The following is a 57,671-nucleotide window of genomic DNA, read 5'->3' on the forward strand; positions in this document are numbered from 1 at the left end:
AGGTAAAATGCCACTTAGTAGTTGTAATTTAGGTCTGTCCGAAGGTACAAGACCTTGAATTAGATAAATAACAAACCCAATCCCAAGTACTCCGAAAACCTTACGAGTGGTGGATATTTTGGCGTTTTTATCATCGTGCGGAAATCTTATTTTTCCAAATAGATATAATACAAGTCCTATGGTAATGATAATCCACAATACAATGAAAAGTTCTCGTTTTAATAAAAAAGTTTTGGATACAAGGTCGGCTTTAGAAAGGAATTTAAGAGCTAAGGCTAACTCTATAAAACCTAGTATTACTTTTACGGTATTCATCCAGCCACCAGACTTTGGCAAAGATTGTAACGCTTGAGGGAACAATGCCAATGTACCGAATACAATGGCCCAAGACAGCCCGAAACCTGCTAAGGCAAAGGTGAGAAGCATTGGTACATCGCTAGAACCAGTAACGGCGCTACCGAGTAAGCTACCAAGTATAGGTCCCGTACAAGAGAACGATACAATTACTAAAGTAAGAGCCATAAAGAAAATACCAATCAGTCCACCAGCTTCTTCTGCTTTGGAAGATTTGTTGGCAATCCAGCTTGGGAGTGTAATATCGTAATATCCAAAGAAGCTCAACGCAAAGAATAAGAATATCCCAAAGAAGAACAAGTTAAGCCAAACATTGGTAGAAATATCATTGAAGATATTCCCAGAAATGCCGTCTATAATATGGAAAGGGATACTTAATAAAATAAAAATTACTAAGATAAATATTCCATAAATAATGGCATCTCGTTTACCTTTAGCCTTATTGGTAGCTCCTTTGGTAAAGAATGAAACCGTGAGCGGAATCATAGGGAAAACGCAAGGCGTTAATAATGCAATAAGTCCTCCAATAAAGCCTAAAATAAGAATCCACCAGTTGCTAGAGCTTTCCTCTTCCGTAGCTATGCCACAGTCGGTAAGTGGTGCTTTAGGATTTAAAGATTCTACCTTTAGAGAATTTTCTCCTTGTAGTGCTTGTGTGGACGATGTTATATTTTCTGCCGAGGTTAGATTTGTATTTTGGTTTACCGTGTCCTTAATAACCTCTTGTAATGGTGTTTGTTCATTTTCTTTAGAGTTGGTTTCTGTAAGATTAGCCTTAATTTTTTCCTCAAATTCTAAAGTGTTAGGAGCTAAACATACACGGTCATTACAAGTTTGATAAGTAATTTCTACGTTTACATTGGCAGGTTTGGAAGCGTCTTTTAGCTTAAATTTCTGTTTGAATGTGGCTGTATTAGAGAAGTAAACAATCCTAGCACCAAAGGCTTCTGAAAATTCGTCGTGTTTTTTACCAATTTCTACAATTTTACCCACAGGAACTATATTCGTCCCTGAAACTTTCATTTCAGTAGGAATACCACTGTCTTCGGGTAAATCTTTGGAGTAGATATGCCAACCATTTTCTAGGGTGGCGGTAAGGACAGCCTCATATTCTTGGTTGCCCAATTCATTAACTTTTAGTTTGAATTTTACGGGGTCTTTTATTTGGGCCGAGAAGCTTACGGCTAGCATAGTCCACCATAAAAGTAATAAGTGTCTCAGTTTCATAACTTTTTATTATAAAATAATTTTGATGTTTTTTTCTGTTTTGTCGTTAGAGGCAAATCTGCCGTCTTGTCTCAAAGGTATAATGCCTAAAACACGATTTTCGTTATCACACAGCAACCAAATTTTTGATTTTGCTAAAATAGACAATTTTTCGTCTTTAAAAAATTTAGAAACCTTTTTTCTCCCTATCATTCCTTTTGGATAAAAGAAGTCGCCAGACTCTTTATGCCTTAATTTTAGAGGTAAAGAAATTTGTTCTGCATCAAAGTTCCATTCTAAAATCTCTTTTTTTTTGTAGGTTATCCATTGGTTTAAGTTTATTTCCTTGTTGTTAGGGAGCGTGATTTCTTCATCATTATTTGAAAGAGACTCCTTTTTACTAATAATAAGTTGTTCTCTATTGATGAGGCATCGGTATTCGTTGGAATAAAACGATTTCCCAGTTTCAGCCGTAAACATCTTACTAATTTCCGCTTTATTGCTAAATCCAAATTTATTGAGTATCTCAAACTGAATAAAGTCAGATTCCTTTTCTAAAGCGTGTCGGTCTATAATAGTTTCACTTTCAGTGCTTATTGAAATTTCTTTTATTTTGTCTTTGATTTGTTGATTTATAAAGGATTTAGCTTTAGATAAAAAATCAATACTCTTTCTAAAATTATCCAAAAAATTAGGATTGATTTCTTCTAGATTTGGAACTACGGAATGTCTTATCTTGTTTCTAAGATAATCTTGTTTTTGGTTAGATTTATCTTCTCTAAACGCTATTGAATGTGCTTCTGCAAAATGATAGATTTCCTCTTTGCTAAAATCTAGTAGAGGGCGTAAAATTTCGTTTTCGTTATTAGGAATACCCGCTAATCCTTTGATACCACTACCTCTAGAAAGATTGATGATAAAGGTTTCTAGCTGGTCGTTTAAGTGGTGAGCAGTTACGAGGTAGCTCAGATTTCTAGTTTTCATAATATTTCTAAAGAACTGATACCTAAGCTCTCTTGCCCATAGCTGAATAGACCCCGAAGGTTTTTGGTCTTTTTCCGAAACAATGTAACAATGAAACGGAATATAATGCTTCTCGCAGAACTCTTGGACTAATGCAGCGTCTTTATCCGAATCTTCACCTCGCAACTTATAGTTGATGTGAGCAATTTCTATTTTAGCATCTATTTGAGTCATCAGATGAGCCAATGCCATAGAATCTGCTCCGCCACTTACCGCTAATAGAAATTGATGTTTATCGTAGCTAGGTAGTAGCTCCTTTAGTTTGGTTTTAAATAAATCCACAGAAATCATAGTCCAAAGATACAAGAAAATTAGGTAGTGAAGAAGTAAGTCTAAATCCGCTAAAACTTAGTATATTTGTGAGGATGAAAAGATACACCATTTTAATAACTTTACTGTTGGTATTTTCTTGTAGGAAGGAAGATGCTGAGGTACAGTATATAGACCAAACGATAGATATTTTTGTAAAAGATACTTCGGGTAGAGATTTGCTTAATACCAATACTTCTCAAAATAGAGCTAGTTTCACTTTGAGTGATTTGGGAGGTGCGTATAGTTCGGTTAATCTATCCTCTGGTTTTTCTAGGAAGATGGGTGTAGATTCTATTTACTATATTCAATACATTTCTGGAGCAACTAGAAATTTGAAGGATTCGGTGTCTTCTAGTTTAAAGTACTATCAATCGGATATTGCGTTTAATTGGCAGAGAAAACTAACGGATTCAACTTCATCTTTAGAAATAGATACGATGAGAGTTATTTACTCTTGGCAGCCAAGTCTTTTTCAAGTAAAGGAAATTTTTTGGAATAATAATCAAGTTTTTTCTAAGCAAAGTCAGACGAGTAATGTTATTACAATCGTAAAATAATGCTTACTTTTGTGGAATATATAAACTCCTTATTTTAAATAAATATCAATGTTACAAGTTCAGTTTTTAAGAGAGCAAAAAAGCCGTGTTTTAGAAGGGCTTAAAAAGAGAAATTTTAAGGGGCTAGACCTTGTAGATGAGGCAATAGCGACTGATGACGAAAGAAAGAAAATACAGTATGAGTTAGATGAAAATCTAGCTCAAATGAATAAAATATCCAAAGAGATAGGTCTTCTAATGAAGGAAGGGAAGAAGCAAGAAGCAGAGGAGGCTAAAACTAAAACAGGAGAGTTTAAGCAGAAATCACAGGATTTGCAACAGTTGTTAAAAGAAAAAGAGGAGTCTCTACTGAATATTCTTTATCAAATCCCAAATATACCAGCAGATATTGTAAAAGCGGGTAGTTCGGCAGACGATAATGAGGTGGTGTATCAGTCTTGTGATACTTTTGAGATGGGAACAGAGGCTTTGCCACACTGGGAACTTGCTAAAAAATACAATCTAATTGATTTTGAATTGGGTGTAAAGATAGCAGGGGCAGGTTTTCCTGTTTATTTAGGTAAAGGAGCTAGGCTACAAAGAGCATTAGTGCAGTTTTTTCTTGATAAAAATACCGATGCAGGTTACCTAGAAGTAAACCCACCACATGTAGTAAATGAAGCATCGGGTTATGGCACAGGGCAACTTCCTGATAAAGAAGGACAAATGTATTTTGTAAATGAGGATAATTTATACCTTATTCCTACAGCGGAAGTGCCTGTAACCAATATTTATAGAGATGTGATTTTGGAGGAGAAAAAACTTCCTATAAAGAATACCGCATTCTCTCAATGCTATAGAAGAGAAGCAGGAAGCTATGGTGCTGATGTGAGAGGACTTAACCGACTTCATCAGTTTGAAAAGGTAGAGGTAGTAAGACTAGAAAAGCCAGAAAACTCTTACGCAGCACTAGATGAGATGGTGTCTCATGTAAAGTCTATTTTAGAAGATTTGGGATTGCCATTTAGAATTTTGCGTTTATGCGGTGGTGATATGGGCTTTACTTCTGCGCTTACTTACGATTTTGAGGTTTGGAGTGCGGCTCAGCAGAGATGGTTGGAGGTATCTTCGGTATCTAATTTTGAGAATTTCCAAGCTAATAGATTAAAATGTAGATATAAATCAGGAGATGATAAACCTCAGTTAGTACATACATTAAATGGTTCTGCGATGGCCTTACCTAGAGTAATGGCGGCTCTTTTAGAGAACAACCAAACGGAAGAAGGTATTAAAATTCCAGAAAAACTAAGAGCATATACAAGATTTGAGAGTATATAAATATTAGCAGATTAGAAATTAAGCTAGGTTATTTTTATTAAAGGGTAACCTAGTTTTTTAATGAGTTAAATAAATACATAAATAGTGTTTTAGTGTTGTCAGGCTTAAGGTATATAGATTATTGCTTAAGGCGATATACTTCTCTAAATTGTATAAGTTGAAAAATTTCAAAGTTTTTTATTTTTGGTAGAGGTGGGTTCACACAAGAAATATAGAATCACCTAAATTAAAAAGCTCTGTTACAATTTCAAAATATTTCTCCATTTTTCATCCTATTATTTTTTTAGTGTGAAGGCGATATTTGGGTAATATTTTTAATGAAAATCCTTATAAACGCACAGCTTATCACCTTTTGCGGAAGTATGCAAGTTTTTTGGGAAAATTTATTTTCAGAGGTCTATTCCTCCAAATAGACCAACCCTTCTCCAAAGTCCTCATCTAATTTCGTTATTAGCTTTGCATTATTAGCTTTAACTTTCAATTCTTCTACAAAAAAAGAAGTTTCAAAAAACTGACGATGAATGCCCTGCAGTAAACTCATAAAATAATTTCTACCCACTTCATTATTGTGCAAATCCATTGCTTTTTCTAGTGGCTGGTTAGGGAAGAGTTCTTCGTGCAGATTGGTAAAAGTTTCACAAAACGCCAAAGCCTTCTGTGGAGAAGATACTTTACAACAATACATTAGCACCAAACAATTCCAAAAGGCGTGGCGAAAGGCATTCCCTTTACCATTAGTACCTGCGGTGGTAGGATATTTCTTTTGGGCAATTCTGTATGCCTTAAAACTGGCATAGACAGCCAAAACAAAAAACACCGGTTGCCTTATAAACAGCCCTAATACCTGTAACATTTTTTGTAAAGACAATTGCTTAAAAGTATTAAAAAATACTAATGTTGTTTTCATAAAATCTTTAAATATAAAAACCCCGTTAATTTTTGAAAAGTTAACGAGGTTTATCAAAAATATAAAATCTAATTCTATTTATTCATTAGGAGATTCACGGTTTTAGAAATTAGCACTTTTGCTTCCTTTCTATTTACTATGAAATCTACAAAACCTTTTTCTTTCAAAAATTCCGAAGTTTGGAACCCCTCTGGCAAATCTCTCCCTATGGTTTCTCTGATAACTCTAGGTCCAGCAAAACCAATTAGCGCTCCTGGTTCTGCCATAATCACATCTGCCGTCATCGCAAACGAAGCTGTAATCCCACCAAAAGTAGGGTCGGTAAGATAAGCAATGTAAGGCAATCCTGCTTCCGAAAGATGCACAAGTTTGGCTTGTACCTTCGCCATTTGCATCAGAGAGTGTGCTGCCTCTTGCATTCTTGCACCTCCCGACTGGCAAATAAGCACGTATGGAAGTTTGTTCTTGATAGCATAATCTATCGCTCGGGTAATTTTCTCCCCCATTACAGAACCTAAAGACCCTCCAATAAAGGCGAAATCCATACAAGAAACCACCATTTCTGTAGCGTTTACTTTACCTACTGCGTTTCGGATAGAGTCGTTAAGTTTAGTTTTAGCTTTGGCTTCTTTAAGGCGGTCGGTATAAGGTTTGGTGTCTTTAAATTTAAGAATATCCACACTTTCTACCTTAGCGTCTAACTCTTTAAATTTACCTTCATCAAAAAGAATATCGTAATACTCTTTACTTCCTATCCTTACGTGGAAACCATCTTCTGGAGATACAAACTGATTGGCTTTAAGCTCATCATATTCTATAATTTTTCCTGTGGGTGTTTTGTGCCAAAGCCCTTTAGGAATGTCCTTTTTTTCCTCTGTAGAAGTTGTAATATTTTTAGCTTTTCTTCTGAACCAATCAAATGCCATAAGCGTTTTGTTTAAATTAAGTTTAATTTCATAGCACCGTGTAGAAATGTGTATTTAACTATATCATTTGCACCTCTACACGGTAAAACTGATGTTGCAAAAATACAAGATTTTTTTATTTCAATGTATTAACATTGTTTAAATCTTCGAATGCCTGTTCTAGACGGCTTCTGAAAGTTTCTTCTCCTTTTCTTAGCCAAACTCTAGGGTCGTAGAATTTCTTGTTAGGAGCATCATCGCCCTCTGGGTTTCCTATTTGAGTTCTTAGATACTCCACTTTGTTTAGCATATAATCTCTAATACCTTCGGTGTAAGCGAACTGAAGGTCTGTATCAATATTCATTTTGATAACCCCATAGTCTATCGCCTCTCTTATTTCTTCTAAGGAAGACCCAGACCCTCCGTGGAATACGAAGTTGATTGGCTTTTCTACTGTACCGAATTTCTCTTGTACATATTTCTGTGAGTTCAATAAAATCTCTGGGGTTAATTTCACATTACCTGGCTTATACACACCGTGTACGTTACCAAATGCTGCTGCGATAGTGAACTTGTCAGAAATTTGCTTTAAGATTTCATAAGTATAAGCCACATCTTCTGGCTGAGTGTATAGTTTAGAGTTATCTACATCAGTATTATCTACCCCATCTTCTTCTCCTCCTGTAACGCCTATTTCTACCTCTAGTGTCATATCCATTTTAGCCATTCTTTCGAAATACTTAGCTGATATTTCTAAGTTTTCCTCTAATGTTTCTTCAGAAAGGTCTAACATATGAGAAGAGTAAAGCGACTTACCATTGGCTTTATAAAACGCCTCTCCTGCATCTAATAGACCATCTATCCAAGGTAATAACTTCTTAGCACAGTGGTCTGTATGAAGAATAACTGTAGCACCGTAAGCCTCTGCCAAAGTATGGATATGTTTAGCACCTGCTACTGCCCCTAAGATAGCCGCTTTTTGTCCGTCATTACTAAGACCTTTACCTGCGTTATACACCGCACCACCATTAGAAAACTGAATGATTACGGGTGCATTAAGCTTAGCCGCTGTCTCCATAGTGGCGTTGATGTTACTAGAACCAATAACATTAACCGCTGGTAAAGCAAATTTATTTTCTTTAGCGTACTGAAAAATCTCGCTAACCATTGAACCTGTGGCAACTCCTGCCGGAAAAAGTTTACTCATAGTGTAATGTTTTTACTTTTAATTACTGATTTATTTTTAATTACTTTTTAACTTGTTAGTTTCTTTTATCTTTTCCCCACAATAGCTTCTGGCGAAGTGTTTCATAGAAATTGATGCTTTTCGTCATCATTAGTGACACTTCAAAATTGGCTTTCTTCACTATAATTTCATCATCTATACCTACATTATAAAGCCTAGAATCTAAAGAAAACAAAAACTCTGGCACTCTACTTTCCACTGTGAGCTTTATTTCCACATCATCTTTAAGGATAATAGGTCGCACATTGAGGTTATGCGGTGCAATAGGTGTAAGTACAAAATTATCTGCCCTTGGTGAAATAATAGGTCCACCACAACTCAAATTATAAGCCGTAGAACCTGTAGGCGTAGAAACCACTAACCCATCACCCCAAAATACAGTAAGAAACTCATCATTGATATGAGTATCTATCGTAATCATAGAGGTAGTTTCTTTCCTTGTGATACTCAAATCGTTTAGAGCATAAGGGAAATCTATAGCCGTGCCTTTAGTAGAAACTTCTATCACAGACCTGCGACTGATTAACATTTCTCCTTTTAGGATTTTATCTATATTGAGGAAAATCTCCTCTTTTGAGAAACAAGCTAGAAAGCCCAAACGCCCTGTATTTACACCAATCACGGGAATTTCTAGGTCTTGTATAAAGATAAGAGCATTAAGAATGGTACCATCGCCACCAAAACTGAAGAATAAATCTACTCCTGCATTCTTCAGGCTTTCCTTATCATTAAAAGTTCTAAAGTTTTTAGAAAAAGCCAAATCTATTGATAAACCTTCGTGCAACACAGACTCTACTCCTCGTTTTTCTAACTCTGAAATAAACTTACTCAAATAAAGAAATGTATCTAAATCTTTCTTTTGGGAGTAAATGGCCGCTTTCATAGATGATTTTCTAGATTAAACTAAATTTGACCCTCCAAAAATACAATTATTTTTTTAATGATTCCTATAAAAATAAGGCGTTTTGGTTACAGTTTAAACTTTTTATCTTATACTTGTAACAAAATTTAGATAATTACAACTTATTAGGTTAACAATTTATAAACTATATACCAATGATTAGAGTTCATTCATTATTCCTATTCCTGTTTTTCAGTGCCGTACTTTGGGCTCAAACCAGTATCTCTGGTAAAATTACCAATACAGAAGGGCAGCCGGTTCCTAGTGCCAGTGTTACTGTAGAAGAAATAGGCAAAAATGCCATTCTTACCTATGCGTTATCGGATAGCAAAGGAGGTTATAAAGTAACTATAAATTCTACCACAGACAAGGTAAAGCTTACTGTAAAGGCATTTAATCATCAAACTCAAGTCAAAGAAATTGCTAATAAAAGCCAGACGCTCAATTTCAGTCTTTCTCCACAAGCTACGGAAATAAAGGAGGTAAAACTAAAAACGAGAATGATTACCAAAAAAGGCGACACTATTTCTTACGATTTAAAAGCCTTTGAAAGTAAAAACGACCGTACTCTAGCCGATGTTCTTAAAAAGATACCAGGCATAGAAGTTAATAAAGATGGTACTGTACTCTACCAAGGCGAAGCCATCAATAAGTTTTATGTAAACGGTAAAGACCTTATGGAAGGTGGCTACGGAACTATAAACAACGCCCTCCCAAAAGACGCCGTACAAAAGGTAGAAGTAATGGAAAACCACCAACCTGTCAAGATTCTACAAGACAAAGTACCTTCGGAGAAAGCTGCCATCAACATCAAACTTAAAAATAAAGTTACCATGACTGGTAGAGGCGAGGTAGGCGGTGGGACTTCCCCTTTATTATGGAATACCAAACTTACGCCTATGTTTTTTGGACAAAAGAACCAGTGGGTGGTTAATTACAAAGCCAACAACACAGGCGAAAGTGTAGAAAAAGAAGGGCGAATACTCTCCTTCGGGAATCGTTGGGAAGGGGTAAGACGCAATGTAGACCAAGAAAGTTGGATTGGGGTAGAAACCGCTGCAACTCCTAATGTTCCTGAAAGACGCTACCTCTTTAACAATGTGCATTTCTTCTCCGCTAACTTACTTACCAACCCTTTCAAAAATAAAGAATGGGAACTAAAGGCTAACGCCAGCTATACTAATAACGCTGTAGAAAGAGAAGACTTACAAGAGGTAACTTACGGCACCGAAACTTTTAGTGCTAGAAGGCTTAACCATTTCTACACCAATCAAGCGAAGGGAGAACTCATCTTCACTAAAAATGCCAAGAAAGGATTCTTTAAGAATGTAACGACTTGGAACAGCTTCTGGAGCGAAAGCAATGCCGATGTAAACAAAAAAGAAATCACAGGGAGTAGAGCCGCTATGCAAAATATCTATGCTCCTACCAACTCATTCCAAAACTCTTTAAGTTCTATTATTCCAGTCGGTGAAAAGTTGGTGAATGTGATGTCTTATATTAGTGTTAAAAATGATAGACAAACATTAGAATCTAGCCCTAGCAGCTACTCTCAAAAACTTTTCAATAGCCAAAATTATCAAAGGCTACAACAAAACCTAAACATCAAAAGTACCGAAATCAACCACAGTGCTTCCGTAGGATTTAGTGCAGGAAGATGGACTTTAACCCCAGAGGTAGGTTTAGACATCAATTTCAACCAAATGGAGTCGGAGCTTTATGGCATCAATGGTAGTACGCTGTTCCCTTACAACATCAATTACCAAAACAATATGCAGTGGAACGAGCTAAGACCTTCCACCAAACTTTCGGCAAACTATAAAGGCGAACGCTTGAATATTTACTTTAATGCTCCTGTGAATTTCTATGGCATTTTCTACAAAGATTTCCTAAGAAATGGCAGAAACAGAGAAATTAGCCGAACAGTATTTGAGCCTAATTTCTTTATGAACTACGATTTTGCTTCGTTTTGGAAGATTAGAGGGTACGGAAACCTTAACTATAGCTTTGGTGACTTTGGGTCTATCTACGAAGGAATTATGATGAACACGCCCGATTTCTTTGTAAACAGAGCGCCACAATCTAATGTAATGCCCGAAAATCTTTCCAAAGGCATTGGTTCTACATTAGAGTATAGAAACCCACTTAACAACTTATTTTTTAACATAAGGTATAGCTATGGTACTTTTAAAAGAAACCTCATTACTTCTGTAACTAGAAATGCAGCCTCGTTTATTTCCGAAGTTAAAGAGTTTGATAATACGGCGACCTCTCAATCACAAAGTGCAGAGATAGGAAAGTATTTCCCTAAGTTCAAATCTAACCTATCTTTCAACTTTAAAAATAGTGATTCCGAGAGTATTTCTATGCTCAACAGCAACCTCATCTATAACAAGAATAACAGCCAATCTTTAGGTGCTAAGTTTAACAATACCTTCTTCTCTTGGCTTAGTGTAGATTACAACATCTCTATGGGCTGGAACAAAAACCAAAATGCACAGACCGATACCACTTATAAGTTTTCTAACTGGTCGCATAATTTAGCTGCCTATATCTATCCTCTGGACAACCACACTATAGGTCTAGTTTGGGACGACAACACCTATAAAACATTGGGAGAAGGTGCCTTTAGAAACAGTTTCTACGACCTCTCTTACCAATATACTTGGGCTAAAAAGAAGATAGACTTTGAACTAAAATGGCTTAACATTACCAACAACAAATTCTATGAAACAGTTACTGTAAGTACCCAAGACAACAGTATCCGCAGAAGTTTAGTTTATATAAGACCAAGCCAAGTGATGTTTACCGTAAAGTTTAATTTTAAATAAACATTTATACCCTCTTAAACAAAGAATACTACCCTACTTTTGGGTAGTATTTTTTTATTTTTAGCATAAAATATATCCAAACACTTGCATACTTCCGCAAAAGGTAATAAGTTTGCTTCAGTTTTATGACACACGATACCAACCACATACAAACAAATGTAAAAAAGTACCCGAATTATTTGGCTGTTCCAAATAATTTCGTAAATACACACACACACACAAATAGTTTCGTGGGTATGCGTCGTATTATCTAGAAAATTACTTCAACTTTTATCGTTAATTATAAATATAATACCGCCAACTTTCGTTGGCGGGTTTTCGTATTTACACCATTCTAAATTTAGCTTTCATAAATATCTACTAAAAGCACCATTGTTTTGTCTTAAAACATGGTCGTTCTTGTTGGGTGCTTTTAGTGTTCAGGGGGAGCGTTATGCTCTTTCTGTTTTAGCCTTTCCTCTCGTTTTGTGTGTGTTTAGAGGGGGAAGGCGTTTTTTTAGGTTAGAGGTTCGGTTTCAGAGGTTAGAACTTAGTACAGCCTCAACCCTTAAACCGAACCTCCAACCTCTAAAATCCAATATCTAACCTTATAATCTTAAACAATTAAATATCAACTTTTAAAATTAAATATTATGAGAACAAAAACAACCAAATTGAGTGTATTCGCCTTTTTAGGTTTAGGCTTAGTAGCTTACGGACAAAGTGGGAAAGTAGGGGTTAATACATCATCACCTCAAGCTACTTTGGATATTCAGCCTACAGCAAAGAATGGAGATGTTACAGCAACCACTAATGAAGGTATTTTAGCACCTAAGTTAAGTAAAACTCGTGTTGCGAGCATTGCAACACCTGTGGAGGGAACTTTGGTCTATGTAATAGATGATACTAGTAAAACTAAAGGTGCTATAAGTGACTATATAGGTAATGATAGCAAAGTAGCTAAAATTACAGAAAAAGGATATTATTATTACAATGGTACAGAATGGGTAAGAAGAGCGGGGAATAATGATGATATTTGGCAAAAACAGAGTAATAATGATATTAAATTGATAGATGGTAATATTGAAAGTAATATTTCTTATTCATCAGTAGGGGCTTTTAAGAATGTACCGAAGGTTTTGAGAAATTATAGTAAACACAATCCTTCAACTCAGCAAATAGAAACAGGAAGTATAGATTTGTCATCAATGAACTTAGGTAATTCATTAAATATAAATTTAGGCTATGCAGATAAAATTCCTGTATCTTATGTAGATCCTCTTTATAAGGAAAAACAGTTAATACACAATTATTTATTGGTAGATGAAAAAAATGATGCAGGTGTATATAACCGAATTTTTGGGCAAAGAAATACCATTGCTACTACAGCTACTACAGCGAGTAATTATAGTGCTTTATACGCTAATGTTAACGCCTCTGAACATTATGGTAAAGGGAAGATATCTCAAATGATAGGAGATTATTCTAGTGCTATACTATATGATGGTAGAGCTGATAGGGTAATAGGTACTTATAGTCAAGCCTCTTCTTATACAGCTAATCAGACTCCTTATATGATAGCTGCTTATAACTATTTAACACCAAGAGGGACGGGAGAAGTTAATCAGTTATTTGGTACTGAAAATAGAATTCATCTAAATGAATATTCAAAAGGGACATTAAATTCTGTAATTCTCAATTATAATCAAGCAATTATAACAGATACTTGGACTGGTAAGATAGGTAGATTAGTAGGTAATAGCACTTACTTTAATATTCCAACTACTATAAATAGTATTGATGAAATGTATGGTTTGGTAGTCACAAATGTAGATAGAGGGGTTAATAAAAACTATGCTATCTATACTAATGCTGGAGAGAATTCGTTTGGAGATAAAGTAACTATAAGAAATCATAATTGGACTTCAAATCAAGAGGCTGTATTTCAATTTATAAATGGAACATCTGTTGATGGAACTAAGAAAGTAAATGCAACCACTCAGATTGTAGATCAAATGAATGGAGCTGGTGATGGTGGCTCTAACTTGATATTTAGAACACAAAGTCCTACGCTTGGTACTAATCCTAACTTAACTTTACCTACAGAAAAAATGAGAATATCTGCTGATGGTGCGGTAGGTATTGGTGTTGAATCACCAGCAGAAAAATTAGAGGTTGCGGGTAATGTTAAGGCAACAGGCTTTATTGGCTCTAATGCTTCTATCTTCCCAGACTATGTGTTCCAAAAGTATTATACAGGTACTTCTAGCTTAAAAGCTGATTATAGCTTTAAGACACTAAGCCAAGTAGAAGACTTTGTAAAAACTAATGGGCATTTGCCAGGGTATCAGTCCGCAGAAGCTATCAAAAAACAAGGTTATATAGACCTTATGGCAACTCAACTAACCAGTGTGGAGAAGATAGAAGAACTTTATCTACACAGCATAGAGCAAGACAAGGCTCTAAAAGCTAAAGATGCCAAAATAGCAGAGTTAGAAGCTCGTTTACAGAAGATAGAAGCTTTATTAGTAAAATAGTTTAATCTTTCCCCATTGTGATAGGTGTCGCAATGGGGCTTTTTTATACTTCACAAAGTATTATAAACATCTAACATCACTAACATCAAAAATTTATACACTATGAACACTTTAAAAGCGTGGTTGCGTCCCAACCTACTCACAAAAGATGACCCTAACGATTTTGTAGCCGTGCCACTTCTAGGCGGTAGCCTTGGTATTACAGAAATCATAGAAGCCCTCAAAAAAGAGGGTATGGAGATACAGACCGAAACCGCAGTAGATATCATCACTCGTTTTAACCGCAAAGCCTCGGAATTGGCACTCAACGGGTATAGTGTGAATACAGGGCTGGTATATATGCGTCCTGCCATCAAAGGTGTGTTTTACGACAAGACTTGGGATAAAGAGAAGCACTCCGTTTATGTGAATGTAAACCAAGGCACCGACCTAAGAAAAGCCGCTAATGATACCAAAGTAGAAATCCTAGGCGAGCAGTCCAGCCCAATGAGTGTGTTCAGTATTACCGATAAAACCACAGGCAAAGCAGATGGCACACTTACCAAAGGCAAAAACGCCGAAATTAAAGGCACTTATATTAAAATAGACGGCAATGACCCTAAAAACGGCATCGTATTTAAAAACTTAGACACCCAAAATGAGGTCAAGTTGGCTAAAGACAATATCGTGCTTAACGAGCCGTCAAGGGTGCTTATTCTTGTGCCTGCAGATTTAGAAACAGGTAATTATGAACTCAGCATCACCACGCAAAGAAGTAGTGGCAACGCCCTACTCAAAGACCCTAGAACCGAGATTTTAGCAACACCTGTGGTGATAGGATAATGGTTTTAATAACATCGATAAAGCCCACCACTCCTCTTTTAGTATCAAAGAAATGGTGGGCTAATTTATTTCAAAGAAACGTTTACTTCTGATTTTTGTTTAACATTTTGTTTAGCTTTCCTATAATATTTTGCCCTTCTAGCTTCATACCTTGCATATGTTCTCCCTTTATTTCCATAAATTCTTTAGGTTCATTGGCGTTATTAAAAACCACTTTAGCTTGTTCAAAAGGAACCTCTTTGTCTTCTGTACTATGAATTACAAGTACAGAAACCTTATTAATATTTTTTATATCTTCTTTAGAAGAATAAACGTTTACAAAACTACGCTCTAAAAAATCTTTGTACTGAGGTGCATAAGCTCCTGCAATATCACCGAAAGAAGACATACCTCCCTCAAGAATTAATCCTGTAATTTTTTTTGAATTCTCTTTTGTAATATGGGTAGCAATTTGAGTCCCAATAGATAATCCATAAACTAGAATAGGTATTTTTTTAACTTCCTTCATTTTTAAATACTTTTCAAAGACTACTTTAGCATCTTCTACAATATTTTTATGAGTAGGAGTTCCTGTAGATTTACCGTAACCTCTAAAATCTACCATTACCACTTGAAAATTCGCCTTAACAAACTTTAAAGCGATAGGATAATAATAAGAGATATTTCCTCCCGCTCCATGAAAGAGAAAAATGGTTGCCTTTGGAGACTGCTCTGTTTTGAGCAAGACAGTGTTAATTGTATCTTTATCCACTACAATATTAAGCTCCGAAGTCTTTGTCCATTCGTTTGCACGAAGGTCTTTACGAGGAAAATAAAATTTATCTTCCATCTGAGCATTTACGAAAATGATTTTGGCAACGAGTAAAATCAATAATAAAAATTTTGTTTTCATATCTTTTCTTTTTTATGCAAATATGAATCGGTTTATCAAATATTAAAATTTTAATTCCCCGAACTGTAATTTTCAGATGCTAAATCGTAATTAAAACCTGCTCATTAGAAGGTATAGCTACTAATGTCGAAACCTCCGACACGGTAATGTCCACCGTTCCGACATTAGCAAGTCGTACCATACGACACGGTAAAGTAGCCTATCCTTATATAAAACATCGTAATACATACCAATAGCCAACCTAGATATACGGTATTATATTATCAATCCGTTTTTTAGTTGCTTTAGCTTTATTTTCTGCCAAAAAAAATTATCTTTGCTACCAGTAAAAAAACAGACTTAATTTTCATATCAAAATGAAAGGGATTTTAAAAATCTATCACCCAGAAGAAACACTGAAATATCACTTCAGTAAAACCTATTGCAAATCGGTTCTTAGTAACGATAAAATCTTATTAGAGGTAGAGCTTATCACCAGCGAGGATATGGACCATATAGAAGACGACTCTTTACAATACCGTTTCCCTCAACTGGCACTTAATATTTCGGACTTCCCCATCGCCTCAAAGGCTTTAGAAGGGCAAACATTCAACATCAATAATGAAGAAGAACTCTACGCCGAAATCAATTTATACGACGATGACGAAGCGGAGCTGCTAGATAACCGACTTTCGTTTAGCCTTAATGACGAAGGCGTTTTACAACTGATATGGGAAGGCAAGGTTTCAGATTTTTACACCAATTCTGATGAGCCGCTTTCCTTTAAACTGAAATGCCATTTTAAGGAAGACTCTATAGAAATAGAAGATTAAAAGATAATTCGTAACATCACAAACAAGTTGAGAAATTAGACTAGGTAATATCTTAGGGCTTTTTTCGTTAGTATAACATCAATCTTAAAAAAATGAACGACAGCATACAAGTGGTATCTCAAACCACAAATACAGAAAAACAAGTCTTTTCTCTATGGGAAATATTATTCGGAGGTGGCATCATCTCTAATGTGATTATGGTAGCTATATTCTTACTAGGGATACTCGCTCTGTATATTTTTCTAGAACGCTACTTTTTTATTCGTAGAGCAGCTAAAACCGACCCTAACTTCCTTAATAATATTAAAGATTTTGTCTATGAAGGTAAAATAGATACGGCTATAGATTTATGCAAGACCTCTAACACCCCTGAAGCTAGAATGATAGAGAAAGGACTTAGCAGGATAGGTCGCCCCATAAGTGATATTAGCAATGCGATGCAAAGCCAAGGCAACCTAGAAGTGTCTAAACTTGAGAAAAACCTCAACTTATTAGCTTCTGCTTCTGGTGCTGCTCCTATGCTAGGCTTTTTAGGTACGGTAATCGGTATGATTATGGCGTTTTTTGAAATCTCTAATGTAACGGGAGCCGTAAGCCCTAAACTTTTAGCATCAGGCATTTATACCGCTATGGCAACTACTGCCGCAGGGCTTTTTGTAGGTATTCCTGCTTATTTCTTCTATAATATCCTCGTAACTAAAGTGGACCGTTTGGTGCTTAAAATACAAATTCATGCAGGGGAATTTCTAGATGCTATCAATAAGCCATTATAAACTAAAAACTTAATTTATGGAATTAAAACGCAGAAATAGAGCAAGTGCGGAGTTTAGTATGGCTTCTATGACGGATATTATTTTCCTCTTGCTGATATTTTTTATGATAACCTCCTCTGCTATTAGCCAAAGCGCTATAGAAGTAAAGTTACCACAAGCAGCAGAAGGCTCCCCTGCAACGCAAGACCCTGTTTCGGTTACCATTTCCCCAGAAGGCGACTATTTCGTAAACGATAAGGCTGTAAATAAGGAAACTCTAGAAGCTTCCCTTAATGCCTTATTGAAAAACGAAACCAAACCTTCTTTTACAATAAGAGCCGACGAAAATACAAGGCACAAAGATGTTGTTTTTGTGATGGAAATCGCCGAAAGAAACCGCTACAATATTGCTATCGCCACCGTACAAGAAAAGTAAACTTATGAGTCAAACTATGAATACATCTGAGAGAAAAGACCAAATCAAAAGTGCCATCATCACATTTTTGATTAGCCTTTTGGTATTCTTAGCTTTGTATTTTTATTCGTTTACTAGAGAACTTCCAAAGGAGGAAATCGTAAGCACGATGCTCATCAATTTTGGAGACCAAAACGAGGGTAACCAGCCTGAAGAACCCCAAAACCAAGAGGGCAGTTTATCCGCCACCGAAGCACCTACACCAATACAAGAAATACAACCTACACCTGTAGAACCTCAGCCCAAAAAAGAAGTAGTTAAGGAGAAAATTATCACAGGGCAAAATACCAAAACAAGTGCTGAAAAGGTGGAAAAAGCAACTCCCAAACCTACAAAAGAAAGCACAACAAACACCCAAAAGAAAGAAACTACGACACCTAAAAAAAGTAGTACCACTGCACAAAATAAAACCGCGACCAACCAAGGCGATGATAGAGGTAACGAGGCTATTGGCAACCTCATCAGAGGACGAGGTACCAATAAAGGAGCTCAAGGGAGTTCCCAAAACACTTCTGGAAATGCAGGAGATCCATTAGGTGGCGACAGTAATGGCGATAGTAAAATCGGCATAGACCGAAAGCTAATCGGTTTTATACCTGGAACTATGGGGCGTGGTGGCTCACAGCCGTCTCACCAGTGTTCTGCCTCAGGTACAATCAGCATTTCTTATGTGGTAGATAAAGCTGGCAATGTAATTTCGGCTAGACGAAGTGGCGGTATTACAGACCCTTGTGCCGTAAACACAACCATAGAGTGGGTAAAGAAATATGTAAAAGCCGAAAGAGCTAACACCTCTTCTACTGGTACTTACAAAATCACTTTCTAAAGCCAAACCAAAAGGGATTTTAGGATATAAGGAAATTCAAGATGAATAAACCCAATATAGTTATTATAGGAGGTGGAGCTTCGGGATTTTTTTCGGCAGCTAATATAGACACCTCAAAATACAATGTTTGCATACTAGAACAAAATGCAGAAGTTTTACAGAAAGTAAAAATATCAGGAGGCGGACGCTGCAATGTTACCCACGCTTGTTTTGATGCTAGAGATTTGGTTCAGTTTTACCCAAGAGGTCATAAGGAACTTAGAAGTGTTTTTAGTAAATTTCAACCTGGTGATACTATGACTTGGTTTTCAGAACGAGGTGTTTCGTTGAAGATTGAAGACGACAATAGAATCTTCCCAGAATCTAACCGCTCCCAAACTATTATCGATTGCCTACTTTCCTCTGTGAAAGAGAAAAATATTGAAATCCATACCAAAACTACAGTAAAATCTATCTCTAAGCAAGACCATCAATATCTTATTACTACTAATGGAGAATCTTTCTTAGCAGATATTGTGATTTTCTGCACAGGTAGCTCTCCTAAAGCATTAAGGTTAATGGAAAGCTTAGGACATACTATTGTAAAGCCCGTCCCTTCTTTATTTACCTTTAATATCAAAAACGACTTACTAGAAGGACTTTCAGGCACTAGCTTCCCATCAGCAGAAGTGAGAATACCAGAACTAAAATCCGAAGAGGCAGGGGCTTTACTTATTACCCATTGGGGACTTAGTGGACCTGCCATTTTAAAGCTATCCGCTTGGGAAGCTAGAAAGCTAAATGACTTAAACTATAATTTTAGTATTGAAGTTAATTTCGTTGGAATTTCACCTAACGATGCCGAAACTCTTATCCAAGAATTTAAGCAAAGCCACCCAAAGAAAACTTTAAGCCAAGGAAAACCTTTTGATGTTACCAACCGTTTTTGGCAAAGCGTTTTAGATGTTTCTCTTATCAACTCCGAAAAACAATGGGCTCACCTCTCCGCAAAAGAAACGCAAACTATCATAGAGAACCTCTGTAAAAAGAAGCTCTCGGTAACAGGCAAATCTACATTTAAGGAAGAATTTGTAACTGCTGGAGGTATCTATCTAAAAGAAATTGATTTTAAAAATATGAAATCTAAAATACTTCCTAATTTCTATATTGCGGGAGAAATTTTAGATATAGATGCCGTTACTGGAGGATTCAACTTTCAAGCCTGTTGGAGCGAAGCGTGGCTCATCGCACAAGACCTTAATTCAATATAAAAAACAAAAGAACCGAGAGGTATATTTCTCGGTTCTTTTATTATCGTTTATAAATACAGTATATCGTTAAATTTCAATTTTTTGAATTCTTTATTATACCATAAAGTTTGAATCAATGTTTTTTCGTATAAGAAATACAATGTATAGATTACTATCCCAAAATAAAGATTATTTACTATCATAAATAGATAGCTTGCGATAAATAATGGGATAATTAACAAAGTAATATAGAGTAGCATTTTCTTTACTGAAAAATCTTTGTAGCGAAAATTTTTATTCATAAACCTCCTAACTATTTTATTATAAATAAAATAAAGACCAAATAAACAAGTACCTAATAAAAATTCTTTCAGTTCAAAAAGGATATAGCCCACAGCCAGTAGTGGAATAACTAATAATAAAAACTCTATAATTTTTAACTTCATTAGATTTCTTTTATACATTAACCACTACAACTACAAACATCTACTCGCTGCACATCCCGCTGCAACGGCAACCCCTATCTCTGGGGCATATGCAGTGAATAAGGTTGCTGCAACAGATGTCCATCCTCTTTTTGTATAGATATTAGACATACAATCTATAACCCCTTGTCCACAACCTGAACTCATTATAGAAATATCATTGGATAATGTTTTAAGCCCAACTTTATTTTGGTATCCGTCATATTTAATAACACTATTATTAGACTTATCATAACCAAACTTCGCAGAAAAAGTATTATCCAAATTTCTTAATTCAATAGTTCTAACATTTCCGTTAGATAAGTCTTCAACACTTACTTCAATAAATTTAAATGTCTTACCAAATGGAATTAAACCTAAGACTTCTTTTGGGTTATCCGTCTTCGGAACACTGTAATAAGTATTTCCCAAATTATCTTCAATCTTTTTTACACTATCAAAATCATACTTCTCTACCGACATACTACTCTTCACAGAAAACTCTTTAATGTTTGCTTTTTTATTTACAACAGATTTTTTCAACTCCAAAATCTTATCTTTATCCAAAAACTTACTTATCTTATACCCTGATATTTCTTCTATACCGTTATTTTCATTCTCTTCCCTATCTACACGAGAACAAGACACAAATAAAATCAATATTGCTAAAGCCAATACAGAAACACTAAATAAGTGATAAATTTTTCCATTCATAATATTAAATTTTGGCACGAAAGTAAAAAAAAAAAAACATTCAAATATGCAACTAAAAACACTACAAATAACCAATAAAACAGAGTAATAATTAGGATGATATTTCTTAATTATTTTTAACTATCCTTCTGATGTATAAATTTAAATGACATTGTTCAGTTTTGAATTGTCCTTGCTTATTTAAAAGATATTTGGATTTAGATAGAAATACTAAAGGGAGATGAAAAATTGTATTAACTCATTGAAATAAATATAGAATTTTTAGGCTACATCAAATCTCTAGCTTTCCAAATACAATGGGTGTTAGTTGAAAATAAGCAAATAAAAAAGACACTCTAAATTTAGAGTGTCTTTCTTAGTTTGTCTGTATATCGCTTAAAGACTACTTAGTAGCTTCTTTTACTTTATCAGCAGCGTTATCAACAGCACCTTTAGCAGCGTCAGCAGCAACATCAGCAGTAGCACCAACACCTTCAGCAGCTACAGTAGCAGCAGAATCTACAACAGTAGCAGCAGAATCTACAACAGCAGCAACAGAATCAACAGCCTCAACAGCAGTAGAATCTACAGCAGCAGTTTCAACGTTTTCAGTTTTTTTACAAGCTACAACAGCTAAAGCAGCAACAGCTGCTACGAATAATGACTTTTTCATAATTTTAAATAATTTTTTAAATTTGTTTTCTTTTTTGTTACTCTGTTCACTCATTTTGAACAAGGCAAAGATATGGTGAGAAATAAATTTGTGCTAGAAAAATTATTGTAATATCTTTGTAAAATAGTTTTGCAAAAAAGTATATTTGTAAATCAGTGGTTTAAGTTAAATTTTTAAAATTTGTCGGATTTAGATTTATTACACTTTGAACAGCTTAAAGCGGAAGTTCAAGAGGTTTTTTTAGAATCTCATACACCTTCGGAGGAAGATATATCCTTATGGAAGGGAATTGATATTGTCTATTTTCAAGAAGATTTAAGAAAAAAAGCAAAAGGAAATATTAGTGAACGTTCTTTTTATACTTATTTTAAGAGTTCTCCTACACAAAAATTACCAAGAATAGATATGCTTAATCTTCTTTCTAGTTATGCAGGTTATGCTAATTGGTATGATTTTAAGAAAAACCATTTGTTTGCTAATGAAATTCTTGAGATAGAAGAAAGTGACGAGGGAGAATTTCAGACTGGAGTTGATGAGTTAGTTTTAGATAATCAACAGGAACAAGAAAAATCAATAAATTCCAAGGAAATTGCTGATAATGTTGATGAAGGTAAAAATAATATTTTGCAAAAAAGTAATTCTGATTTAGAGTTAATTACTGAAAATGATAAGGTGTTGAAAAATAACAGTAGAGCTTTAAAATTCACTAAATCTTCTTATGTTTGGATTTCGGCAACACTTATACTTTTGTTAGTTCTTGTGGGAATTATTTTTTCAGACTTAATCTTGACCAAAAAGTATTCGTTTAAGTTTATTGATGCGGATAGAAATACAAGTATTAACGACTACCTTGATGTTAAAATCATAAAAGAAGGCGAATCTCCTATTTTGCATAAGGTGAAGCCGAACGACATTTTAACATATACTACAAAATCAAAATCTCTTATGATGATAATATCTTCTCCTTATTATAAGACGGATACTATCGTGAGAAATTTGGAGAATGCTCTTACTTATCCAGAATATGAAACTATAGAGTTAAAGCCCGATGATTACGCTATTATGCTAAACTATTATTCTAAAAAGGCAGATGAAGATGTTAATAAGAAGAGAGAAAGATTAAGTAGACTTATAAGTAATGAAGCTTTAATTTATCAAGTGTTTGATAATGAAACTTATGGAGTAGAAATATTAGAAAAAGATCGCTATATAACCTTAATGACAACGCCTACAACTTCTCTTAAAAATTTAGAAATTATAGGGACTCAAATGAAAAATGGTAAAATAGTGATGATAAAATTTAGAATTACAAATAACGAAAAGTAAACACTTATGAAAATACTTAAAAACTTATTATTTATTCTAACAGCATTGATGATTTTATCCTGCGAAAAAAAGGAAGAAGTCAGTGATTTAGATAAAGTGAGAAATACAACTAATGCTACTTCTTACCCTGTTGCCAAGATGGATAGTGCACAAGCTATAAATGCTATTACCAAGCAAAAAGTTCAGGAGGTTATGGACTTGTCTATTCTCTATTTGTCTGGTAATAGGAATACAGATATAGACTCTACAATCCATACGCAATTACTTAAATATTTTGTAACACCTGATACTCTTAAACTAAAACCTCTGTTTAAAGAGCTAGAGAGTTTAAGGGTTAAGACTGTTAAGGTACAAAATTTAGAAATCAAGAAAAAAAATAGTGAAAAGGATACATTAAACCAAGCTGTGGTTAAGGTAGAATATTTTGATAATAAAAAATCTTCAATAGGCGTTTATGAGAGAAATGTGCAATATATCCTAAAGCCTTTTCCAGAGAAGTTTAAGAAAGAATTTAAGTTTTATTTTCTCAATTTTTACACTCCTCAGAAAGATAGTATCTCCGAAGGTGTAATAAGGTAATCTAACGAAATATCCTCGTTTCTTAAATCGTCTATATTTTCTAAAGGTGAAAAAAAGTTGACTCCTATTTTTTTTGTAGTTGTAGGCATAGTACTGAAAAGTTCGTCATAGAAGCCTTTTCCGTAGCCTATTCGGTTACCTTTCCTATCGCAATAGAGTAGAGGTGTAATGATGTAATCAAAGTGAGTTACACTCGCGTAGGTATTTTCAGAAGGTTCTAATATTCCCCATTTGTTTTCAGATAGTTGAGTGTTTTCTTTCAGCTCAATGGCTATCATTTCTGTATTGATAACTTTTGGAACGAATACATTTATTTTTTTTGAAAAACAAGACTCTATAAGAGGTAAAGTATTAACTTCCTTAAATTTTTTTATAGGGATAAAGCAATGAATGTTTTGGTTTTCAGTAGGGTTGAATTGTAAAAAGAATAAGTGAGCTATTTTTTTTGATAGCTCATTTATGGTATTTTCAGAAAGTTGCTTTCTTTTCTCTAGATAAATTTTTCTAAGTTCCGCTTTGGTCATAAGTTAGATTTCTTTTACGAAAATTATTTTTACAGGACACGCCTTAGCTGCCTTATCACAAGGTTCAAAAGCTTCAGGTAGAGGTATTTTAATTGTGTGAAACCCTTTTTTGTCGGTGGATTTTAACAGCACAGACTTACCATCTTTTTTTGACATTCTAAAGTATTCTGGAGCAAACTCTGCACAGTAGTTGCACCCAATACATTTATCTCGTTGTAGTGTAACAATAACCATTAGACAATAACTTTATTATGCCTTAACAATTTTATACAGCTTGTCACTAGGTCTTACACGAAAATCAGTTTTGAACGTGATGACTTCACTCTTAGTTGCTTTTTCGCTAATGCCCTTTCCGTCCACCATCATTTCGGTGATTTCTAATTCTTGAGAACCTGTGGTAGGTCCTTGGATTAAAACTTTATCGCCTACATTCAAGTCGTATGCTTCTATTAAAAACTCGGCAATGTTGGATTTTGGATAATAATGTCTGCCTTTACCTATGTAAAGTTTCTTTTGTGTGGCATTAGAACCTGGGTTAGGAGACCATTCTCCAAGTTCTTGTCCTAAATAGTAACCACTCCAAAAGCCTCTATTATAAACGGTTTCTAATCGTTTCATCCATTCCGCCACTTTCTCTTGAGAAAAAGAGCCGTCTTCTATACTGTCTATGGCTTCTCTGTAGCACTTGGTTACAGTGGCTACATACTCTGGAGCACGCCCTCTGCCCTCTATTTTTAGAACTTTAACCCCAGCATCTACAATTTGATCTAAGAAGTTGATGGTGCATAAGTCTTTAGGAGACATCATATACTCGTTGTCAAGTTCTATTTCAAAACCGCTTTCTTGGTCTATTACGGTATATTTTTTTCGGCAGTTTTGTTTACACGCTCCACGGTTAGCAGAAGAATTATGCGAATGTAGGCTTAGGTAACATTTTCCAGAGACTGCCATACATAAAGCTCCGTGTCCAAATATTTCTATTTCTACTAAATTTCCAGAAGGACCTTTAATTTGCTCCTTTTCTATCTGAGTACAAATCTTTTTTACTTGACTGATACTAAGCTCTCTACTCATTACCATAGTGTCTGCAAACATTGCATAGAATTTTACAGTTTCTATATTGGTAATATTGATTTGAGTGGAAATATGTACCTCCATACCAATTTGCCTTGCATAAGCTATTACAGCCTGATCCATAGCAATAACGGCGGTAAGGTTGGCTTCTTTTGCCTTGTCTAAAAGGGTTTTTATGATTGATAAATCGTGGTCATAAATAATAGTGTTGAGGGTAAGATAAGTTCTTACGCCTTTCTCTTGGCATCTTCTGCTAATTTCAGGTAAGTCATCTATGGTAAAATTCATAGAAGCTCTAGCTCTCATATTAAGCTGTTCTACACCGAAATAGACGGAGTCTGCACCATTATCTAAAGCTGCCTGAAGAGAGGTGAAATCTCCTGCAGGACACATTAGTTCTATTTTTCCGCTTTTAGTCATTGGGTCAAAAAAATTTTTGCAAAGATAGAAATTTTTATAATAGGCAATTAAGTTCTATAGTGATAGCGTGAATATTAAAAATCCCTCCTTTTCCAAAGAAAAAGAGGGAGCAAGGATTGGTTAAATGATTTTTAAGGCATATTAAATCCTCTACTAGTTAGACGTCCATAGACATCTAAATATTTTATAGAGACAATACCTTTATAGTTTTCTAAAATATTTTCTATGTCTTTTTGAGAATTAACAGGTTTTCCATTAACCTCTGTAATGATATAGTTGTTATCAATACCTGTTTTGCTAGCAAGAAGACTGTTTTCGTCTACATCTGTAACCACTACACCGCTTCTAAGACCGTAATAGACTTTGTTTTCATCACTTAAAGGTTGGAATTTAGCTCCTAGTTTTTCAGCAACAGTAAGGTCTGCTTTAGTTCTCGTTTTAGTATTTCCACTTTGGTCTTTTAAAGTAGCTCTTACTGTTTTGGTTCTTCCGTCTCTTAAGTAAGTTACCATTACAGTGTCTCCAGGTCTTTTTCTACCTACGGCTAGAGAAAGGTCTGCAAAATCAGTAATTTTGCTATCATCTATTTGAACAATGATATCTCCTTTTTTAAGACCAGCATCCTCTGCCCCACTGTTATTGGAGATCTCTGTAATGTAGATTCCGCTTCCTGATTTTAAGTTACTTTTAGTCTGTTGATTGTACATTTTTACTTGTGCTTCATCAGATAAATCTAATGCACTAACTCCTAGGAAGCCTCTTTGTACTATTCCGAATTTCTTGATGTCTTCTACAACTTTTCTTGCTAAGTTAGATGGGACAGCGAAACCATATCCTTCATAGTATCCAGATGATGAAGAGATGGCAGAGTTAATACCCACTAAATCTCCATTAAGATTTACTAAAGCTCCGCCACTGTTACCTCTGTTGATTACGGCATCTGTTTGTATAAAGCTTTCAATTGGAGTTTTAGACTGTTGTCTTAGGAGGTCAATACTTCTTCCTTTTGCAGAAACGATACCAGCAGTTACGGTAGAATTAAGTCCTAAAGGATTTCCTACGGCTATTACCCATTGTCCTACTTCTAGTAAATCTGAGTTTGCGAAGTTAAGATAAGGTAGTCCGCTATCTTCTATTTTTAATAATGCAATGTCAGTAGAAGGGTCGCTTCCTATAAGTTTAGCCACATAAGTTTTTTTATTGCTTAGGGTTACTTCTAGTTTACTAGCTCCTGCTACTACGTGATTATTAGAAATGATGTATCCGTCAGGAGAGATAATCACCCCAGAACCTAGACCAGTAGGCATATCTTGTGGTGCTTGCTGTTGTTGTCTTTGTCTTTGGTTTTGACTTCTGTTGAATGGGTCGCCAAAGAAAAAGTCAAGTAGGTCTTGTTCAGAGCTTCTAGAAGTTCTAGTGTTATTTTGATAATTTTTTATGGTTACCACGGCAGGTACTGTAGTTTTGGCTGCTTTTACGAAATCATCTCCTAAAGCGGCAGCATTAAGTCCTGCAAACTGACTGTCATTTTTAGCAGTATGGAAATATGAAGAGTCAGCAATGTTATCGTTTTTAAAATATTCAATAGTTCCAAAAGTAGTTGCTGCAGAAACTACGCCTACGGCAGCAAGTGGTATGAGTTTTTTTAGATTATTTTTCATTTTATTTATTTTTATAATTTATATGATGTGCTGAACAAATACTATGCAAAAGTAATCCAAACCATTCTTAATTTGTAGGGTTTATATTCGTATTTAACTAATTTTTAACGATAATTATGTGTTTTTAATGAAAATAACAGAATTATGTTTTTTATAATGTTAAATTTTTATGACAAAATTTCCGCTTTGATTGTTCTAGTTAAACCATTTAGAGTATTTTAAAAATCCATTAAAAGCCCAATGTGCTGTGTAGTAGAGAGATTTTAGGGTAGAAAAATTCATAAAGTCTTTATAAACTAGATATTGGTCTTTAATGATATTACTCTTTTTTCTGGAAACACTATTGCTATGCATACGGTATTTTGCCATAGTTTTTGGGAGTGGTTTTCCTTGCGAAATTTTCTTTAGGAGGTTAAGCCACATAATATGGTCTTCTCTTTTAGAACCTTCTGGGAAGAATTCTTTTCCCACTCTTTGGCTGTCGTACATAGAGGATAGTAGAGAAAGTCTACAAGTTTTTAGTAAGTTGTTGAATGTTACTATTTTGTCGGCTTTAAAATCTTCTATGGTAGGAGTCATATTTTCATCGCATCTAGCATAATTAGAGTAAGCCAGTTCTGTATTTTCCCTTTTCATAAAGGAAATCATTTCTTCAAGAAAATTAGTTTCCCATAAATCGTCAGCATCTAGAAAAGTGATGTATCTGCTTGTTGCTAGTTCTAGTGCTAGGTTTCTTGCTTTTCCTGCACCACCATTTTGTTTAGATTCTATCAGTTTTATTCTAGGGTCATTAATCTGTTTTATAATCTCTATGGAACTATCCTTGGAATTATCGTCAGAAATAATCCACTCCCAATCTGTAAAAGTCTGATTGAGCACAGAGTTTATAGTTTCTTTCAAAAACTTAGAAGCATTGTAACAAGGCGTTATAATAGAGACTTCAGGCATAACCTACTTTTTAATTTTTGCAAAGATAAGTAAAGATAAGGGAGTTTTAAATTGCCTTTTTGAGAGTAAATTCAAATTATTTGTTAGTGATACAATTAAAAATATTAATTGAAAAATCGTTATTTCTATTTCAAACTATTAAATTTGTAGTTCGTTTAAATAATTTGTAACCTTTAATTCTCTTAGAAGAATGTTTTATAATCATCAAGAAATAGAAAAGAAATGGCAAAAATATTGGGACGATAACCAAATTTTTAAAAGCCAAGAGTCGAAGTCAGGTGTTGAAAAAAATAAGCCGAAATTTTATGTGCTAGATATGTTCCCTTATCCTTCTGGAGCGGGTCTTCATGTGGGGCATCCACTGGGGTATATAGCATCGGACATTTACGCAAGATATAAAAGGCATCAGGGGTATAATGTACTTCACCCAATAGGTTATGACTCTTTTGGACTTCCTGCGGAACAATACGCCATACAGACAGGGCAGCACCCTGCGGTAACTACGGAAAATAACATCACTAGGTATGAAGAGCAATTGAGAAAAATTGGGTTTTCATTTGATTGGAGTAGAGAGTTGAGAACATCAGACGCTTCTTATTATAAATGGACTCAATGGATTTTCATTCAGTTGTTTCATTCGTGGTATAATAAAGATACGGATAGAGCAGAATCTATTGATACTCTTATAGCTCAATTTGAGACTAAGGGTACCGAAGGGCTTAATGCTGTACAAACCGATGAATTATCATTTACATCAGAAGAGTGGAATTCAGCATCGGAGCAAGATAAACAAGATATACTTTTAAATTATAGATTAGCCTACCGTGCAGAAACTACGGTTAATTGGTGTCCTGCATTGGGAACGGTTTTAGCTAATGATGAAGTAAAAGATGGTAAGTCTGAAAGAGGTGGTTATCCTGTTTTTCAGAAAAAAATGATGCAATGGAGTATGAGGATTACGGCATATTCCGAAAGATTATTACAAGGATTGAATACTTTGGATTGGCCACAACCTCTTAAAGATTCCCAAGAGTATTGGATTGGGAAATCTCAAGGAGCATTAGTTCAGTTTTCTGTAGATGGTTTAGAAGGAGAGAATGTAGAAGTCTTTACTACTCGTCCAGATACTATTTTTGGCGTGAGTTTTATGGTGTTAGCGCCAGAACATCATTTGGTGGAAAAATTAACAACCGAAGAACAAAAAAGTGCTGTAAATCAATACATAGAAGATACCTCTAAAAAGACAGAAAGAGATAGAATGGCAGATGTAAAGTCTGTATCAGGAGCTTTCACAGGTAGTTATGTAACCCACCCATTTACTAAAGAACTTATACCTATATATATATCAGACTATGTGCTTATGGGTTACGGTACGGGTGCGGTAATGGCAGTGCCAGCACATGATGATAGAGACCACAGGTTTGCAAAGTATTTTGGTTTACCAATTAAGAAAGTTGTAGACACAGATGTAGATGTTCAAGAAGAGTCTTTTGATTCTAAAGAAAGCACTTGTGTTAATTCAGACTTTTTAGATGGATTAAATTACAAAGATGCAAAACAAAAAATTATACAAGAAATAGAAAATTTAGGTATAGGTAAAGGTACTACAAACTATAGACAGAGAGATGCTATTTTCTCTAGACAAAGATATTGGGGAGAGCCAGTGCCTATTTATTATAAAGAGGAGATGCCATATACTTTGCCTTTGTCTGCTTTGCCACTTGAGTTGCCAGAGGTAGAGAAATATTTACCTACCGAAGATGGAGACCCACCATTAGGAAATGCAAAGACTTTCGCTTGGGACGAAGTTAATCAGCGAGTAACCTCTGTAGATTTAATTGATAATAAAAAGGTATTTCCAATGGAGCTATCTACGATGCCTGGTTGGGCAGGTAGCTCGTGGTATTTCTTAAGATATATGGATTCTACTGATGATGAAGTTTTTTGTGCTAAAGAAAAATCGGACTATTGGGGGCAGGTAGATTTATATATAGGTGGAAGCGAACATGCTACAGGGCATTTATTATATGCTCGTTTTTGGAATATGTTTTTAAAAGACAGAGGCTTTATCGGTCATGAAGAACCTTTCCAAAAGTTAATCAATCAGGGAATGATTTTGGGAATGAGTGCTTTCGTCTTTCGAGTAGATGGGACTAACCAGTTTGTTTCTAAGAACTTGGCGAAAGATTATCAAACTCAAAGAATCCATGTAGATGTAGCTTTACTAAAAGGAACGAGCGATGAATTAGATACTGAAGCTTTCAAACAATGGCGACCAGAGTTCAAAGACGCAGAGTTTATCTTGGAAGGTAGTAAATACATCACAGAGCGAGAGGTAGAAAAAATGTCTAAGTCTAAATATAATGTGGTAAATCCAGACGACATCTGTGAAGAATATGGTGCGGATTGTTTAAGACTTTACGAAATGTTCCTTGGTCCTTTAGAACAAAGTAAACCTTGGAATACACAGGGGCTTTCAGGAGTTTATGGCTTTTTGAAGAAGTTTTACAATCTTTACTTTGACGGGGATAAGGTCAATATATCAGACGAAGAGCCGACCAAAGAAGAGTACAAAGTGCTACATACTTTAATAAAGAAAGTAAAATTTGATATAGATAACTTCTCATTTAATACTTCTGTGTCTTCGTTTATGATAGCTGTGAACGAATTACAAAAGTTGAAAACCAATAAAAGAAAGATTTTGGAGCCACTAGCGGTAGTTATATCTCCTTATGCCCCTCATATTTGTGAAGAGTTATGGCAATTATTAGGATATAATGAGTCTATCGAGTTTGTAGAGTTTCCAGTTCTTAACGAAGAGTATCTAAAGGAAGATGAAATAGAGTATCCAGTAAGTTTTAATGGTAAGATGAGATTTAAATTACCACTTCCTGCTGACTTATCTAAGGAGGAAATTGAGAAAATAGCAATAGAAAATGATAAAGTATTACAGTATTTAGATGGTAATGGTATCAAAAAAATCATTGTAGTACCTAAAAAAATCATCAATATTGTCTTTTAAGAAGGGTAATGATATGTTTTTTAATAAAAACTTAACATTTAATAAATTTTTAAAATAGAGCGCTATTTTTTTTTATGAATTAAGTGAAAGGTGTGAAAGTGTGAAATAATGATAAAAATCAGAAAAAAAAGTAAATCTAATTTAAGAGTCTTGAAACTCTAGAATGTCAAAAAAGGACGGGTTTAAAGATAATATTTGGATTTTTCAATATTTTAACTTTACTTTACAGCCTGAAAAAAATAACAATTATAATTTTAGTTTAATATGGAAATGAATGTTTCAAACACAGAGGAGCAAGTAATTGCTAGACAAAAAAGCGGGCTTAACCCAGCTGTAGTATTACCTATTTTGTATGTAATTGCGTTAAGTATTTACATCTTTATATTAGGTAACCCAGGTAACTTTAAAGAAGATGCAAGGATTGCAGGACAAGCATCTGTAGCCTTTGCAGATATACCATCTAAGGAATTACATCCAGAATCCTTTATGGGAATTATTTACATGGGTGGTCCAGTAGTACACGTTCTAATTTTATTTATGATTACAGTGATTGTTTTTTCTTTTGAGCGTTTCTTTGTTATCAATAAAGCTCAGGGAAAAGGAAATCTTGACAAGTTTGTACTTGAAATAAGAAGCCTTCTTAATCAAAATAAAATTGATGAAGCTATTGAGAAATGTGATGCTCAGCAAGGTTCTGTAGGTAATGTAGTAAAAGAAGGACTAGTTACATACAAGGCGTTGGCTAACGATAGCTCTATGGATAAAGAGAAGAAAATGGTTGCATTAACTAAAGCTTTAGAAGAAGCTACAACATTAGAGATGCCTATGTTAGAGAAAAATATGATGATTCTTTCTACACTAGGTACGGTAGCAACGTTAGTAGCGCTTTTAGGTACGGTAATCGGGATGATTAAGGCGTTCTTTGCTTTAGGTTCTGGTGGTGGTACTCCAGATGCTGCAGCTCTATCTATCGGTATATCAGAAGCCTTGATTAATACAGCTTTAGGTATTGGTACATCAGCTATTGCAATTATCCTTTACAACTTCTTTACATCTAAGATAGATGGATTAACTTATAAGATAGACGAGATTGGTATGTCTATCCAACAATCTTTCGCAGAGTTTAACTAATTTAAGTTAGATTCTAAAAGACAAATATTTAGAGTCTTCGCTACAATAATCTAGCGAGGCTCTAATAAAAAAAAGAAGTTTAATAAATAAAAAAAGAGTTAATAATATGGCGAGAGTCAAACCAAAAAGACATGGTGTAGTAACGGATATGACAGCGATGTGTGATGTTGCGTTCTTACTACTTACCTTCTTTATCTTGACTACACAGTTTAAAAAGCCTGATGTAGAGCAGATAAAACCGCCATCTTCTATATCTGAAAAGTTGTTGCCAGATGCCAGTCTAATGACGGTAAATGTAACACCAGATGGGAAATTTTACTTCCAACCTGTAGAGAACGGAACTGAAAGAATTCAGCTTCTAGACAATATGGGGCAGAAGTATGGACTTTCTTTTACCGATAAGGAAAAAGTCGCATTCACGAAAGTACAGGCGATAGGTGTGCCTATGACACAGTTGAAAAGCTACTTGAACTTATCAGAAGATGAGCAGAAAGCGTTTAAGAGTCCTACGGGAATACCTATGGACAGCACAAATAAACAAGTTATTGATTGGGTAGAGCAGAGTTTAAAAATAAATCCTGACTATAAGTTAGCCATTAAAGGTGATGGTAACACTAACTATCCAAAAGTAAAAGATTTATTTGAAGGATTGAGAGATATTAAGTTTTACAAGTTTTGGTTAATCACTACCCAAGAGGGTGGTAACTAATAAAGAATAGAAATGGCAGAAGTACAAGTACAGGATAAAGGCGAAAAGGGCGGCAAAGTCCGTTCCAAAAAGCAGTCCACTAGGGTGGATATGACTCCGATGGTAGACTTAGGTTTTCTACTCATTACATTCTTTATGTTTACCACTACTTTTAGTAAACCGAATGTGATGGATTTAGGTCTTCCTGCGAAGCCTGATAAAGATGCGCCTAAACCACCTCCAACGGAGATTGATTTAAGTAATTCTATATCTTTGATTATAGGAAAGGATAATAAAATTTTTTATCATCAATCAGATAAGGATGGTCTTAATGAAGGTACACTTCAGGAGACTACCTATGATAAAGATGGGATTACAAAAGTAATAGAAGATGCTAAGAAGAGGGCTAAAGATGTAACTAAATTTACAGTTATTATCAAGCCAACAGATGATGCAGTGTATAAGAATTTTGTAGATGTTCTTGACGAAATGGCTGTCACCAAAAGTGAGCAATATGGGGTAACCGATATTAAAGACTGGGAAAAAGCTGTTTACGAGAAGGAAGTAGGAACTGCAAAATAATATTAACCCTTAAAATTCATATTTTATATGTCAAATGAAAATTTAGGGTACAATCCAAGTTTGGATGAGATTGTATTTGAAAACAGAAATAAGGCCTATGGTGCTTATGATTTAAGACAGAGCTATAAGAGTATTCTTACAAGGTCTATGATTATAGGTACTACTTTGTTCTGTTTAGCTGCGGCTACTCCGTTTATTGTTATGAAAATTAAACAGCTAACGGCACCGCCTAAACAAGAAGTAGAGGCTAATCTTATGGAGATTCTTCCTGAAGAAGAACCTATTTTAGAACAACCGAAGGAGGAAACTCCACCACCGCCACCGCCACCGAAAGTGGAAGAGGAGAAGGTGGAAATTATACAGAATGTAGTTCCTGAACCAGTAAAGGCTCCTAAGGTAGAAACCCCACCACCACCGATATCCAAGCAGTTGGAAACGACTACAGGTCTGATAAATCAAGAGGGGGTTAAGAAGCCTTCCTATTCTCCACCGCCACCACCACCTTCTACAGGAAAAGGAACAACGGTAGAGGTGAAGCCTCAGGTGAGTACTACTGAAGTATATACAACGGTAGACCAAGAAGCTGAATTCTCGGGAGGAGGTCTTAACGGATTTAGAAGCGCTTTCCAAGAGTCTTTTGATACTTCAGTTATGGATGGAGATGAAGGAACTGTTTCTGCAGAGCTCACTTTTGTTGTTGAGAGAGATGGCTCCCTTACGCAAGTGAAAGCAATAGGCTCTAATTCTACTTTTAACAAGGAAGCTGAAAGAGCAGCTAAGAGTATAAGAAAGAAATGGAGTCCAGCGAAAGTAAACGGAGAACCAGTTCGTTCGAGATTTAGAATGCCTGTTAAGATGAATTTTGAATATTAAAATTCTGTTAAAATTATTATAAGAGAAGCTTTGGGGCTTCTCTTTTTTGTTATATTTGCTACTATGTTTAATTATTTATCTATTTTGGCAGGAGTTACATATCTCACTTTAGGGGGAGTAGTATTAGTGTATAAGTTTTTTGTAATTCAGTTAGATGACTATGTTGCCTATCCATTAGGGGTTTTGATGATAATTTATGGTGTCTTTAGATTGTTTAGGGCAATCTATAATATAAAACAGAGTAAGAAAGATGTATAAAAGAATAGGTTATTTATTATTTCTCTTGGTTGTAATGCTTTCTTGTAAAAAGGGTAAAGAAGCAGAAAATCCTCAAAAAGGAGAAATTCAGGTGGTAGCAGACCCTTCCTTTAAAAATGTAACGGAGGCTTTGGCAGAGAGGTATATGGCTTTTTATCCAGAGGCTAAGCTAGATGTTCTTTATAAGAAAGAAGACTCGGCTTTTATAGATTTGCTAGAGGGTAATGCTAGAGTGATAGTGATGTCTAGAGAGCTTACAAAAAAAGAAAAGGAAGTTTACAAAGAAAAGGTGGATTTGGAGTATAATCCTGCTAAATTTGCGGGAGATGCTGTGGTCTTTATTGTTCCTAAAAATTCAAATAGAGAGCATATCAAAGTTTCTGAAATTAAAGAAATGCTCAATTCAGAGTCTAAAAATTTAATATTTGATGGTACTAATGCGAGTAATCTTAACTTTATAGCACAAAAGTTTAATGCTAAACCTTCGGCTCTTAAATATTCTATCATTAGAGGGAATGAAAATATTGTAAATAATATAGATAAATTTAGTGACAAAATAGGGGTGATAAGCCTTAATACGATAAGTAGAGAGTTTTCTCCAGAGGCTATAGCGCTAAGAGATAAGATAAAGATATTGCCCGTAATAGATGAGGAAGGGAAGGTATATAAGCCTGAACTCTCAAGCATAAGGAATATGGAGTATCCATTCTCAAGGGTTCTTTACTTTTTGACAAATGAAGGTTTTTTTGGGGTTGGAAATGGGTTTATAAGATTTTCTTGTACGCAGATAGGTCAAATAGTGGTTTCTAAGCAAGGGCTGCAACCTTATAATATTTACAAAAGAGAGGTTCAGATGAGATAAAATTCTTATATTAGCAACTCTTTACTTAAAAAATGGCTTAATAATTGTTGGTTACAAATAAACCAAATTATAAACTAAACCTTAAAAATGAAAAATATAAAAATGACAAAGAAAATGGTATTAGGTGCTGCAGCCGCTTTTATGTTCGGTTTTGCAGGTGCACAAACAGTAGAAGAAGGTCTCCAAAATATGGACGCTCATAAATATGCAAAAGCTAAAGAAGTGTTCAATCAGTTACTTCAAAAATCACCATCTGCTGAAAATTATTTTTATCTAGGTAATATTTATTTAACTCAATACGAACCTAATTTTGATAAAGCTAAAGAATATTTTGATAAAGGTTTAGCTCTTGATAAAAAGGCGTATTTAGATAAAATAGGACTTGCATCTATTAAATTAGGGAAAGGAAATAAAGCAGCGATTAACGAAATACAGGAAATTGTAAACGATTCTAGAGGTAAAGACCCAGAAGTACTTTTTAGAGCAGGGGAAGCTCTTACGATATTTGAGGGGAATAATGCGCCAGATTTGGCTGTAGAATTTATTAGTCAAGCTATAGAAAAAGCAGAAAAGAAAGGTAATGTACCTGCTAATTATTATTATTCGTTAGGAGATGCTTATCGTCTTAAAAAAGATGCTGGAAAGGCAATGTCTGCTTATGATAAAGCAGCAGTAGTAGCTAGAAATAAAGCCTCCGTATTCACTAGAATGGCGACCTTGTGGATGGCTGCTAATCAATGGCAATTAGCAACAGATAATCTTAATAAAGCTATAGCGGTAGATCCTACTTATGCTCCAGCCTATAAGGCTCTTGCTAATTATAATATAAGGTACCAGAAGCATGATATGGCGGCAAATAATTTATTAAACTATCTTAAATATGCAGATGAGGATCCTGTAACTATGTTGGAGGTATCTAAGCTTTATTTTGCAAATGGAAACTATACAGAATCTAGAGAAGTTTTAGATAAGGTTTTTAATAAAGTTGAAGATGTCATTAAGTACAAGCTCAATGCTTATCTCTTATACGGAGAGCAAAAATATGATGAAGCTAAACAAAACTTAGACACATTTATCTCTAAGGCAGATGCGTCTAGAGTATTGCCTGCAGATCAAGGTTTATTGGGGCTTATCTATGCAGGGCAAGCTCATAAAGCACAGGATGAAGCTACAAAAGCTAATCTTATGAAAATGTCTAGTGAAAAAGTGGCAATAGCAAAAGCTGCAAAAGATGAAACTATGCAATGGGACGCAGAGCTAGGTAAAATTATGGCAGGGGGAATTGATCTTAAAAAGGCGGCAGAAGCAGGACCTACTAATCCAGAAATAGAAGCTTTAAAGAAAACTGTTGCGGCAGATCCTAAGAATACAGACAATATTTACAAGTTAGCAATAGCCTATCAGGAAGCTAAAAATTGGAATGGTGCTGTCTATACTTGGCAAAATATGATTGATCTAATTCCTGATTGGGCTCCAGCCTATTATAGCCAAGGATATGCTTATCAACAAGCGGGGAACAATGAGTTAGCTAAAATTTCTTACCAAGCTTATATTGATAATATGGTTAAAAAGTCATTAGAAGAACAAATGCAGAGTAAAGAAACACTTTCCTATGCTTATTTTGCGGTGGCTTATTTAGAAAAAGATAAAAATAGAGAGAAGGCTAAAGAGTATGCATTAAAGTCAGTTCAGTTAAACCCTGATTATAAAGATGCTCAAAATTTATTGAAATTACTTAACCAGTAGAGTTTATTTTATATTTAATTGATGATAAAATAAGAGTTTCTTAAGAAGCTCTTATTTTTTTTAGAATAAAAACTTCTATATTTGTAATATGAAAGTAGATATTTTAGCCATAGGAGCTCACCCAGACGATGTGGAACTAGGGTGTGGAGGTACTTTAGCCAAACTTATTTCTCAAGGTAAAACAGTAGCGATAGTAGATTTAACGGAAGGTGAGCTAGGCACTAGAGGAACAAATGAAACTAGAGCTATGGAAGCCAAAAAAGCATCGGATATTTTAGGAGTTGTGGCAAGGGAAAATTTAGGTATGAAAGATGGTTTTCTTTGTAATATAGAGGAATATCAGATGCGTATCATAAGAATGGTAAGAAAGTATCAGCCTGAAATTATTTTTGCTAATGCGACAGATGATCGCCATCCTGACCATGCAAAAGCGGCAAAATTGGTTTCTGATGCTTGTTTTTTATCTGGGTTGGCTAAGATTGAAACTGTTGAAAATGATGAAGTTCAATTGGTTTGGAGGCCTAAACATATATTTAATTATATACAATGGAAATCTATAAATCCTGATTTTGTAGTAGATATATCCGACTTTATGAAAAAGAAGATGGAGGCTTGTTTAGCATACGAAACTCAATTTTATAATCCTAGTTCAGAAGAGCCGATGACTCCTATTTCAACAAAAGAGTTTTTGGAGAGTATTACTTATAGAGCTCAAGACTTAGGCAGGCTTTCAGGGGTATCCTATGCGGAAGGCTTTACTTCTCAAAAACTAATGGCTTTTAAAAATTTTGACTCTATAATTTTGTAAATAGATAAAATATTTATACATTTGCACCCACAAAATAGACGGTGACTGTAGCTCAGTTGGTTAGAGCGTCAGATTGTGGTCCTGAAGGTCGCCGGTTCGATCCCGGTCAGTCACCCTAAATAAAAAAACATCTACATTCTAGTAGATGTTTTTTGATTTTAATAGTAAAAACTAATTTTAAAACTCTTCGTTGCTATCTAAGGTGTAGTTTCTCCCTTTGAAATCTTTGTCGTGTTTTTCAGAGATTACATCTTCTCCCTTTTCACTAATAATGAATTCTGATGCTTCATTAAACATTTCAGAGAAATTCTTGAAATCCTCTTTGTAAAGGTAAATTTTGTGCTTCTCAAATGTAGCCTCACCGCCATCTTGGAAATGCTTCTTGCTTTCGGTAATGGTAAGATAATAATCTCCAGCCTTAGTCTCACGAACATCAAAGAAATAGGTTCTTCTTCCTGCTTTTAACACTCTAGTGAAAATTTCATTTTCATTTCGTTTTTCCTTGTAATCACTCATTTCATCTATTTTTTAGAAATCTTAGGTAACAAATATAAAATAATTCTACTAATCAGCAAAGAATTATTTAAAAACTTTGAATGTAAGGTTTTGGTTTCTGTTAATCAGTTTGTTATGTGTGGGGTGTTTATTTTGAGGGATTTGTTTTAATGAATTTTTATTTTTTTTTCTGAAACACTAAAATTAGAAGTGATGTGTTGATGACTAATTGATAGGGGAGAGGTAAAGTGTTTGGTGAGCATTTTTAGCACTAGATGGTCGGTGAGTAATAATGATTCGGGTACATTTCTCACCTAGGTTTTCCAAATTATTTAGAATATTCTCTTCTGTTTCTGTATCTAGTGCAGATAGGCTGTCGTCGAATATAAGGATATTGGGTTTCTTTATAAGTGCTCTAGCAATACAGATTCTTTGTTTTTGTCCTCCAGAAAGCATTACCCCTCTTTCTCCAACTATGGTTTGGTATTGGTTTTTAAATTCTATGATGTTTTTGTGAATATCTGCTTTTTTAGCATATTCTTCAATGATTTTTGCATTAGAGTTATCTATGGCAAATCCTATATTGTTCTCTATAGTATCAGAAAATAGATAGCTTTCTTGTGGAATGTAGCCTAGAGCATTTCTGTAAGTATCTAAATTATGTTCTTTTAAATTTATGCCATCTACAAGAATTTCTCCTTCGTCTGGGTCTATCAATCGACAAAGAAGAAGGGCTATGGTAGATTTTCCGCTGCCTGTTTTTCCCATAATAGCAAGAGATTCGCCAGCATTTACCTTGAAACTGATGTTATCTAAAGCCTTAATACCTGTATTAGGATAGGTATAGCTTACATTACGAAATTCTATGTCTCCTTTTATGCTATAATGGTTTTTATTTTTGTTAATAATTTCAGATTTTTTATCAAGGAATTCATTAAGCCTTTGCATAGAGGCGGCTGCTCTTTGATTTACTGAAGTTACCCAACCTACCATAGAGAAGGGCCATATAAGTATATTGATGTACATAAAGAAATCTGCAATGGCACCTATGCTCATTTCCCCTTTTATGTATTTTTGTCCCCCAATGTATAGAATAATAATATTGAGTAAACCAATGACTAATAATATTATTGTGAAAAAATAGGCTTCTGTTTTGGCGAGGTCTAGAGCTTTTTCTTGATAGTGTTTTACTTTAGTATTATAATTCTGCTGAATATACTTTTCTTTGTTAAAAAACTTTATAACTCTAATACCCGAAAAGCTGTCCTGTACAAATGTAGAAATAGCGGACTGACTTTTCTGCATAATTTTAGATTTTTTGTTGATAATAGAGCTTACTTTATAAATGGTAAATGAAAGTACAGGTAAAGGCAGGAGTGTCCAAAGTGTCATTTGTAGGTTAGTCTGGAACATATATATACTTGTGATGATAAGCAGTATCATTAGGTTGATAACATACATTATCCCAGGACCTAGATACATTCTCACGGCAACGACATCTTCACTTAAACGATTAAGTAAGTCTCCTATAGTGGTTGATTTGTATTGAGTTAGAGATAGTTTTTCGTATTGACGGTAAATATTGTTCTTTAGCTCGTATTCTATTTTTCTGGAAGCTACAATGATAGTTTGCCTCATCATAAATCTAAAAATACCAGATAATACAGAAGCTCCTATAATGATACTTCCGTTGATTAAAAGTGTGCGAAAAAGGGTCTCTTTAGTAGTGTCTTTTTGAGATATAACCTTTTGTATGATATCTATTGTTTTGCCTATAAACTGGATTTGATAGATGGCAAAAAAGTTACTTGCTATAATGAAAAGAATACCCCAAGAAAGAAGTTTCTTGTGTTTCCAAAAATAAGGGTTAAGTGTTTTTAGTGCATTCATTGATGAGGCAAAAATAGAGAAAATTGATGATAAAATTTTTTAGTCTGAAAACTTATTTCTGAAAATGAAATATGAATGGTAATGCTGAATCAGTTGTTTGTTATCCTAAATATTCGTAATTTTTTTATTATAAAAAAATTACGAATAAATAACCTAAGTGCAAATTACGAAAGAATTTTTGAGAAATATTAGGTGAACTCATTAGAGAAGACAGTCTAAGTTGAAGGATTTAGAATTGGTAAGCCTTGCACTAACCACCAAATTTATGAGAATTGACAGTGAAAAGCACCCTTTCCAAGAAAAGATGAGTAATTCGGAAGTTCTCACCATTATGATTCTTTTTCATCTCAGTGGATTTAGAACATTTAAACACTTTTACTAGACGGTATTCTTATAAAAGTCTGTGGAAATAAAAGGATTAAGCGTAACAAAGTGTTTAAAGATTTAGCAACAATAAGTAAATCAACCATGGGCTGGTTCAATGGATTAAAACTTCACATCGTAATCAATGATAAAGGCGGGATTCTAAGCTTCTGCGTTATCCAAGCCAATGTGGATGACAGAGAACCTCTTAAAAATGAGAACTTCCTCAAGCAAATATTTGGTGAACTCTTCGGCAACAAAGGATACATCTCCCAGAATTACAACAATTACTTTTTGTAGGCGAATTTTAGTTCATTACAAGCATAAGAAACAACATAGAAGAATATAAAGAGAAGGTTATTTAGATGAAGACTCTGAGGTAGATATACCTTATTTTACGTAATATTTGTTATCTGAGTTATTATTGACTTTCGATTCCGATTGGAAAGTGGATTATGATGACTTAAGTGGGCTTATTTCCGAGAAAATACAGCAAGAGTTTGTTATTAAGGATAAAGAAATGTGGCAGATTGTAGAAAAACTAGAAAGAGAATCTGAATTTACAATGCTAAATATTGATACGCAGATGGATAGATATTTATTTTTATTTGTAAGGCGTCAGAAAAGGAGAGGGTTTTGGAAATAGCAAGAAAATTAGATTTTCCTATTGAAGCTCATTTTTAACAAAAGATAAACGAAATTTGTTAAAAAGATAAGTGAATTCAGTTAAATATATTTTGAAATAAAGTATTTGAGCTTTTGTTTCAATAAGTTGAGGGTATTATGTTTTGTGATGTGATAAAAAAACTGTACCTTTGCGGAGGATTTGCGGGAAATAATGGAAAGGCTTTGAAAGAAAGCCTTTTTTCGTAGTCCTACTATTCGAAGTTTAATAAACAAGAGTATGAGTATAAAAGCACAGGTGGAAACGCTACTTAACGATTTTCTTTCGGAGAGAGAAGATTTATTTTTAATAGATCTTAAAGTGTCGGCGGGAGATGATGTGGTGGTAATTTTAGATGGGGACAATGGAGTAACCTTGCAAGATTGTCTAGATGCAAGTAGAGCCATAGAGTTTAATATGGATAGAGAAGAGCATGACTTTAGCCTCCAAGTAATGTCGGCAGGACTTAGCGAACCATTGACTCAAATAAGACAGTTTAGAAAAAATATAGGCAGAGATTTGGATATTTTACTGAATGACTCCTCTAAAATAGAAGGAGAATTGGCTAGGGTGGAAGAGGATAAAGTGGTGTTAATCTTGCGTTATCGTAAGCCTAAGGAGGTAGGTAAGGGAAAAGTAGATGTAGTAGAAGAAAAGGAAATTTTACTTTCGGATATAAAAAAAGCTTTAGTAGCTATTAAGTTTTAGTGTAGTAATTGGTTTAATTGTAAATAATAAAGAAGTATATAGATGGATAATTTAGCTTTGATAGAAGCGTTTGGGGATTTTAAAGAAGAGAAGAATATTAGTAAGATTGATTTGATGGCAATCATAGAAGATTCTCTTAAAACCCTTCTGAGAAAAAGATATGATTCTGATGATCATTTTGATGTGATTGTAAATCCAGATAAGGGGGATTTTCAGATTTTCCTTAATAAGACTATTGTAGAGGACCAGATGTCAGAAGATGACGATTTGGAAATAGAAATTTCAGAAGCTAGAAAAACAGATCCTACTTTTGAGGTGGGAGAAGAGTTTACTCAAGAAATTAAAGTATCTCAACTGGGAAGGAGAAATATCTTGACGCTTAAGCAGATTTTGGCAACTAAAATACAAGAACATCATAATGCTTATTTATATGAACAATTCAAGGATAGAATTGGAGAAATTATGGTGGGGGAAGTTCATCATATCCGTTTCAAGCATGTGATATTGTTAGATGATGAAGGTAATGAGTATATTTTACCAAAAGATAAGCAAATACCTTCGGATTTCTTTAGGAAGGGAGATAATGCAAGGGCAGTGATAGAAAGTGTTGATTTTAAGGGAAGCAAGCCTCAAATTACAATTTCTAGAATATCCCCTAAGTTCTTAGAAAGACTGTTAGAATTAGAAATTCCAGAAATTCAAGATGGAACTATTATTCTTAAAAAAGTGGTAAGAATACCTGGTGAAAAAGCTAAAATTGCCGTAGATGCATACGATGATAGAATAGATCCAGTAGGGGCGTGTGTAGGCGTTAAAGGTTCTAGAATACACGGTGTGGTAAGAGAGCTTAGAAATGAAAATATAGATGTTATCCAATGGTCTAAAAATCCAGAAATATTGGTTAAGAGAGCTTTGGGTAATGTTACGATAAATAAGATAGACATCAATGCAGAGGAGTCAAAAGCATTGGTATACACGCCTTCTGAAGAAATTGCTAAAATCATAGGTAAGCAAGGTCAGAATATTAAATTGGCATCGTGGCTTTCTGATTATGAAATAGATGTTTATAGAGAGGCTCACGAAGACGATGATGTAGAACTAGACGAATTTAGTGATGAAATTGAAGATTGGGTAATAGAGATATTCAAAAAAGTTGGTTTAGATACGGCTAAGAGTATTATAGATAAGGACACAGAGGCTTTAGTTCGTTTGACTGATTTAGAAGAAGAAACGATAGAGGAAGTTAAAAGAATTTTAGCAGAAGAGTTTGATTAATAGGAAAATACTTTGCAAAATTGAAAACTAGGATGAAGGTAAACTTCGTTAAACAATAAATAACTTATAAAATTAAAAAAGCAAAATAACACTAGTGTTATTAGCAAATATTAAATACATTATGCCAAAAAATATTAGATTAAATAAAGCAATTAAGGAATTTAATATCTCGGTATCTAGAGCGGTAGAATTTCTAAAAGCCAAAGATATAGAGATAGATAGTAATCCCAATGCTCTATTGGCACCAGAGGCATATTCTGCATTGGAAGCAGAGTTCAAAAGAGATGGAGAGCAAAAAAAGGCTTCTAGTGAGGTGGTAATTTCTAAAGTTCCAGAAGAAAAAATAGAACTAAAAGAAGAAAAAGCCCCTGAGGTTATAAGAGCCAAATCTTCTGAAAAACTTGAACCTAAAGTTTTAGGCAAAATAGACTTGGGGCAAGATAAAGTAGAAGAAAAAAAGACTGAGGTTAAAGAAGAACCTGTGGTTGAGGTAGAAAAGACTGAAGAGCCTATAAAATCTGAGACTGAAGTTCAGAAAACAGAGCTGAAAGTTTTGGACAAGATAGACTTGAGCCAGATAGAATCTTCTAGACCTAGACCTTCTAAAAAATCAGAAGGTAAGAAAGAAAAAGTGATGGCTAAAAAAGAGGAAAAGCCTGTGGTTAATGAAGAGGAAGTGTCTGTCGTTAAAAAGGAAGAAATAGTTCTACCTAAAAAAGAAGAAGAGCTTAAAAAAGAAGAAACTGCTACGGAAGAACCTCAAAAAATTGAAACTAATTATCAAAAATTAGAGGGGCCTAAAATTTTAAAACAAACCGTAGATTTATCTCAGTTTGATCGTCCTAAGAAAAAGAAGAGAAAAAGAATTACTAAGGCTACAGATGCTAAGCCCGCTCAAGGACAAAATAAAGAGCAGGATAATAAAACTAGAGGTAATAATACTGGTGGTGCTCGTCCTGATAATAAGGGAAGTCGTGGAGGAAAGAAGAAGAGAGGAGAGAAAACAATGCCAGTGGAGCTTACTGAAGAGCAAGTGAAAAATCAAATTAAGGAGACTTTAGAGAAACTAACCAATAAAGGTGGTAAATCTAAATCTGCTAAATATAGAAAGGAGAAGAGAACTCAACGTAGAGAGCAAGATGCAGAGCAGCAAGAGTTGGAAGCAAAAGACAGAACGCTTAAAGTAACCGAGTTTATTACGGTGAATGAGTTGGCTAGTCTTATGGATGTATCGCCAATGGAAGTAATATCAGCTTGTTTTGCTTTAGGAGTAATGGTAACAATGAACCAAAGATTAGAGGCAGATACACTAACATTAGTGGCGGAAGAGTTTGGTTTTGATATTGTTTTTGCCGATGCAGAACTTACAGATGATAGTGCAGAAGAGGAAGAAGATACAGAAGAAGATTTAGTTCACAGAGCACCTATCGTAACGGTAATGGGGCACGTGGACCACGGTAAAACTTCGTTACTCGACTATATAAGAAAAACCAATGTTATTGCTGGGGAGTCTGGAGGTATCACGCAGCATATAGGAGCTTACAATGTTAAGTTAGAAAATGGAGAACGCATTACATTCTTAGATACACCAGGACACGAAGCCTTTACAGCGATGAGAGCTAGAGGGGCTCAAGTTACTGATATTGCTATTATCGTAATTGCGGCGGATGACGATGTGATGCCACAAACAAAAGAGGCGATATCTCACGCACAGGCAGCAGGAGTACCTATGATTATTGCGATTAACAAAGTGGATAAACCAAATGCTAATCCAGATAAAATTAGAGAGCAGTTATCTCAATTAAATATATTGGTAGAAGAATGGGGTGGTAATGTACAATCTCAAGAAATATCTGCTAAGTTTGGTAATAATGTAGATTTGCTTTTAGAAAAAGTATTGATACAAGCAGAACTTCTAGAGCTTAAAGCTAATCCTAATAAGCGTTCTAACGGAGTTATTATAGAGGCTGCTTTGGATAAAGGTAGAGGTTATGTAGCCACAATGCTTGTTCAGGCAGGTACCCTTAAAGTTGGGGATTATGTCTTAGCTGGTAAAAACCACGGTAAGGTAAAGGCAATGCTAGACGAAAGAGGCAATAATATGGAGGAGGCAGGACCTTCTATCCCTGTAACTATCTTAGGTTTAGACGGAGCACCTACTGCAGGAGATAAGTTTAAGGTTTATGAAGACGAAAGAGAAGCTAAAAACTTAGCGAATAAGAGAGAGCAGCTTCATAGAGAACAGTCTATAAGAACTAAGAAGCATTTAACATTAGACGAGATAGGAAGACGTATCGCTTTAGGTGACTTTAAAGAGCTTAATATTATCCTTAAGGGTGATGTGGACGGTTCTGTAGAAGCATTATCTGATATGCTACAAAAACTATCTACAGAGGAAATTCAAATCAACATATTACATAAAGGAGTTGGTCAAATTACGGAGAGTGATATCTTATTGGCAACAGCTTCGGATGCTGTAGTTATTGGCTTTAATGTAAGAGCGGGAGCAAATGCAAAAGATTTAGCTGATAAAGAAGAAATAGAAATAAGAACTTACTCTGTTATCTATGATGCGATAGACGATGTTAAGGAAGCTATGGAAGGAATGCTTTCGCCTGAAATTAAAGAACAAGTGGTTGGTAATGTTGAAATTAGAGAAGTGTTCAAGATTTCTAAAGTAGGTTCTATAGCAGGATGTATGGTACTTACAGGTAAAGTTACTAGAAACTCTAAAATAAGACTTTTAAGAGATGGTATAGTTAAGTTTGATGGGGAACTTGAAAGTTTAAAACGCTTTAAAGACGATGTGAAAGAGGTTACCAAGGGCTACGAATGTGGACTTAACCTTAAAGGCTTTAATGATATAGAAGTTGGAGATGTTTTAGAAGTTTACGAACAAGTAAGTGTTAAGAAAAAACTGAAGTAATCATTGTAGTTTTATCTTATAGTTTTATAAAAATAGACTCGATAGGTATTTATCGGGTTTGTTTTTTTTATTTAGAATGGTTATATATTAAAAATAACAGTCTATTGTGATAGTAGCTATATTTTGATTTTAAGTTATTGACTATAAGTATATAATTAAGGTGATTTTATTGTATGGCTTAAAAATACTCTCATTTTTTTGATGAAAATATATAGATGTTTTAGATGATAAATGCTGAAAAACACTTATTTACTTGCAAATATTAAGAATTATTAACATCTTTGCAGGGTATAATATTAAATTTTGTTAATATATGAATGTAAAATTAAGGGTGCTTACTGCTGGAGCAGTTTTCTTCATAGGAGCTCAAAGTGTAGTGGCACAAAAAGTAAAGAAGGATTCTGTCAAGGAAATAGAGGAGGTGGTAATGGTTGCTTTTGGCAAGCAAAAGAAGGAAGCGGTAGTCGGTGCTGTAAGTTCAGTTAGTCAGAGTGTTATTGCGAATCAACAGGCAACATCGGTGGTTTCTGCTATACAGGGAACAGTGCCTGGTGTTAATTTGGTGACTTCTGGTGGACAACCTGGTACAAATCCGTCAATCAGAATTAGGGGATATGGTTCTATAAATGCGTCTCAAGACCCTTTAATTATTTTGGATGGTGCTCCATTCTATGGAAATATAAATGCTATTTCTCAAGATCAAATAGAAACAATGAACGTTTTAAAGGACGCGTCTTCTACGTCTTTGTATGGGTCTAGGGGTGCAAATGGAGTTATTCTTATAACGACTAAAACGGGTAAGAGAAATATGAAACCTCAGTTATCTTTGAATGTTATAACTGGAGTGTCCACACTAGCTACAGATATTTATCCATTTGTTAGTTCTGATAGGTTTATGGAACTTTCTTGGGAAGCAAGAAGAAATACGGCAAAATATGTAGATGGGAAAAGTGATGTAGATGCAGCCTTGTTTGCAACGAATACTTTGATATCTGATTTGGGTTATAACCCATATAATGTGGCTATGCCTGTTGGTTTGGATGGTAAGATTGTTGCTGGTGCTGTAAAGAAATGGGATACAGATTGGAAGAAAGAAATATTGAATAAGGTGGCTTTTAGAAAAGATTATAGGTTGTCTTTACAGGGAGGAGGTGATAATACTACTTATTTCTTTTCAGCGGACTATTTAGATCAAGAGGGAAGTGTGGTGACATCTAATTTTAAAAGACTATCAACTAGGTTGAATTTAGATTCCAAAGTAAATAGCTGGTTAAGTGCAGGATTTAAAACGATGTTCACTACATCTAGTCAAAATACACCTCTTCAGGATGGGGCTGTCTATGGTAGTGCGTTGGCATGGATTTATGGTGTGTCAAATATATATCCTGTGCATAGGAGGGATTCAAGTGGAAATTTGATATATGATTCAAAAGGAAATTTGATATATGACTATGGAGCAAACGGAGGCGTTTTGAATGGAAATAGACCAATTATTCAAAATGAGAATGTACCGGGGGCACTTTATAACAATAAAATTGATAATCGTAGATATTCCTTGAATACGGTTGGTTATATAGAAGCCAAGTTAGCAAAAGGATTGACCAATAGAACAACCATTTCCCACGAATTTTATGTTTATGACTACAATCGTTATAATAATAATGAGTATGGGGGAGCGGCTAATGTTAGAGGGAGAGTATCAAGTAATAGAGATTTTTCTTTTGGAACGAATTTAACGAATTTAACGAATTATAAGCTTGCTCTTGGAAAACATAATCTTTCTGTTGATGGTATATTTGAGGTATTCAAGTATAAATATAATCCGTTTGGAGCTTCTACTACAGGATTTTTACCGGGGGTATATGTACATAATGGAGGAACTGTTTACGAAAATATTTCAGGGTATGTGAATGAGGAAAGAATGGTATCCTATTTGGGAAGGGTGTCGTATGATTATGGTAATAAATATTTCTTGGAAGGATCGTTTAGAAAAGATGGTTCGTCTAAGTTTTCTCCAGAGGTTAGATGGGGAGATTTTTATTCTGTTGGAGGAGCTTGGCTAGTAAGTAGGGAGAACTTTCTTAAGGATAGCAAAGTAGTAAGTAATTTGAAACTAAGAGGTTCGTATGGAGAGTTAGGAAATAATAATGGAATAGGGTATTTTCCATATATTCAGGCCTATAATGGAGGATGGAATCAATTAGGGAATACTGGGGTTTTGTTAGGAAGTGTTGTAGATCCTATGTTGACGTGGGAGAAGACCTCCTCATTGAATGCAGGTATAGAATTAGGACTGTTTGATAACAGAATAAATGTTAATGTTGATTATTATGAGAAGAAGTCATTAGACTTGATTTATGATAAACCCATACCTTGGTCTACTGGAAATAGTACTATAAAGACCAATATAGGCTCTCTTAAGAACTACGGTTGGGAATTTTCTTTGAATACTAGAAATATTCAGAATGATACCTTCTCGTGGAGATCTAACCTTAACTTTTCTTTAGATAGGAATTTGGTTACATCTCTGTCGGGTGGTAATTTTGCGGCTCGTTATGCAAAGAGATATGAGGTAGGTAGATCTTTGTTTGAGTTTTGGATGCCTGAATATGCAGGAATAGATCCTAATGATGGTTACCTGATGTGGTATAAAGATATTAAAGATGCTAATGGAAATGTAACGGGTATGGAAACCACTAAAGAATATTCTAAAGCAACCAGGTATTATACAGGAAAAAGTTCTATACCTAAGATTATAGGTGGTTTACAGAATACTTTTGTGTATAAAAATTTGGATCTAAATGTTTTGTTTAATTTCAGTTTTGGTGGGTATGTTTATGATGCCCAGTATGCGGGGTTGATGTCGTTTGCTGCTGCAGGTATACAGGTTACTACTGATGTTGAAAGAAGATGGCAAAAGCCTGGAGATGTGACGGATGTTCCAGTTTTATTAGCTAGCCAAAATGATTTCACAGCTATGTCTACTAGGTATTTGTTTAAGAACGATTTTGTTAGACTAAAAGCGTTAACTCTAGGGTATAACGTTTCTAAAAGATATGCAGAGGAAATTGGACTTTCTGCTATGAGGCTGTATTTACAAGCTGATAATATCTGGACTTGGCAGACACATAAGGGAATGGATCCAGAGCAGTCTTTTGATGGCTGGACGGATAATAGATCTTTAGGTTTGAGAACAGTATCTTTAGGATTCCAAGTGAGTTTTTAAAATTTAATTATATAAAAATAAGAAAAAATGAGAAAAATATTATATTTAGCGGTTTTGTTGGGTGGAATATCGTTGGTTCCTACCTCATGTTCTAGAGACTTTTTAGAGGAACCTAAGCCAACAGATACGGTAACAGATGTTGTTGTTTATTCTTCTAAAGAATCCGCTATGTCGTATATGTCAGGTATTTTAAGAAGATCAAGAGGACAGTATCTTCGTGACGATGCGGCTAATATGGGAAGTATGTTTTTTGCGAGATCACTTAAGGGTAATGATTTGATTCAAGCTCTAAGTTGGTTTACATTTGATTACGACAATAATAATAGGGAACCTACCTATACAAGAACTATTTTTTCATGGAAATTTCCATATGAGTTGATAGGGAAGTTGAATGTATTTATTTTAGGAGTAAAAAATAGCTCTCAGTTATCAAGTGCAGATAAGGATTATTTGTTAGGGCAAGCACTTGCATACAGAGGATTTCTTTATTTTCAACTAAGCTTAGAGTTTCAACACACCTATACATATGACCCTAGTTTACCAGCTCCCCCAATTTATAAGGAAATAACTACGGAAGGTAAGCCTATGTCTACACAGAAAGAATTGTATGAATTTATTCTAGAAGATTTAAAAGAAGCGGTTCGTATAGCTTCATCTGATAGACCAAATAAGTCTTATTGGAATAAAGAAGCAGCAAGTGCTGTTTTAGCTCAGGTGTATCAGGTTATGGGTAGATGGGATGAAGCTGCGGAGGCAGCAAGATTAGCCTATGGTGGTAATATATCGGCGGCTTTAGATGCTAAATCTTATACTAATGGCTTTAATGATATGGACGCTAGTCCAGAGTGGCTTTGGTGTACGCCTCAGTCGGAGGATCAAAGTGCATACTATTGGACTGCACCTTTTGCCTTTATAGATCATACAGCGCAGTCATACTATGCTACCTATGTTAATGAAAATTTTGTTAGCCTTTTTTCTGCTAGTGATGTTAGAAACTTATTTTCTAAAACAAAATTTACGGATTGGAGAAAATATACAACAACAAAATTTAAGTTTAATTTTAGCTCAGATGTTCCATTTATTAGAAAATCTGAAATGGTTTTAATAGAGGCAGAGGCTTTATACCATATTAATCCTAGCAAGGCACACGATGTACTATATGCTTTGCAAAAAAATAGAGATCCTCAAGCTGTGAAATCAAGCAATACAGGTGCAGCGTTGTTGGAGGAGATTTTGGTAGAGAGAAGAAAGGAACTTTATGCCGAGTGTGGAGTTGAATGGTTTGATGCAAAAAGGTTAAGAAGAGGAATAACTAGAACCAACAATCATAGAATTGTGAAAAATCTTTCGCCAGATGATAAGAGATTTTTCTTGAAGATTCCACAAGCAGAGATTGATGCTAATGAATATATAGATGAATCGGTTAACTTAAATAGATAGAGTTGGCTTCATATATTATTTTACATACCTTTGTACCTCATAAAACTTTATGAGGTACATTTTTTTTATAATATTATTGTTCTCTTGTACTTGGGTAAAAGCACAAGAGGAATCGGTAGATAAAATAAAGCAAGATTCATTAGTCGTAGATAGAGGAGGAAAAGATTCTGTTAAAATCTTTATTCCTACTATTCAAGATTATAGATATAAGACGCAGTTTGGACAGTATCAAGTGTTCGATACAGTTTTTAGTATAGATAAATACCATCAATTTACCCAGTATAACAATAGAGATATTTTTGGTAAAGTGTCATTTGCTAATGTGGGGGCAGGGTTTCAAGATTTGGTGTATTCCGTTAATCCAGAGCAAAATTTAACTCTTTTGCCAACCAATAAATCACACTTTATACAGGGTATTCAAGATATACGCTATTATGATGTTAAAACGCCTACTACGGCTTTTGTCTACCATAATGGTGTGGGAAATGGAGGGACTCTAAAATCTACCTATACTCAAAATATTGGGAAGAATTTCAATTTTGCGTTGGATTATACGGGGCTTAGGTCTCAAGGGTTTTATAGGAGAAGTTTAACTTCTAGTAATAATTTTACAGTTTCGGCACAGTTTCAGTCTAGAAATCAAAAATATCAAGCTTACGCCCACTTTACCCACCAGAATGTTAATGCGGAAGAGTATGGAGGTATTGTAAGTTTGGATAATTTCCTTAATGATACTCGATTTAAAAATAGAAATAATCTCGAAGTTAACCTCACAGGTTCTGATTCTAGATTTTCATATAGAAGGTATTATTACAGCCACGAATTTCGTCCATTTTCATCGGAGCGTTTTCCGTTTAAGTTAAGGCATAGTATTTATCATCAAGGTAATAAATACTATTTTAAACAATCTAGTGTAGAAAATTATTTTCAGCAGAGAGGTGGCGGTGTATTAACAGAGATGCCTTTGGTAAATAAAAAATATTCTGAGAACTTAAGTAATACCTTAAGTTTACTTTGGGATAACGAAAAATTTAAACTAGATGCAGGTATTAGGCACCAAAGTATCAGTTTGGGTACGGGTAACGCCCAGTTTGATATTTATAAAGAAAATAGGCTAGGAGCGGTTGGGAATTTAGACATCAACCTTTGGGATAAACTGAAGTTGCAGTCTTTCTTAGAAATCTCTAGAGGTGCTGTTTTTGGAAATTATTTAAAAACAACCAATCACTTAAAGTTAGAGCCTATTGAGGGTTATTTCTTAGATGCTAAAGCTAACTTCCAGTCGGTAGCACCAAGTTTTAATTATTTAGTAAATGCTTCGCTTTATCCTAATTTCAATTATCAGTGGCAAGATTTCAAAAATCAAAATATTCTAGAAATTGGTGGAACTTTAGGCTTGAAATGGTTTGATGCAAAAGTATCAGCCAATTATTTTAGGATAGACCAAATGGCTTATTTTAATGAGTTGTATCAGCCTAAGCAAAGTTCGGCTTCGGTTAATATCTCTCAGATTGGTGGAGAAGCTCTGTTTAAGTATGGTAAATTTAACTTTAATCCAAATCTTTTATTTCAGGCGGTTCTCAATAATAAAGACTTGTTGCCGCTACCACATTTTGTAGGAAGGCTCAACTTCTATTATCAAACACCTGCCTTTAAAAAAGTAGCGGAATTACAGACAGGAATTCAAGTGTATTATTTCTCAAAGTTCAACTCTAGAGAATATGCTCCTGTACTTAACGAATTTGTGTTGCCGTCTGCCTCTGCTCATAGCATAGGAGGGCAGCCTATCGCTTCGGCTTATTTTAATATGAAAGTCAAAAGAATGCTCATTTATGCAGAAGCACAGCATTTTAACACTACATTTATGAAAAATAGGTCATATACAGCGCCATATTTTCCTATTTCTGATTTTAGGCTTAATTTAGGTGTAGTTTGGTATCTTTTTTACTAAATTTGAAGTATGAAAACGCTTATTCCATTTCAGGAGATAGAGGCAATCCCTAAGCTAATTAGGGATTTTTTAGATGATAAAATAGAGGATTTTAAACCGTATTCATTTAATATTACTAACATAGTTGATAAGATAGAGGCTAAATCCCAAACATTTTCTAATGAAAAAAGAGAAGTTTTAGTTAAAGTCATTCAAGAGCAATATGAAGGTATTGAGCTTTCTTCATCACAAAAGGGGAATTTGGAAGCTTTGCTAAAAGAAAATGCATTTACTATCACTACGGGACATCAGCTTAACTTGTTTACAGGACCTGTATTTTTTATTTATAAAATTTTACAGACGATTAAGACCAGCATTTATCTTAGAGAGCAGTTTCCTGAAAAACATTTTGTTCCTATTTTTTGGATGGCTACAGAAGACCACGATTTTGATGAAATCAATCACTTTAGGACAGATGAAAATTACTACGAGATAGAAGGCGTACAAGGTGGAGCGGTTGGTAGGATTAAGGTGGAATCTAACACATTTTTAGAGCAATTTAAGAAGGAAGTAGAGGGTTTCCCTTTCGGAAAAGAACTTGTTAGTTGGCTTGATGAGGCTTATGGTTTAGGGCAGAGTTTATCGCAATCTATAAGAATTTTAGCTCAAAAATTATTTTCAGATTATGGACTTTTACTCATAGATGGTGATGATAAGGCTTTGAAATTGCAAATGACTTCCATCTTTAGAGAAGAACTTTTTTCTCAAAAACTTTATAACGAAACTAAACAAAGGATAGCATATTTATCGCAATCATACTCTAAAGTGCAGGTAAATCCTAGAGAAATCAACTTGTTTTACCTTACAGACAAACGTCAAAGGATAGAGCGAGATGGAGATTTATTTAGAGTGATAGACACCAAAAAGGTATTTACAGAGCTAGAAATATTGGAGGAATTACAAAATTTCCCTGAAAGATTCAGTCCTAATGCCTTGATGAGACCTGTTTATCAGGAGACGATATTGCCTAATATCGCTTATATAGGGGGAAATGCAGAAGTAATGTATTGGCTAGAGCTGGTAGATTATTTTAGAAGTATAGGGCTAGAATTTCCAGTTTTAATACCACGCCATTCATTCACTTTTATTGATGAAAAAACTTTTGCTAAAATTGATAAGTTAGGGTTTAATGTTAAGGACTTTTTCAATGATTATCAACGAGTGTTTGGAGAAAAACTCTTGAAAAAATCTACTTTATTACCTATTATTGATGAGAAAGAAAAATTGCTAAAGCAAGGTTTTGATGAATTGAAAGAAGAAGCTCAACAGACAGAAGTTACTTTCTTTAACCTTGTGGAAGCAGAACAGAAGCGTCAGCTAAAATCGTATCAAAAAATGAGAGTCCGCCTGTTAAAAGCAGAAAAGAAAAAAAATCAAGATTTGTTAGAACGATTGAATTTGCTCGCTGAAAAGATAAACCCTAATACCAAATGGCAGGAAAGACAGTATAATTTTAGCGTATTTTACAGAGATTTGGGCAAAAAATGGTTGGATATCTGTTTAGAAGAAATGCCTGTGGATAAGTCGGTAATGTTAGTGTTAGCTATTTAATTGGAAAAATGTATTTTTGCAGTCTAGTTTATTAAACAATGAAAAAAATACTAATTGCTCCCATATTTTTAGTGAGTTTCTTTTTACAGGCACAAACACACACTGTAGTTGAGAAAGAAACACCATATTCTATCTCTAGAAAGTATGGCTTGTCTATAAAAGAACTTTATGAACTTAATCCTGAAATAAAAGATGGAGCTATTAAGATAGGGCAAACCCTTAATGTTGGTAAAAAATCAACTAGACCAAAACAGAAAGTCGTAGATTCTTCTAAGGAGGTTCAGTTGGGCAAAATTATACTGAAGCCAAAACAAACTTTATATAGTTTAACCCGCCAGTACCACGTTACAGAAGCAGAGGTAAGAAAGCTCAATCCAAATTTGGAAATGAAAATAGGAGAGGAAGTGGTATTGCCTTTGGATAAAATTACCAAATACGGAGTGACTGAATTAGTAACCACTACTAAAGAAACTACTACTCCAACCACCACACAGGAAAATTCGTCTGCAGAAAAAGCGACAAAGACATTAGCAGAAGGTGAGTATGAGGTGCAAGCGAAGGATAACTACTATCGTATTACGAGGCAGTTTGGAATTAGTAAGAAAGACCTTTTTGCACTTAATCCAGGCTTAGAAGAAAGTGGACTGAAAGTAGGGGAAGTCATCAAAGTGAAACATCAGGCTATTGCAAGTTCTACAGAAAGTGCAAAACCAGATTTTTCGGAAACTAAAAAGGTAACAACTCCTTCTCAAGAAGATTATATTACCTATACCGTTCAGGAAGGTGATACCGTTTTTGGCATTCTCAATAAGTATGATTTAGATTTAGACCAACTCCTAGAACTTAATCCTCAAATTTCAGAGGGCTTAAAACCAGGGATGGTTCTTAAAATAAAGAAATTTAATAAAGCCTATGTTAAGAAAAACACAAATGCACTTAAGGTAGTACTGATGTTACCATTTGGCTTTGATACGGGAGATTCTAAATATAGAGGACTTGCGACGGATTTTCTTATGGGAGCGAAATTAGCAGTGGAGATGAATGCTAGAAAGGGGCAAGAGTTGGATTTTAATATCATAGATGCGGGTAACGAAAAAGCATTTAAGAAGAACTTAATCCAGATAGATTCGTCTAATACCGATTTAATTATAGGTCCATTGTTTAAGACCAATGTATTAGAAGTTTTGGATTATGTTAAAGACACTCAAATTCCTGTAGTAGCTCCATTTGCTAATAGTGAGGATATGTATGGTTTTGGCAATTTAATCATTGCTGAAACAGACAAAGCCATCTATGCTGATAGGATTGTAAAAGAGGTGAAAGAGGTTTTTTCTAACCAAAAAATTTATATTGTATCAGGAGCAGAAACAACAAATGCCGACTATATAAAAACGAAGCTAGAGAAATCTTTAAGAAAGGCAGATATAATTATAGTAGATAATGCGTCTAAAATAGAATTGGAACAGAATATGATGACAGGGCAAAGCTCTCCAGTAATAGCTATTTTAGCAAGTGATGACGATGGGGTTGGTAGTGCTTTTGCCTCTACGCTGATTAATCTATCTAAAGAAACTAAAGGTATCAAAGCCTTTAGTATGTTCTATACTCCAGCTTTTGATAAAAAAGTAGATGAGTTAAATCAAGTCAGTCTAGTATATCTAACGGATAGAAAAATTAATGAGGAGGGAGACTTCGAAAAAGAAATTTTAGCGGCTTATAAAGCCAAATATTGCAAGACTCCTTCCAAATATGCTATAGTGGGCTTCGATATTGTTAATGATATGCTGTCTAGGGAAAATAAGAAAGGAGAAATATTTAAGCAAATGGGGCAAACTCAAACACAGCTAGCTACAAAATTTGAGTTCCAAAGAATAAAACCCAATGGAGCCTATGTAAATGTAGGTTATCGTGTCGTAAGACTTTTACCATAAATTTAATTAGAAACTAAAGAGATAATCTTTGAAAAAATAAATATGAAAGCATTAGTGTTCCCAGGTCAGGGGTCTCAGTTTGTAGGAATGGGACAAGAACTGTACGATAGCAGGAAAGATATTAAAGATTTAATGGAGTTTTCCAATGAAATATTAGGCTTTAATATCCTAAAAATTATGTTTAACGGTTCGGAGGAAGATTTAAAACAAACTAGAGTAACGCAGCCAGCAATATTTATACATTCCGTGGCGGCAGTTAAGGCTATAGATGCCACAGGTGTTCAGATGGTTGCGGGGCATTCTTTAGGAGAATTTTCGGCATTGGTAGCGAGTGGCGTTTTATCCTTCGAAGACGGCTTAAAATTAGTAGCTCAAAGGGCAGATGCTATGCAAAAAGCATGTGATGCTAACCCTTCTTCTATGGCAGCTATTTTAGGTTTGGAAGATGAAAGAGTAGAAGAAATCTGCACTCAAATAGATGGGGTAGTAGTACCTGCAAACTATAATTGCCCTGGACAATTGGTAATCTCTGGAGAAACCAAAGCAGTAGAGGAAGCCTGTGCTAAACTTAAAGAAGCGGGAGCTAAGAGAGCATTGCTATTACCTGTTAATGGAGCATTTCATTCACCACTAATGAAGCCTGCACAAGACCAATTGGCAACAGCGATAGAAAATACAAAATTCAGAAAGGCGAGTTTCCCTATTTATCAAAATATTACGACTACAGCAGTGGCTAATGAGGAGGAAATTAAACAAAACCTCATCGCACAACTTACAGGACCTGTAAAGTGGACGCAGTCTATTCAAAATATGATTAAAGATGGTGCGACATCTTTTGTGGAAGTAGGTCCAGGTAAGACTTTACAAGGGTTAATTAAAAAGATAAATTCAGAAGTAGTGGTATCTTCTGCAATGTAGAAAAGACTAAGTAAACGAACGTTAATAAAAAACTTGCACCCTTATATTAAGGGTGCAGGTTTTTTTGTGGGAATTAAGA

48 protein-coding genes and 1 tRNA gene (1 of these 49 only partly in view) are annotated in these 57,671 nt (G+C 34.7%); 32 read left to right on the top strand and 17 right to left on the bottom strand.

Annotated features, from left to right (window positions below; translation table 11 throughout):
- Both D1003_RS02790 and tilS read right to left on the bottom strand, forming a co-directional pair.
- On the bottom strand, nt 1-1,581 hold the 5' portion of the coding sequence (locus D1003_RS02790) for a protein-disulfide reductase DsbD (RefSeq protein ID WP_153935641.1). 492 nt of this gene lie to the left of the window's left edge; only the first 1,581 of its 2,073 coding nucleotides appear in the window; the start codon lies at nt 1,579-1,581; its stop codon lies off the left edge, out of view.
- A 9-nt stretch (nt 1,582-1,590) separates the two neighbouring features.
- Nucleotides 1,591-2,874 (bottom strand): tRNA lysidine(34) synthetase TilS, encoded by a 1,284-nt coding sequence (gene tilS / locus D1003_RS02795; protein WP_153935642.1) that lies wholly within the window; start codon nt 2,872-2,874, stop codon nt 1,591-1,593.
- Between the two features lie 74 nt (nt 2,875-2,948).
- On the opposite strand from tilS, the gene D1003_RS02800 reads away from it, so the two are divergent.
- Together D1003_RS02800 and serS are read left to right on the top strand one after the other, a co-directional pair.
- Nucleotides 2,949-3,452: a hypothetical protein gene (locus D1003_RS02800; RefSeq protein ID WP_153935643.1), complete on the top strand. Its 504-nt coding sequence runs from the start codon at nt 2,949-2,951 to the stop codon at nt 3,450-3,452.
- Nucleotides 3,453-3,500: 48 nt separating this feature from the next.
- The gene (gene serS, locus D1003_RS02805) at nt 3,501-4,769 is read left to right on the top strand and encodes a serine--tRNA ligase (protein WP_153935644.1); all 1,269 of its coding nucleotides are present in this window, start codon (nt 3,501-3,503) and stop codon (nt 4,767-4,769) included.
- 397 nt (nt 4,770-5,166) lie between these two features.
- On the opposite strand, the gene D1003_RS02810 is transcribed toward serS, so the two are convergent.
- The 4 genes from D1003_RS02810 to D1003_RS02825 form a co-directional block, all read right to left on the bottom strand.
- Nucleotides 5,167-5,676 (bottom strand): DUF6973 domain-containing protein, encoded by a 510-nt coding sequence (locus D1003_RS02810; RefSeq protein ID WP_153935645.1) that lies wholly within the window; start codon nt 5,674-5,676, stop codon nt 5,167-5,169.
- A 74-nt stretch (nt 5,677-5,750) separates the two neighbouring features.
- Complete coding sequence (accD, locus tag D1003_RS02815; RefSeq protein ID WP_052911401.1) at nt 5,751-6,602, bottom strand: acetyl-CoA carboxylase, carboxyltransferase subunit beta; 852 nt, start codon at nt 6,600-6,602, stop codon at nt 5,751-5,753.
- Between the two features lie 115 nt (nt 6,603-6,717).
- Nucleotides 6,718-7,788 (bottom strand): class II fructose-bisphosphate aldolase, encoded by a 1,071-nt coding sequence (gene fbaA / locus D1003_RS02820; protein WP_014937934.1) that lies wholly within the window; start codon nt 7,786-7,788, stop codon nt 6,718-6,720.
- 55 nt (nt 7,789-7,843) lie between these two features.
- Nucleotides 7,844-8,710, bottom strand: coding sequence for an NAD kinase (locus D1003_RS02825; RefSeq protein ID WP_014937933.1), 867 nt, complete (start codon nt 8,708-8,710; stop codon nt 7,844-7,846).
- Nucleotides 8,711-8,883: 173 nt separating this feature from the next.
- On the opposite strand from D1003_RS02825, the gene D1003_RS02830 reads away from it, so the two are divergent.
- The 3 genes from D1003_RS02830 (at nt 8,884) to D1003_RS02840 (ending at nt 14,897) form a co-directional block, all read left to right on the top strand.
- Entirely contained in the window at nt 8,884-11,559 is a 2,676-nt protein-coding gene (locus D1003_RS02830; RefSeq protein ID WP_153935646.1) for a carboxypeptidase regulatory-like domain-containing protein, read from the top strand.
- 632 nt (nt 11,560-12,191) lie between these two features.
- Complete coding sequence (locus D1003_RS02835; RefSeq protein ID WP_153935647.1) at nt 12,192-14,075, top strand: hypothetical protein; 1,884 nt, start codon at nt 12,192-12,194, stop codon at nt 14,073-14,075.
- Between the two features lie 102 nt (nt 14,076-14,177).
- Complete coding sequence (locus D1003_RS02840; RefSeq protein WP_153935648.1) at nt 14,178-14,897, top strand: DNA-binding domain-containing protein; 720 nt, start codon at nt 14,178-14,180, stop codon at nt 14,895-14,897.
- Between the two features lie 82 nt (nt 14,898-14,979).
- Here D1003_RS02840 and D1003_RS02845 read toward each other — a convergent pair whose 3' ends face one another.
- Nucleotides 14,980-15,789, bottom strand: coding sequence for an alpha/beta hydrolase (locus tag D1003_RS02845; RefSeq protein WP_153935649.1), 810 nt, complete (start codon nt 15,787-15,789; stop codon nt 14,980-14,982).
- Nucleotides 15,790-16,145: 356 nt separating this feature from the next.
- On the opposite strand from D1003_RS02845, the gene D1003_RS02850 reads away from it, so the two are divergent.
- The 5 genes from D1003_RS02850 to D1003_RS02870 all read left to right on the top strand — a co-directional run bounded on the left by D1003_RS02850 (nt 16,146) and on the right by D1003_RS02870 (nt 19,904).
- Nucleotides 16,146-16,601 carry a hypothetical protein gene (locus tag D1003_RS02850; RefSeq protein WP_153935650.1) on the top strand — a complete coding sequence of 152 codons (456 nt, stop codon included), beginning with the start codon at nt 16,146-16,148 and terminating at the stop codon, nt 16,599-16,601.
- 92 nt (nt 16,602-16,693) lie between these two features.
- A complete protein-coding gene (locus D1003_RS02855) occupies nt 16,694-17,374 on the top strand; it encodes a MotA/TolQ/ExbB proton channel family protein (protein WP_052911398.1) in 681 nt (226 codons plus the stop codon).
- A gap of 16 nt (nt 17,375-17,390) precedes the next feature.
- The gene (locus D1003_RS02860) at nt 17,391-17,789 is read left to right on the top strand and encodes a biopolymer transporter ExbD (RefSeq protein ID WP_153935651.1); all 399 of its coding nucleotides are present in this window, start codon (nt 17,391-17,393) and stop codon (nt 17,787-17,789) included.
- A gap of 4 nt (nt 17,790-17,793) precedes the next feature.
- Nucleotides 17,794-18,654, top strand: a complete 861-nt coding sequence (locus tag D1003_RS02865; RefSeq protein WP_153935652.1) for a ferric siderophore ABC transporter substrate-binding protein — start codon at nt 17,794-17,796, stop codon at nt 18,652-18,654.
- A 41-nt stretch (nt 18,655-18,695) separates the two neighbouring features.
- Nucleotides 18,696-19,904, top strand: coding sequence for an NAD(P)/FAD-dependent oxidoreductase (locus D1003_RS02870; RefSeq protein ID WP_153935653.1), 1,209 nt, complete (start codon nt 18,696-18,698; stop codon nt 19,902-19,904).
- Between the two features lie 47 nt (nt 19,905-19,951).
- On the opposite strand, the gene D1003_RS02875 is transcribed toward D1003_RS02870, so the two are convergent.
- From D1003_RS02875 to D1003_RS02885, 3 genes are all read right to left on the bottom strand, one after another.
- Nucleotides 19,952-20,329: a hypothetical protein gene (locus D1003_RS02875; RefSeq protein WP_153935654.1), complete on the bottom strand. Its 378-nt coding sequence runs from the start codon at nt 20,327-20,329 to the stop codon at nt 19,952-19,954.
- A 30-nt stretch (nt 20,330-20,359) separates the two neighbouring features.
- Nucleotides 20,360-21,061: a hypothetical protein gene (locus D1003_RS02880; RefSeq protein WP_153935655.1), complete on the bottom strand. Its 702-nt coding sequence runs from the start codon at nt 21,059-21,061 to the stop codon at nt 20,360-20,362.
- 382 nt (nt 21,062-21,443) lie between these two features.
- Nucleotides 21,444-21,767 (bottom strand): hypothetical protein, encoded by a 324-nt coding sequence (locus D1003_RS02885; RefSeq protein ID WP_153935656.1) that lies wholly within the window; start codon nt 21,765-21,767, stop codon nt 21,444-21,446.
- Nucleotides 21,768-21,893: 126 nt separating this feature from the next.
- On the opposite strand from D1003_RS02885, the gene D1003_RS02890 reads away from it, so the two are divergent.
- Together D1003_RS02890 and D1003_RS02895 are read left to right on the top strand one after the other, a co-directional pair.
- Entirely contained in the window at nt 21,894-23,039 is a 1,146-nt protein-coding gene (locus D1003_RS02890; RefSeq protein ID WP_153935657.1) for a hypothetical protein, read from the top strand.
- A gap of 6 nt (nt 23,040-23,045) precedes the next feature.
- Nucleotides 23,046-23,618 (top strand): hypothetical protein, encoded by a 573-nt coding sequence (locus D1003_RS02895; protein ID WP_052911378.1) that lies wholly within the window; start codon nt 23,046-23,048, stop codon nt 23,616-23,618.
- Here D1003_RS02895 and D1003_RS02900 read toward each other — a convergent pair.
- The 5 genes from D1003_RS02900 to D1003_RS02920 form a co-directional block, all read right to left on the bottom strand.
- A complete protein-coding gene (locus D1003_RS02900) occupies nt 23,582-24,142 on the bottom strand; it encodes a 5-formyltetrahydrofolate cyclo-ligase (RefSeq protein WP_052911379.1) in 561 nt (186 codons plus the stop codon). The two genes, D1003_RS02895 and D1003_RS02900, sit on opposite strands and share 37 nt — an antisense overlap.
- 3 nt (nt 24,143-24,145) lie before the next feature.
- Nucleotides 24,146-24,376, bottom strand: coding sequence for a ferredoxin (locus D1003_RS02905; protein WP_153935658.1), 231 nt, complete (start codon nt 24,374-24,376; stop codon nt 24,146-24,148).
- 15 nt (nt 24,377-24,391) lie between these two features.
- A complete protein-coding gene (locus tag D1003_RS02910) occupies nt 24,392-25,636 on the bottom strand; it encodes a peptidase U32 family protein (protein WP_153935659.1) in 1,245 nt (414 codons plus the stop codon).
- A gap of 131 nt (nt 25,637-25,767) precedes the next feature.
- Nucleotides 25,768-27,297 carry a Do family serine endopeptidase gene (locus tag D1003_RS02915; RefSeq protein ID WP_153935660.1) on the bottom strand — a complete coding sequence of 510 codons (1,530 nt, stop codon included), beginning with the start codon at nt 27,295-27,297 and terminating at the stop codon, nt 25,768-25,770.
- Nucleotides 27,298-27,492: 195 nt separating this feature from the next.
- Nucleotides 27,493-28,245 carry a glycosyltransferase family 2 protein gene (locus D1003_RS02920; protein ID WP_153935661.1) on the bottom strand — a complete coding sequence of 251 codons (753 nt, stop codon included), beginning with the start codon at nt 28,243-28,245 and terminating at the stop codon, nt 27,493-27,495.
- A 190-nt stretch (nt 28,246-28,435) separates the two neighbouring features.
- On the opposite strand from D1003_RS02920, the gene leuS reads away from it, so the two are divergent.
- The 9 genes from leuS to D1003_RS02970 all read left to right on the top strand — a co-directional run bounded on the left by leuS (nt 28,436) and on the right by D1003_RS02970 (nt 38,330).
- Nucleotides 28,436-31,267, top strand: coding sequence for a leucine--tRNA ligase (gene leuS / locus D1003_RS02925; RefSeq protein WP_153935662.1), 2,832 nt, complete (start codon nt 28,436-28,438; stop codon nt 31,265-31,267).
- Nucleotides 31,268-31,531: 264 nt separating this feature from the next.
- Nucleotides 31,532-32,398, top strand: a complete 867-nt coding sequence (locus tag D1003_RS02930) for a MotA/TolQ/ExbB proton channel family protein (RefSeq protein ID WP_153935663.1) — start codon at nt 31,532-31,534, stop codon at nt 32,396-32,398.
- Nucleotides 32,399-32,504: 106 nt separating this feature from the next.
- Complete coding sequence (locus tag D1003_RS02935) at nt 32,505-33,107, top strand: biopolymer transporter ExbD (protein ID WP_038693751.1); 603 nt, start codon at nt 32,505-32,507, stop codon at nt 33,105-33,107.
- A 12-nt stretch (nt 33,108-33,119) separates the two neighbouring features.
- The gene (locus D1003_RS02940; protein WP_153935664.1) at nt 33,120-33,668 is read left to right on the top strand and encodes a biopolymer transporter ExbD; all 549 of its coding nucleotides are present in this window, start codon (nt 33,120-33,122) and stop codon (nt 33,666-33,668) included.
- Nucleotides 33,669-33,695: 27 nt separating this feature from the next.
- Nucleotides 33,696-34,541: an energy transducer TonB gene (locus D1003_RS02945; protein ID WP_153935665.1), complete on the top strand. Its 846-nt coding sequence runs from the start codon at nt 33,696-33,698 to the stop codon at nt 34,539-34,541.
- A 250-nt stretch (nt 34,542-34,791) separates the two neighbouring features.
- Nucleotides 34,792-35,661 carry a PstS family phosphate ABC transporter substrate-binding protein gene (locus D1003_RS02955; RefSeq protein WP_153935667.1) on the top strand — a complete coding sequence of 290 codons (870 nt, stop codon included), beginning with the start codon at nt 34,792-34,794 and terminating at the stop codon, nt 35,659-35,661.
- An 87-nt stretch (nt 35,662-35,748) separates the two neighbouring features.
- Nucleotides 35,749-37,407: a lipopolysaccharide assembly protein LapB gene (locus D1003_RS02960; RefSeq protein ID WP_153935668.1), complete on the top strand. Its 1,659-nt coding sequence runs from the start codon at nt 35,749-35,751 to the stop codon at nt 37,405-37,407.
- 88 nt (nt 37,408-37,495) lie between these two features.
- Nucleotides 37,496-38,215 carry a bacillithiol biosynthesis deacetylase BshB1 gene (gene bshB1 / locus D1003_RS02965; RefSeq protein WP_153935669.1) on the top strand — a complete coding sequence of 240 codons (720 nt, stop codon included), beginning with the start codon at nt 37,496-37,498 and terminating at the stop codon, nt 38,213-38,215.
- A 41-nt stretch (nt 38,216-38,256) separates the two neighbouring features.
- Nucleotides 38,257-38,330, top strand: a tRNA-His gene (locus tag D1003_RS02970).
- 62 nt (nt 38,331-38,392) lie between these two features.
- Here the strand turns inward: D1003_RS02970 and D1003_RS02975 are convergent.
- Both D1003_RS02975 and D1003_RS02980 read right to left on the bottom strand, forming a co-directional pair.
- Complete coding sequence (locus D1003_RS02975; protein WP_014937916.1) at nt 38,393-38,731, bottom strand: DUF3276 family protein; 339 nt, start codon at nt 38,729-38,731, stop codon at nt 38,393-38,395.
- 204 nt (nt 38,732-38,935) lie between these two features.
- A complete protein-coding gene (locus D1003_RS02980) occupies nt 38,936-40,600 on the bottom strand; it encodes an ABC transporter ATP-binding protein (RefSeq protein ID WP_153935670.1) in 1,665 nt (554 codons plus the stop codon).
- Between the two features lie 432 nt (nt 40,601-41,032).
- Here D1003_RS02980 and D1003_RS11195 point away from each other — a divergent pair, with 432 nt between their 5' ends.
- The 11 genes from D1003_RS11195 (at nt 41,033) to fabD (ending at nt 57,592) form a co-directional block, all read left to right on the top strand.
- Nucleotides 41,033-41,263: a transposase gene (locus D1003_RS11195; protein ID WP_311709724.1), complete on the top strand. Its 231-nt coding sequence runs from the start codon at nt 41,033-41,035 to the stop codon at nt 41,261-41,263.
- 124 nt (nt 41,264-41,387) lie between these two features.
- On the top strand, nt 41,388-41,609 hold the full coding sequence (locus D1003_RS02990) for a hypothetical protein (protein ID WP_260393297.1): 222 nt from the start codon (nt 41,388-41,390) through the stop codon (nt 41,607-41,609).
- Between the two features lie 258 nt (nt 41,610-41,867).
- Complete coding sequence (rimP, locus tag D1003_RS02995; RefSeq protein WP_014937622.1) at nt 41,868-42,335, top strand: ribosome assembly cofactor RimP; 468 nt, start codon at nt 41,868-41,870, stop codon at nt 42,333-42,335.
- Between the two features lie 42 nt (nt 42,336-42,377).
- Complete coding sequence (gene nusA / locus D1003_RS03000) at nt 42,378-43,610, top strand: transcription termination factor NusA (RefSeq protein WP_052911508.1); 1,233 nt, start codon at nt 42,378-42,380, stop codon at nt 43,608-43,610.
- A gap of 121 nt (nt 43,611-43,731) precedes the next feature.
- The gene (infB, locus tag D1003_RS03005) at nt 43,732-46,536 is read left to right on the top strand and encodes a translation initiation factor IF-2 (RefSeq protein WP_153935671.1); all 2,805 of its coding nucleotides are present in this window, start codon (nt 43,732-43,734) and stop codon (nt 46,534-46,536) included.
- 313 nt (nt 46,537-46,849) lie between these two features.
- Nucleotides 46,850-49,762, top strand: coding sequence for a SusC/RagA family TonB-linked outer membrane protein (locus tag D1003_RS03010; RefSeq protein WP_153935672.1), 2,913 nt, complete (start codon nt 46,850-46,852; stop codon nt 49,760-49,762).
- A gap of 27 nt (nt 49,763-49,789) precedes the next feature.
- On the top strand, nt 49,790-51,202 hold the full coding sequence (locus D1003_RS03015) for a RagB/SusD family nutrient uptake outer membrane protein (protein ID WP_153935673.1): 1,413 nt from the start codon (nt 49,790-49,792) through the stop codon (nt 51,200-51,202).
- 49 nt (nt 51,203-51,251) lie between these two features.
- The gene (locus tag D1003_RS03020; protein ID WP_153935674.1) at nt 51,252-53,153 is read left to right on the top strand and encodes a putative porin; all 1,902 of its coding nucleotides are present in this window, start codon (nt 51,252-51,254) and stop codon (nt 53,151-53,153) included.
- A 9-nt stretch (nt 53,154-53,162) separates the two neighbouring features.
- The gene (bshC, locus tag D1003_RS03025; protein WP_153935675.1) at nt 53,163-54,743 is read left to right on the top strand and encodes a bacillithiol biosynthesis cysteine-adding enzyme BshC; all 1,581 of its coding nucleotides are present in this window, start codon (nt 53,163-53,165) and stop codon (nt 54,741-54,743) included.
- Nucleotides 54,744-54,781: 38 nt separating this feature from the next.
- On the top strand, nt 54,782-56,674 hold the full coding sequence (locus D1003_RS03030) for a LysM peptidoglycan-binding domain-containing protein (protein ID WP_153935676.1): 1,893 nt from the start codon (nt 54,782-54,784) through the stop codon (nt 56,672-56,674).
- 42 nt (nt 56,675-56,716) lie between these two features.
- Entirely contained in the window at nt 56,717-57,592 is an 876-nt protein-coding gene (fabD, locus tag D1003_RS03035; RefSeq protein ID WP_079207371.1) for an ACP S-malonyltransferase, read from the top strand.
- Nucleotides 57,593-57,671 lie beyond the last annotated feature (79 nt).

The organism is Riemerella anatipestifer (assembly GCF_009663465.1).
In the GTDB taxonomy this organism is placed as follows: domain Bacteria; phylum Bacteroidota; class Bacteroidia; order Flavobacteriales; family Weeksellaceae; genus Riemerella; species Riemerella anatipestifer_C.

Excerpts from the sequence above, each read along its gene's own strand:
- tilS (WP_153935642.1), bottom strand. The coding sequence starts at position 2,874 with ATGATTTCTGTGGATTTATTTAAAACCAAACTAAAGGAGCTACTACCT.
- D1003_RS02800 (WP_153935643.1), top strand. The coding sequence starts at position 2,949 with ATGAAAAGATACACCATTTTAATAACTTTACTGTTGGTATTTTCTTGT.
- serS (WP_153935644.1), top strand. The coding sequence starts at position 3,501 with ATGTTACAAGTTCAGTTTTTAAGAGAGCAAAAAAGCCGTGTTTTAGAA.
- D1003_RS02810 (WP_153935645.1), bottom strand. The coding sequence starts at position 5,676 with ATGAAAACAACATTAGTATTTTTTAATACTTTTAAGCAATTGTCTTTA.
- accD (WP_052911401.1), bottom strand. The coding sequence starts at position 6,602 with ATGGCATTTGATTGGTTCAGAAGAAAAGCTAAAAATATTACAACTTCT.
- fbaA (WP_014937934.1), bottom strand. The coding sequence starts at position 7,788 with ATGAGTAAACTTTTTCCGGCAGGAGTTGCCACAGGTTCAATGGTTAGC.
- D1003_RS02825 (WP_014937933.1), bottom strand. The coding sequence starts at position 8,710 with ATGAAAGCGGCCATTTACTCCCAAAAGAAAGATTTAGATACATTTCTT.
- D1003_RS02830 (WP_153935646.1), top strand. The coding sequence starts at position 8,884 with ATGATTAGAGTTCATTCATTATTCCTATTCCTGTTTTTCAGTGCCGTA.
- D1003_RS02835 (WP_153935647.1), top strand. The coding sequence starts at position 12,192 with ATGAGAACAAAAACAACCAAATTGAGTGTATTCGCCTTTTTAGGTTTA.
- D1003_RS02840 (WP_153935648.1), top strand. The coding sequence starts at position 14,178 with ATGAACACTTTAAAAGCGTGGTTGCGTCCCAACCTACTCACAAAAGAT.
- D1003_RS02845 (WP_153935649.1), bottom strand. The coding sequence starts at position 15,789 with ATGAAAACAAAATTTTTATTATTGATTTTACTCGTTGCCAAAATCATT.
- D1003_RS02850 (WP_153935650.1), top strand. The coding sequence starts at position 16,146 with ATGAAAGGGATTTTAAAAATCTATCACCCAGAAGAAACACTGAAATAT.
- D1003_RS02855 (WP_052911398.1), top strand. The coding sequence starts at position 16,694 with ATGAACGACAGCATACAAGTGGTATCTCAAACCACAAATACAGAAAAA.
- D1003_RS02860 (WP_153935651.1), top strand. The coding sequence starts at position 17,391 with ATGGAATTAAAACGCAGAAATAGAGCAAGTGCGGAGTTTAGTATGGCT.
- D1003_RS02865 (WP_153935652.1), top strand. The coding sequence starts at position 17,794 with ATGAGTCAAACTATGAATACATCTGAGAGAAAAGACCAAATCAAAAGT.
- D1003_RS02870 (WP_153935653.1), top strand. The coding sequence starts at position 18,696 with ATGAATAAACCCAATATAGTTATTATAGGAGGTGGAGCTTCGGGATTT.
- D1003_RS02875 (WP_153935654.1), bottom strand. The coding sequence starts at position 20,329 with ATGAAGTTAAAAATTATAGAGTTTTTATTATTAGTTATTCCACTACTG.
- D1003_RS02880 (WP_153935655.1), bottom strand. The coding sequence starts at position 21,061 with ATGAATGGAAAAATTTATCACTTATTTAGTGTTTCTGTATTGGCTTTA.
- D1003_RS02885 (WP_153935656.1), bottom strand. The coding sequence starts at position 21,767 with ATGAGTGAACAGAGTAACAAAAAAGAAAACAAATTTAAAAAATTATTT.
- D1003_RS02895 (WP_052911378.1), top strand. The coding sequence starts at position 23,046 with ATGAAAATACTTAAAAACTTATTATTTATTCTAACAGCATTGATGATT.
- D1003_RS02900 (WP_052911379.1), bottom strand. The coding sequence starts at position 24,142 with ATGACCAAAGCGGAACTTAGAAAAATTTATCTAGAGAAAAGAAAGCAA.
- D1003_RS02905 (WP_153935658.1), bottom strand. The coding sequence starts at position 24,376 with ATGGTTATTGTTACACTACAACGAGATAAATGTATTGGGTGCAACTAC.
- D1003_RS02910 (WP_153935659.1), bottom strand. The coding sequence starts at position 25,636 with ATGACTAAAAGCGGAAAAATAGAACTAATGTGTCCTGCAGGAGATTTC.
- D1003_RS02915 (WP_153935660.1), bottom strand. The coding sequence starts at position 27,297 with ATGAAAAATAATCTAAAAAAACTCATACCACTTGCTGCCGTAGGCGTA.
- D1003_RS02920 (WP_153935661.1), bottom strand. The coding sequence starts at position 28,245 with ATGCCTGAAGTCTCTATTATAACGCCTTGTTACAATGCTTCTAAGTTT.
- leuS (WP_153935662.1), top strand. The coding sequence starts at position 28,436 with ATGTTTTATAATCATCAAGAAATAGAAAAGAAATGGCAAAAATATTGG.
- D1003_RS02930 (WP_153935663.1), top strand. The coding sequence starts at position 31,532 with ATGGAAATGAATGTTTCAAACACAGAGGAGCAAGTAATTGCTAGACAA.
- D1003_RS02935 (WP_038693751.1), top strand. The coding sequence starts at position 32,505 with ATGGCGAGAGTCAAACCAAAAAGACATGGTGTAGTAACGGATATGACA.
- D1003_RS02940 (WP_153935664.1), top strand. The coding sequence starts at position 33,120 with ATGGCAGAAGTACAAGTACAGGATAAAGGCGAAAAGGGCGGCAAAGTC.
- D1003_RS02945 (WP_153935665.1), top strand. The coding sequence starts at position 33,696 with ATGTCAAATGAAAATTTAGGGTACAATCCAAGTTTGGATGAGATTGTA.
- D1003_RS02955 (WP_153935667.1), top strand. The coding sequence starts at position 34,792 with ATGTATAAAAGAATAGGTTATTTATTATTTCTCTTGGTTGTAATGCTT.
- D1003_RS02960 (WP_153935668.1), top strand. The coding sequence starts at position 35,749 with ATGAAAAATATAAAAATGACAAAGAAAATGGTATTAGGTGCTGCAGCC.
- bshB1 (WP_153935669.1), top strand. The coding sequence starts at position 37,496 with ATGAAAGTAGATATTTTAGCCATAGGAGCTCACCCAGACGATGTGGAA.
- D1003_RS02975 (WP_014937916.1), bottom strand. The coding sequence starts at position 38,731 with ATGAGTGATTACAAGGAAAAACGAAATGAAAATGAAATTTTCACTAGA.
- D1003_RS02980 (WP_153935670.1), bottom strand. The coding sequence starts at position 40,600 with ATGAATGCACTAAAAACACTTAACCCTTATTTTTGGAAACACAAGAAA.
- rimP (WP_014937622.1), top strand. The coding sequence starts at position 41,868 with ATGAGTATAAAAGCACAGGTGGAAACGCTACTTAACGATTTTCTTTCG.
- nusA (WP_052911508.1), top strand. The coding sequence starts at position 42,378 with ATGGATAATTTAGCTTTGATAGAAGCGTTTGGGGATTTTAAAGAAGAG.
- infB (WP_153935671.1), top strand. The coding sequence starts at position 43,732 with ATGCCAAAAAATATTAGATTAAATAAAGCAATTAAGGAATTTAATATC.
- D1003_RS03010 (WP_153935672.1), top strand. The coding sequence starts at position 46,850 with ATGAATGTAAAATTAAGGGTGCTTACTGCTGGAGCAGTTTTCTTCATA.
- D1003_RS03015 (WP_153935673.1), top strand. The coding sequence starts at position 49,790 with ATGAGAAAAATATTATATTTAGCGGTTTTGTTGGGTGGAATATCGTTG.
- D1003_RS03020 (WP_153935674.1), top strand. The coding sequence starts at position 51,252 with ATGAGGTACATTTTTTTTATAATATTATTGTTCTCTTGTACTTGGGTA.
- bshC (WP_153935675.1), top strand. The coding sequence starts at position 53,163 with ATGAAAACGCTTATTCCATTTCAGGAGATAGAGGCAATCCCTAAGCTA.
- D1003_RS03030 (WP_153935676.1), top strand. The coding sequence starts at position 54,782 with ATGAAAAAAATACTAATTGCTCCCATATTTTTAGTGAGTTTCTTTTTA.
- fabD (WP_079207371.1), top strand. The coding sequence starts at position 56,717 with ATGAAAGCATTAGTGTTCCCAGGTCAGGGGTCTCAGTTTGTAGGAATG.